Here is a 51,586-nt window from a genome sequence, read left to right on the forward strand (position 1 = left end):
GGATACTGGCCATTCGCCGCAAATGCGTGACCGACCACCACATATCGGGACCGCCGGTCAGGAAGCCTCCCACTGCGTTGCACTCGAAGCAGGGCCGACGACCTGGAACCGAAGATTGTGACGGCCGAGTTGTCTGATCCGGGTGACCCCCACGAGCTTCATGTCGCGCTCGATCTCCTTGCGGAGCAACTCAAGCGCCCGGTCCACGCCTGGCTGTCCGGCCACAGCCAGGGCGTAGAGATAGTGTCGAGCGACCCCGACGGCCTTGGCGCCAAGAGACAACGCTTTCAGAACATGGGTGCCGCGCTGGATGCCGCTTTCCATCATCACGTCGAGCCGATCCCCGACGGCGTCGACAATTTCGGCCAACTGGTCGAAAGGGACGCAGGAGTCGTAAAGCAGCCGGCCACCGTGGTTAGACAGGAAAATGCCGGTACAACCGATCTCGGCCGTGCGACGGGCATCCTCGACGGTCATGATGCCCTTGAGACAGAACTGCCCGTCCCTGTCGCGCACCATTTCCGCCACGTCGTCCCAGTTCATGGACGGGTCGAGCATCTCGGCAAAATAGCCGCCGATGGAATTTGCGCCTTTGCCCAAGTCCAGATGTTCGTCGAGATGAGGCAGGCGGAAGGGTTCGTGGGTGACGTAGTTGATCCCCCACATCGGCGTAGCGGTAAACTGGATCATGCCGCCCAGGGTCAACTGGAAGGGAATTGCGCAGCCGGTGCGCAGGTCGCGCTCGCGGTGGCTCGGCACATCCACGTCGCGCGGCGCGCTGGAGCAGGCGAATGGATGGATGGTCATCCTTGAGGAGATCTCGTCCCTCAACGCCATTCATCAAGGCAACCTCCTTCGGTTTGCCGATGAAGCACTTGTCCAACACATCCGCAAGTTGTCACCTCGACAGGTCAAGTCTCGCATTGTGTGCACGAGCTCCGTGGATCTCCGGGCGGCCGCCGAAAACAATCCACAACCTGCCTCGCCGAAAACCGAATCCGAAACATCTCGGCCCTTGTCTGAACGCGACTGGATCGCGGACGCTCTTGTCCGCAATGGGTTCCAGAAGGCAAAAGCGGCCAAGGAACTCGGCATGAGCACGCGAACTCTGTACAGCAAGATCAAGAAGTATCACCTCCAACAGTGACGCTTCTTCGATCTTCGCAATGCAGGGTCTGGAAGCGTCGCGCGGCAGTGAAACGGCACCATGGGCAAGTGGCCGACGTCAGGATACTGCCGGGTGTTGGCGTCGTCGCGGTCCGGAACGCATCGCTTCAACCCGTTTTCTGTGGATCTCGGCGGCAAAACCCGGACCAAAGCGACGCCAGACGGCATCCGGCGTTCAGTTGGTTAACGACGAGACCGGATAATCCTCCGCTCTCCGACCCCACGACGTCGCGCAAGACGGTGCCCGATGCTCCGCTCGGCTGCGTCGTGGCGAAGATGTCCGCCAGCGTCACCGCCACATCGGTCGTCGCAACCCTGTCGGCGACTTGCCTTGGTTCGATCCCCGGACCGGCAAAGATGATTGGCACATGGGTGTCGTAGCGCCAGGGCGAGCTGTGCATCACGGCGATTGCGCCCGGATCAAGGAGAAATGAGTAGGGCGATTGCACCACGTAGATGTCACCGGAGCGGGCCGGATGGAAATTCCGGCGGATCGGCCCCTCCAGGAAATCGCCGCGCTGTTCCGGGAACGGTTCCCTTGGCATGGCCATTGCGATGCCCGGGCGGGCGCCGAGTTCGTCCACGATCAGCCGTTCGATGGCGCGCGTATCGGCGCCCGCCTCCGCGATCACCTCGTGGTCGAGATAGATGTAGGGCCGGAAGAACGCCTTGATCGCAGGTTCAACGCCAAAAGCATCCGCGATCTCGAAGTTCAACTCTTCGGCCAGCGCCTTATGCCCGTTTCTTTCGGCCCCATGCCCATGCGCGGCCATGAATTCGGGCATCTCTGGCATTCCGTGATCGGCGGAAAGAACGTAGAGTACCCGGTCCGCGCCAACCTGTGCATCGAGAAACGCGAACAGGTCTGCAAGCGTGCGGTCGAGGGATCGCACCATTTCCTCGTTCTCAAGGCTCGATGGGCCGAAGAAATGATTGGTCGCATCCACGCCCGAAAAACTCAGGCTGAGGTCGTCGACGGCGTCATCCCGGCCAAGCCCCTCGCCGAGGACCGCCGCCTTGCCAAAGGACGCGGTCAGTTGATCGCCGAGCGGGCTCAAGAGCACCTGCGTGTAATTAAGGCCGTCTTTCGGGGCGCCGTAGGGATGTGGGAAGGAGCGACCGAAGCCCTTGAGATCGGTTTCATAAAACCGGTCGTCATTCGCGGCCAGAAGGTAGCTGTCGATGGGGTCGCTCAACGTCCAGTCAGTCCCGACCGCAGCATCGGCCGGACGGTCCGCATTCCACGCGATCACCCAGTCCGGATAGGCGTCATAATAGTAACTGCTGGTCTGGTAGGCGCCGGTATCGGTTGCCATCCAGAAGGCCTTGCCGACATGGCCGGCCATGGCGACAGCCGAACGGTCCTTGCCCGAAATCCCGATGATCCTTGACTGGCCGTTGTTCGATTTGAAGGCTCGTCCCCGAAGGTCGAAGCAAGGATGTTTGCCGGGGACCGTCCCGTTGTGGCCGCCGCGGCCTGTGTTGGGTCGATCTGGTCGCCTTCGCCGGAGAACCCGGGAACTGGCAGGGCTTCATACGCGGGGTCTTCGATATTATAGCCCAGCCGTCCATCCGCCCGATTGTACCAGGAATTGCCGATCATGCCGTGCTCGGCAGGATGAGCGCCGGTGGCAAGGGTGGCATGGCCGACGATCGTCTCGGTATTCGCGTGCAGGTGATGGGCATCGGTGTACCAGACGCCCCCCTCGGTCAGGCGACGGAAGCCATCGGGGACGAAACTCGCCCCGTAGCGGCTCAGAAGATCCCCCCGCAACCCATCGACCGCGATCTGGACGATCAGTCTGATATCGTTCGCCTTGGCCGGCGAGACGGTGAGACGGTGAGTGCAGCCGCAGTGACCGATGCTGCGAAGAAAGCTTTGATCATGTACAGGACGTCCTTTGGCAAATGAGGCGCGGCCGAAAGATCGGCCGCGCCACGTGTCATCAGTGTAGCAACAGTCGTCGCTGTCTACTGCCAGGAAGAGAAAACCTCTCGCGCCAGTTCACTTTCCGGGCGCAGGTTCTCGATGCCCTCATACGGCACGCCCTTGCCCAGCGGCAGATGCGGGTATTTCGCGATCATCTTTTGATGCCGTTTGACCATGTCCTGGAAGGAGGCCCCGGACCAAAGCGCATTGCCGATCTGTGAGTGTTCCTCGCGCGGATCGCGCAGGATGTTGTAGACAGGGGCGGCTGCACCCGGAACACCGGGCGCCGGCAAGTGCATCTTGAACTCCTGTTTCACGACCGAGCGCAGGACGGTGCCTTCGTAGACATACACATAGTCGCGCCGCGAGTTGCCCTCCCCCTCAAGAAGAAGCGGTGTCTGGTCCAGCCCGTCGATGACCCGGTCCTTGGGGATGAAATCCATCGCATTGCCGATACGCGCAAAGGTTGTGAACAGATCCGAGACATGCACGATGTCGCCAACGGCGCTGTCCGGCTCGATCACGCCCGGCCAGCGGATGAAGGCATCCGTCCGCACGCCGCCTTCGAGGTGCTGCGTCTTTCCGCCCCGGTAGATCAGCTGGTTCAGCCCCGAAGTGCCCTCGTAGTGATACATCAACCCGTTGTCGGCCATCAGCATGACGATGGCGTTGTCCGCCTCTCCTGTTTCCTCGAGCCTGGCCAGGAGATCACCGATCCATTCGTCCAGAAGCTGTAGCTTGTCGGCGTGAAAGCCACCATTTCGCGAAATCGCCTGATCGGGATATGCGAAGTTCAGCGGGTAAAGCGGCCAGTATTGCAGGAAGAACGGTTCTTCCTCACCAGCCAGTCGGTCGAGCTGTTCGAGGATCTGGCGCTGGTACCGCTCGTTCATTTCCTCGTACTTGGCTTGCGTCCATTCCTCGCCCGGCTCCATGTCGACCTCGCGGACCATGCCGCCGGCTTCGCCTTCCACGCCGGTGACAAGCCCGTAGGGCCGGAACCGCTGGTCCAGCCCGAACTGGTTCGACTGACCGGACAGATGGTAGCCCAACATGTTGTTGGCGTCCTTGGCTTCCCGCGTCATCAGGCTGAGCTGCACCTGCTGATGCAGCGGGAAGGCGGCCCAATCGAACCCCTGATTGTTCGGGTAGGCCTCCTCGATATCGCCCTGATGCCACTTGCCGACATGGGCAGTGTTGTAGCCGGCCTGTTTCAACACTTCCGGCAGGGTCACCTCTTCGGCAGACAAACCCTCGCCGACCAGCGCAACCTTGACCTCTTCGACACCGGCCCGGATCGGGTGACGACCCGTCAGGAACGCCGTGCGCGTCGGCGTGCAGGAGGGTTCGGTATACATGCGCATCAACGACAGGCCGTCTTGCGCGAATTGGTTGATATTCGGCGTGTCGATCCCCGTGACGTAGTTGGGCCTCCGGCTGCCCATCTGGCCGAAGCTGACATCGTCGATCAGGATATAGAGGATGTTTGGCGGGGTGCCCACATTGGCGTCCCAGATCTCGTTCAGGCGACCGTCGATCCGCGTGTCCTGTTCAGCCCATTCATCGCCGAACTGGGCTTCGAGATATCGGTACTCCCCATCACGGATGATCTCGCCATCCTGTGCAGTCCCTGAAGTGGCGGACAGCGCGCAGACCGCCGCCAATCATAGAAATCGTTTCATGACGTTTCCTTGTATTCTTTCAATACCGGAACCAATCACGCGGTCCGCCCGCGATCTACTCGTGGCACGCGCTCGACATCGAGTGTTGCCGTGCATCGGCACAGGCGTCGAGCAGCTTGTTTGACCGTGGTCGGAAAGGTGACCATCCGTTCCGGCCCAACAGCGTCCTCTGGCGGCGGGGACCTTCCTGCGGTCCGACGCCTTCCCCTCAGTGTTCCCCCCACTTCATGGCTATTCTCTACGGACATTAGCCCGGACGCGGAAATGGACCACATCAGAAAAAATGCCAGCCGATCGCGGACCTGCCGCGACCGGAATGGTTGAAATGTACCTCGCCGATCGAAACCTGATCGATCATGTGTCGGCGTTGAGCCGGATTTCCGGAGACTGAAACGGGGTCCATCAAGCTGGCATGGCCCCGCTATGCCGGGCAGAGACCGCGCCACGCGGCGAGAGCGGAAGACGACCGTGAAGCATCACCGCAAGACAGATGAACTCCTCGCTCGTCTTGGAGTATTTGAACGGGTCGCGTGTCCTCATCCGAGACAGCCAGTCAGGCCCCTGCCCAGCTGCAGGCCAGGTTGCCCTGACATGACCCGTCTGTTGCCTAGTCGAGAAAGAACGTCCCGTCCGGGTGGCTGAAACGCAGGCCCTCATGATCGTGATGGGTGGCCTATTCGGTCACGATGGCGCCCTTTGGCCCTGCCCGCATCCAGTGCTGTTCTGCCGGTGCGGAGAGCCGGGCGATCTCGCCGACGCCGACCAAACAGGTGAAAATGTCGCCTTGGCGCACATGCCAGGCTTCGAACTTCGGGCCGGTCACATCGGTGCCGACATGCCAATGCTCCGGAATCGCCTGGTTGGGCAGCAGGAACATCTCGTGGCCGGAGAGGTTGTAGTCGGGATCGCTGAACCAGAAGATCCCGGCCAGGCCGGAAAAGGCGAAATCGCCGGTATTGAGGTCCTTGACCCAGAAATCCTCCGTCTGGAAGCGATCCGGGATGGCGTAGTCATGGTAGCGCATCAGGTCGAAATACGCCTCTCGCGCCAGCTCCATTTTGAAGGTTCCGTCTTCGGTATAGTAGTGCGCGTTGGGGTAAACCTTGAGCTCTCGGGTCAACTGTCTCTCCTTCGAAGTCGGGGGCCGGTGCGAGTTTCGGCGCGCCGAACCGGACCTTTTCGTTGAGGATCATCGCGGCGATCAGCGTGCCGATGATCGTGCCGCGCCCGCCGGAGAGCGGCGTGGCTGTGTGAAGCGTGGACTTCGTTGACGACAAGCTCAGCAATAGACGCAGCGACAAGATGCTGACCGTGTTGGACGAATACACCCGCCGGTCACTGGCAGTAGAAGTCCGCACCCGCTTGGGTTCTGAGGATGGGCTGGAAGTCCTCTACGGGTTCTTCCTGCGCCATGGAAAACCTGAACTCGTTCGGAGCGACAATGGTCCAGACTTCGCATCGAAGGCCACATAGGGTTGGCTCGAAAAGGTCGGCGTGAAGCTCCTCCGGATCTATCCGGGATCACCTTGGGAGAACGGCTGCAACGAACGGTTCAATTGCACATTGCGCAGGGAAGTTCTTAACGCCGAATGGTTCACAACAACCAACCAGGCCCAAGTCGTTATCAATTGGTGGCTCAGAGTGTACAATCACACAAGACCGCAACAGGCGCTCGGAATGCGTCCTCCAGTGCCGGAATCTCTATCAAGAAGTGGCCCATGGAAATGGGACTGGACACTGGCACCCGGTCTGCGACTGCACAAAAATGCCGGCGCCTGTCAGGCCGTTGCAGCCAAGGTCATCGGCGCGGCACGCGGCATCATATCGCGATTCCCGCTCTATGTTGTCATCGTGGGCTATCTTCTGTTCTGGCTCGGAATTTCCGGCCTGGCGATCTGCGGGACTTTCGTGACACTGGCGGCGCTTGCAAGCTGACCTCGCCGACCCTTGCGGGGACGGAGCCCGCGAGATCGAAATAGCAGCTCCGAAAGAGCCGCCCCGACAACCTTCACGAGGCCGTTGAGCGAATGCCGCAAGCCATTCGGCCCGAGGACGCTGGTCGTTCAGGGCCGTTCCGCTCAACCCTGGCGGTGCGGCCCCTAGTTGAACGAATAGCACACACCTATCGGGATATTGCTTCTGAGGGTGGCTTCAGATGCAGGCCTTCAACCAGGGCCGCAAGGTGCGGCGGACCCGGCGTCTGATAAGTGCATCCGGATCTCCGAAATCGTCACCGGCTTCGAGGGCTTCCTTGATGAAATCGCCCCCGAGATATTGGCTGAGAAGCCCGATTTGGGGGAGGGTCGCCCGGTAGCGGTCGTGAAACGAATCCAGCGCGGCCACCGCCTCCGGTTTAAGCCAGTAGTAGCGAATTCGATCGGCCAGACCATAATGGCGCTGGCTTTTCTGCGAGGCGGCGTCGCCGTGGATATGGCTGTCCCACACACTCGGGTCGGCCAGCATCAGCGCTTCCATCGTATCGCGCAGCGCGCGTGGCCCGCCATCGACTTCTGCCGCGGCCATTTCCATCCCGTAGAGCGCTTCGCGGACCGCATAGCTCAGGCAGGGGCCAACTTTCAGGATAGAAAAACCGTCATCGACGAGCGCCTTCAACGAAGCCGCGGTCTGGTAATCGGTCGAATGCCCCTCGTAGACCAGACCGCAAAGGTCGGAGCGCGCCGCCACGAGGTCCTGTGCACGTTCGGGGTCGTAGAGCACGACACTCATCTGCGCGCTCTCCACCCGGGGCTGCACAACAATCGCGATAACCCGTTTGAAAGCGTCCGACAGCCCCGCTGCCTCGAACACCCGTTTATGCACGTCATAGGTCCGGCGCACCGCCTCGGGTTTGGTGGGCTCAAGATCCGCGAGTTCCTCATGGGCTCCGCCCGGCGCCGGGATCTCGGTGCCGATGATGTAGATGAAATCCTCGCCGACCTCCTCGGCCACGGCGCAAAGATCGGCGGCGCGCGCGGCGGTCGTTTCGTCATCAAGCGCCACCGGCTCGCCTTTGCACCCCATTGAGCAATCCAGATGCAGTTTGCGGATGCCCGCCTCGGCATAGGACCGCATCATCAGCTTCGCCTCTGCCATCGCCTCATCGGCGGCAAGGTGTTTCCACGGGTTCGGCCCCAGATGGTCGCCACCGAACAGAAGCTTGCCCTCAGGGAACCCCACCGAACTGGCGATTTCCTTCACCCTGGCGACAAAATCGACCGGTGTCATTCCGGTGTAGCCGCCGCGGTGGTTGACCTGATTGCAGGTGCATTCGATCAGTGCGAACTGATCCTGAGCCATTGCTTCCTGAAGCGACGCGGAGATGACCAGCGGGTGGGCGGAACAGACGGAAACGATACCACGAGGGTCCTGGCCCAGGTTTCGAAGCGGATCGTCAGACATGCTTTGCTCCTTGTACGCGACGGGTATGCTTGTCAGCGAACGCGCGCACCGTTTCGGCGTTCTCGGCCCCGGACATCGGACCGCGTTTCATCACCGCAAGCGCGCCCGCGGCGGCGGCAAGCCGCAAGCATTCGGCCGCACTTTCACCCGACGTCCAAAGCGCGGTGAATGCGCCGCCGAAGCAGTCTCCAGCCCCGGTCGGGTCGACCTCCTGCGCTGGGAAAGGTGGCTGGTTCAGCACCAGCGTCCCGTCATAGTAGGTCGCGCCTTCGGCACCGCGCTTGTGCACCACAGCCTTCATCCCGGAGGCGAGGTGCTGGGCGATTGCCTCATTCACGTCGGTCGTCTCGACCCCGAGGAACAGTTCGTCCCCGGACGGTAGAAACAGGTCGGTGAAGGAAAGCACCTTCTCGATCGCCTCGCGGAGACCGGGTTGCGCCAGCATCTCCTTGCGCAGATTGGGGTCGAACGAGACCGTTCCCCCTCGCGCCTTGATCTGAGCCGCCGCCTGTGCGGTCATCTCGCGGATCTCGTCGGTGAACATCGAATTTCCGACGACGTGCAGATGGGTCGATGCGGCAATGACATTCGCGGCCTCAGGCGTCATCTTCGTCTGGCCGCTGGCGGAGTAGGTGATGTTGTAACAGAAGTCGCGATTGCCATCGGGCCGGTAACGGACGAAGGCGTGCCCCGTCGGGAGGATCGGGTCGATGGCGATTGCAGATATATCGACACCGTCGCTTCGCAGCCGGTCCAGGTTGACCTTGCCGAAATCGTCATCGCCTACCGTCGAGATATATGCCGTCGCGGCGCCCATCCGTGCCGCCTGACTGATATAGATCGGCGGCGCCCCCGAGGGGAATGGTCCGGTGAAGCTCATCGGCTCCAGAAAGCCACATCCTGACGAGTCGGCCATGACCTCGACGAGAGTTTCACCAATCGAGACAATCTTTCCCATGTCAGCAGACCTTTATTTCAAGCCATGCCTGCCCGGGCAGTGTCGCCGGGCAATGCTACGTCGGCGACTCTGTTGTGGCGCGACGTTGTGAAAACTCAGTACTACGATGATTGCAGGGGTCTCAAGGGAGGTGTCCGACGAATTCGAGCCAGTCTTCGGAGAGTTGGTCGCGGGATTTCAGACCAGTCGCCAAGATGGATCGCCTGACGAGAGACACGATCCAAAATGACCAAGGGATAGAACCTTTCGCCCGAGCTAAAGGCCAAGGTTGCGATTGAGGCGATCCGCGAAGAGATGACGTTGGCGGAACCGTCGAAAAGTATGGCGTGCATGCAACCCAGATCCAGTTCACAAGCGCGATCCGGATAGAAGTCCTCAGCGAGGCATCGACGAAGATCAGCAGGGTCGGCAAGGGCCGCTGGATCGACGACCGCATGATCGAGCGCCTGTGGCGATCTGCTTGGGTCTGGCAGTTGTGGGCTTCTTGGGACACCGAGGCCCATGCGGTGTGTCTTGTCGACATGGCACTCCATTTCCCCCCAACCGCAACGGCGCAGAAATGTTCAGATGCCAGGCGGCGTGCTGCTGGGTTTCTGTTCAGCGACCTTCTTCGCGGCTGCGATCTCGGCGAGGCGCTTGTCGACGATGTCCTAAACCTCGCCCGGGCGCATTGCGGAGGTAGCGGTGGCCTTGCGGTTGGCTTTCGCCGCGACCACGTTGAGGCCGGCGAAGGGTCCGGTGGCCAGATCGGGGTCGATGCTCTCGATCCAGGTGACGAAGGTCTCGCCCCCCCTTGCGGCGGGCGGCCTCCGGTTTCTGCTCGCGCCAGGCTGTGACCGCACCCCTGAAACTGTCGCTCGGTCGATGCTGCGCGTTGCGGCACGTCGCAACGCCCCTCTGCCAATGACGTCGTGGATTGCTCCGTCAGTAGTAGAGTTGGGAAACATGTTCGGCTTCGGCGAAGAGAAGCCAACGTTCCACCACCACGCCAAGGGTGGCCGTCAGGATGGCGAGCGAAAACGCGGCTATAAACCATCCTGAGAGAGCGCCAATCAAGACCGATGCCAACGGCACGGCGAAGAGGCTCATCAGGACGACCCGCCGTAGCTTTTCGACATGCTTGCGCGCGACCGTGTATCCCATCTCGCGCATTACGAAGTTGGGGCGGTCGTGGGGCGGGTCGAGGGTTCGGACGGACGCGAGTCCGGGCACGCCGAGAGCATCTTCGACAGAGTAGCGCGCCGTATCGGCGTCGATGGCGGACCAGTAGCGCAGCTTGACAGCGGCGCCCACGCTCAGGCTCACGAACATAACGAGGGACGCCTGAAGCCCGGCGCCTGCAAAGGCTGCGAACACGGCGAAGAGCAGCCCGCCGGTCGCCGCAGCCAGGGCGAGAAAGATCCACGGCACATCCGGGCGGTTCCATTGGCGGATTGTGCGCAGCGAGGCGTAGATCATTCCGGTGCAGAACACGGTCGCAATTGCACCTGCCGCGGAGAGCCCGGCGAGCACTGGCACCATCCCCTCGGGCAATCCAGCAATCCATATGATCCCCAGCAGGCTGGCCGGGAGATATGTCGCCACCGCTGCCACGGCCTCGCGCGAAAGCCAGGACGAGCGCCATTGCGACAGCGCGCCGAGCGCCCGTTCAGGATGCCCGAGATGGTAGGTGGATGCGAGCAGGCCGGCTGAGATCAGCATCAAGGCCAGCACAAGGGCCGCGAGGGCCGGCCAGCGGTCAAGCAGGCCAGGCACCAGGATTTCGGCGAGCGAGAGCCAGAACAGCAAGCCGTAGCCTGCGCCGGAGGATGTTGTGAAGAATATCACGGAATAGGCCGGGTGCATGTGTCACCTCCGCGAGGACAGGGTCCGGTCGACCCAGGCAAAGAGGGTTTCGAGGGCGGAACCGTCAGCGACGGTAACGGGCTCGGCCGGTTCGGGCGGCGGCGCGGGCCGTTGTCGTGGCGGCAGATAGCGGTTGACCGGCTTCATTCCGAACTCTTCCAGCAGGCTGAAACCGTTGCGTTCTTCCACCGAGCGCGAAACATCGCTTTCAGGGTCCCCAAGGTCACCGAAGGCGCGTGCGCCGGTTGGGCAGGCGCGCACACAGGCCGGAACGCGGTCCTCCTCCTCCAGTGTCTCGTTATAGATCCGGTCGACGCAGAGGGTGCATTTCTTCATCACTCCGTGATCATGGTCATATTCGCGTGCGCCGTAAGGACAGGCCCAGGAACAGAGTTTGCACCCGATGCAGGTATCGGGGTTCACAAGAACAATCCCGTCTTCCGCGCGTTTGTAGGACGCGCCCGTCGGGCAGACGGTGACACAGTCAGGTTCCTCGCAATGCAGGCAAGAGCGTGGAAAATGAAGTGTTCCAGCCGCGCCATCGCGTTCGTACTCGTAGGAATGCACCCGGTTGAGCCAGACGCCGGACGGGTCCGCGCCATACGGGTCGTGATCGGAGAGCGGGGCGGAATAGCCGCCGGTGTTCCACTCCTTGCAGGAGGTTGCGCAGGCCTGACAGCCCACACAGATGTCGAGATCGATGACAAGTCCAAGCTTCTTGCCGGTGCTCTGTGGCAGGCAGGTCATCGGCCATCCTTCCTGAATTCCGCGCCATAGGCGAGTTTGCTCGGCGAAGGCGGCTGTCCACTGGCTCCCAGAGGTTCGAAGAAGGGCTCCGTGGTGCCTGCCCCGTCCGCTTTCTCGATCGCAACGCGCAGGTCGAACCACGCAGCCTGTCCGGTGATCGGATCAGAATTGGAATAGCTGTACCCGCCCTCCCTGGCCGGAAGCAGTTCGGAAATCAGGTGGTTCAGCAGAAACCCCTGATTGCTCTCGGGCGCGTCTGCCGACAGCCCCCAGGCGCCTCGACGCTTGCCAATGGCGTTCCAGGTCCAGACCGTGTCGGGATTGACCCCGTCCATCAGCCGAACCTGGCATTTGACGCGTCCGAGATGCGAGCGCAGCCAGACCCAATCATCATCTTCCGCCCCAATCCGATCCCCGACAGACCGGTGAATATACAGCCGGTTGGCGGCCGTGATCTGGCGCAGCCAGGCGTTCTGGCTTCCCCAGGAGTGATACATATGCATGGGCCGCTGGGTGATCGCGTGCAGCGGAAACGCGCCGCTGGCCACCTGTGTCCCCTCGAATGGCGGATACCAGAACGGCAGCGGATCAAAATAGCGCTCCAACCGCTCGCGGGCTCGGTCCGGTGGCTGCCGCTCACCATGACCCCGCCCGGCCAGGCGGAACTTCTGCAGAGGCTCGGAGTAGAGTTGGAAGATTGTCGGCTCCGGAGAAAGCCGGATGCCCTTTTCGATGCCCCAGTCCAGATAACCGCGATTGGCATGCTTGAAATAGGCATGGCTCGGGTCCAGCCGATGTTCGAAAAAGGCGCCGTTGTCGATATAGCGCTGCAGTTGATCCGGGTTCGGCGCGCCCTTGCCGAACTCGGTGCCATCACCACGGAACCCTGAAAGCGGGCCAATCCCCGGTTTGCGTTCGTGGTTGACGATATAGTCGGCATATCCGCCCGGATAGCGCGGGCTGCCATCCTCCATGGTGAAGGCCGGCAGGCCAAGGCGAGCCCCGAGATCGATCAGCACTTCCTGAAAGCCCCGCACGTCGCGATCCGGTTTCACCACCGGATGCCGGATGGAATCCGCGAGGTAATCCGGCTCCGATATCGGCCGGTCGAGCAGCGAGATGCAATCATACCGCTCAAGGTAGGTCGTGTCCGGCAGGATCAGGTCCGCAAACGGCACGGTCTCGGAGTAATAGGCGTCCGAGTAGATGATTTTCGGGATGACGTAGTCGCCATTCTCGTCTGTTGCGGTCAAGGCGTCGAGCGTGCCGGGAACGTTCATCGAGGAGTTCCACGCCATGTTGGCCATGTAGAGGAACAGCACGTCGATCGCGTACGGGTCCTTCCTGGCGGCATTGTTGATGACCATATGCATCAACCCGTGCGATGACATCGGCGCATCCCAGGAGAACGCCTTGTCGATACGGTTCGGCCCGCCCTCATCGTCCAGCAGCAGGTGTTCGGGCCCGTGCGGGAACCCAAGATGCGGACCACCAAGCGGCATTTCCGGCTTGATATCTCCCGAGGCCCCATGCGGCAGCAGGTTCGGCGGGGTCTGTTTGGGATAGGGCGGCTTGTAGCGGAAACCGCCAGGGCAATCGATGGTGCCCAGCAGGATCTGGAGGATGTGGATCATGCGGCATGTCTGGAAGCCATTGGAATGGGCGGAGATCCCGCGCATGGCATGCATGGAAACGGGACGCCCTATCATCTTGTCATGCTTTCGCCCGGCCCAGTCCGTCCAGGGTCGATCCAGTACGATTTCCTCCTCGAACGCAACGCGGGCCAGTTCGGCGGCGATGCGGCGGGTCTGTTCCGCCGATACGCCGGTTTCGGCGGCGACGGCCTCGGGGGCGTAGTCTGGCGAGAGAAACCGTTCGGCCAGCAGCTCGAAAACAGGGCGGGCCTGACGCCCGTCGGGCAAGGCGCGCGCGCCGGTCATCGCCGCCCGCGCATCAGGGTTCATCGCGTTGCTCAGCTGCTGCGTTTCGGTGTCGAACACGAGGGCCGCGCCGTCCTCATCGCGCGCAAAAAGCCCGTCATCGGCGGCACCGGCATCCTGGATCACCAGCCAGCCCGAATTGGTGTACCGGCCAAGATAGTCCAGATCGATGGTCCGGTTGCGGAACATCTCATGGATCAGCGCGCCGACAAACAACCCGTCCGTGCCCGGCTTGATGCCCACCCATTCATCGGAGACCGCGGCGTATCCAGTCCGTACCGGGTTCACCGAAACGACCTTGCCGCCGCGCCCCTTGAGCTTGCCAATCCCGGCCTTGATCGGGTTGGAGGCGTGATCTTCCGCCACGCCAAAGAGCAGGAAATACTTCGTGTGTTCCCAGTCCGGATCGCCAAATTCCCAGAAGGCCCCGCCAAAAGTATAGAGCCCGCCAGCGGCCATGTTCACCGAACAGAAGCCGCCATGCGCGGCGAAATTGGGTGTGCCATATTGCATTGCCCAGAGGCCGGTCAGCGACTGGCTCTGGTCTCGCCCGGTGAAAAAAGCGAGCTGCTTCGGGTCGCGTCTGCGTACATCGCCGAGCCAGCTGGTGGCGATCTCCAGCGCTTCGTCCCAGGTGATTTCCTCGAACTGCCCCGAGCCGCGCGGCCCGACGCGTTTCATCGGCGCTTGCAGTCGGGCGGGCGAGTAATGTTGCATGATGCCGGCCGAGCCCTTGCCACACAGGACGCCCTTGTTGACCGGGTGGTCACGGTTGCCCTCGATGTAGCGAACCTTGTCGCCCCTCAGGTGCACGTCGATGCCGCACCGACAGGCACACATGTAACAGGTGGTTTTCTCCACGCGGTCGCCTACCGGCTGGTTCAGGTCGATCGGAGGCGATGAACTCATGCTTTGGGTATCCTCGTCAGAGTGTTCTCATGGCGCCGATATGCGACCATCGGGAAACCATGCGACATAGTTTGCCGCCCGGGCAATCCGGCAAACACTCTGCGCTGCAGCAATGCAGTCGCAAAACTGGTTGCGTTTCATCGCTTGGAAACGGTTATGGCGATGGCCGCACCGACCGGTTTTCCCAGGATGGCCACCGAGCCGCGAAACAGATTTCTGTGGTCCACACGGCATCCGACACAATGGGCTCATCGCCGGCATTTGCCGCGCGCGGGTCCACGGTCCGCAATGGGCCGTTCACGTTCCTTGGCATCAAGAGGGCGCGTTTCCGCATTGTCCGCAACCCGGTCAGCCCCCCCCGCCAAGATCAAGGCCCGCTCGCTCCAATCCGTTGATCCGAGACAATAACTGCTAAGGGCTGAAAGCCGACTTCAGAGCGTTTTTCTCTCCATGCCCATGGAATCCGCAACGGTCCATAGCTGCGGTTTACGGCAAGGTTTGCCCTTGGTTGAAGTTGCCGCTGCGGTGCTGGCAGACGAACTCGAACCAGCCACCGAAGGACCGGCATGGCTGACTCTTATTTCGACGCCCCGGATTGATACGATTGAAGACAGCGGCGTGGACGGCGGTGAATATCTGATAACCCTGCATCCGCCGAAAGAGTTGCATCGCCCGGCGTCGTCGTCGCAACGGCAAGTGCGAATTCTCGACCCAGTCGCTGAGAAATTGGCCTTCGACTTGTATTTGTTCGGCACCCATCGCCTGCAAGGCAGCGCCGTACGATCGCAGCAAATCGGTGGCGATGGTCTCCGGCCGACCGAAACGTCACGTTGATTTCTTCAGGACTTTCAAGGCCGTCTTCTTGTCCCGCCTCTTGGGCACGAACCTCTCCAGCCCCTGCCCCGTCGCAATCACGTTGCTCCGACAAAACCCAGGCCAGCGAAACCATCCACGCGCGCATTTCCCGGCCGGCACAAACGCCCCGCCTCGGTGCACGGCGCTTCAGCAGATCCGGGGCAAGGGGTCGTCCTCCAGTTCTTCCAGCATCCTGCGCCCCCCGACTTCTGTCGTCAGCGTCACTGGCGCGCCGGCGTTGTCCGCACGAAGTTCCCCGATGAGCGCCGCGTCACGGCCGTCGGGCAGGTCTTGCCAGGCCGCGAGCGCTGCCTCCGCAGCGTCAGGTGCCACCACGGCAACAACCCGTCCCTCGCAGGCGAGGTAGTAAGGATCATAGCCCAGCATGTCGCAAACGGTGTGAACGGCCGGCCGGACCGGGATCGCGGGCGCATTCAGCGTAAGCGCGAGACCTGTCGCGCGGGTGATCTCGTGCGCCACCGAGACGAGCCCGCCCCGTGTGGGGTCACGCATGAAGCGGGTGCCCGCGATCCCGCGAAGGGCCTGCGTCAGGGGCAGGACACTCGTCGCGTCGGAAAGGATATCGCCACGTAACCCGAACTGCTCGCGGGCCAGCATGACGGAGATGCCGTGATCGCCGATCGTCCCGCTCACCAGCATCATGTCCCCCTCACGGATCTCTCCCATCGCCAGCTTGCCGGGATGACGGTAGACACCGATGCCGGTGGTTGCGAGGTAGACCCCCCCGCCATGGCCGCGCGGCAGGACCTTGGTGTCGCCAGCCACGACCGAGACGCCGATCTCGGCAGCCGCGCGCCCGAGGTCGGCCACGATGCGCTCGAGTTGAGCAACGTCGAACCCTTCCTCGATGAAGGCATTCAGGCTCAGGTAGAGGGGATCGGCGCCGGAGACCGCGAGGTCGTTGGTCGTGCCATGCACAGCCAGCGAGCCAATAGATCCGCCGGGAAACTCCAGCGGTTGGACAGTGAAGCCGTCGGTCGTGAACATGATCTGTTCGCCGGGAAGCGAAAGCGCGACGGAATCCGCCGAGGTGTCCAGCGTGCCGTTCGACAGATGTCGTGCAAAGACTTCGTCGATCAGCTCGCGCATATAGCGTCCGCCATTGCCGTGGGCGAGCGAGATATGGCTATCCTGAAGGGTCATTCGGTGTTTCCTCCTGCCTGCGCGGCATATTCCACCACCTGCCCGAAGGCGATGGCGGCGTCGTTGCATGGGACGCGCCGATGCAGTTTCAGCGGTGTCTCCAGATTGCGGGTCCTGCCCTGAATTTCACCTACGAGGCGGGCATTCTGGAAAACGCCGCCGGTCAGACCGACCTGCGAACAGGGATAGTCCTTGACCAGGTGTCCGATCAGGTCGGGGACGAGTTGGGCCATGCTGGCGTGAAAATCGGCCGCACGGCTTTCCGGGCTACGGGTCTGGTCTGTCAGCGGCGCAATGAGAGGAGCCCAGTCGACCTCCCAAAGACCATCCTGCCGCGCCACCGGCAGCGGGATCGACCTGCCCGCGATGTCGCCGGCAAGAGTTTCCAGAAGCATCGGCCCCTGCGCCTCGAAGCTGCCATGGGTCACGCCTGTCACAAGGCAGGCCGCAGCGTCGAAGATCCGGCCGGCGGCGGTGGTTTCAAACGTGTTGATACCCTTTTCCCACGCCGTTCGGGCAATCTCTGCCCCGTCCAGCACGCATGGAAGATCGCGATTTTCTGCCCAGCAGAGCGCCGCGGCGCTGCGCCAGGGTTCGCGCCCGGCGCGGTCGCCACCGGTGAGGCGGAAAGGGCGGAACCGGGCGACGCGGCGCCAGCGCCCCGGCTGGCCCCAGAGGACGTCTCCGCCCCAGAGCGTGCCGTCCTCGCCCATCCCCACTCCGTCCCAGGTGAAGGTCAGCCAATCTCCCGTCGCTTCCGGATATTCGGCCGCGAGCGCGGAGGCATGGGCGTGATGGTGCAGGATCGGGGCCACCGGCATCCCCTGCGCGCGCGCCCAGCGGTGGGTCGTATAGCCCGGATGGGCATCGCAGAGCAGCACGCTGGCCGTTTCGCCATAAAGCGCCTGCAGGCTGCGCGAGACCTCCTGCAAGACCTGCAGGCTACGTGGGGCCTCCATCTCGCCGATATGGGGCGAGATGACCGCGCGGTCGCCAAAGGCCAGCGCAACGGTCGCCTTCATCTGCGAGCCGAGGGCCAGAGCGGGCTTCGGCACGGGGGCGCGAAGCGCCAATTCGACCGGGGCATTGCCGCGGCCAAGGCGCAACGGGGTGATGATCCCGCCGATCTCGCGCAATACCGGGTCGTCGGCGGGGCGAGAGATCGGACGGTTATGGTGCAGCACGGCGTCGGCGACGCCGGAGAGGCGTTCATCAATCTCCTCCGGCGCAATCAGGACCGGCTCGCCGCTGAGATTGGCCGAGGTCGCCACGAGAGGCGCGTCGAGCGCGTCCAGCATCAGCACATGCAGCGGACTGTAAGGCAGGAAGAGACCCAGCTCTGCGCAACCCGGAGCAACGCTGGGAGCCAGCCTGACCTCCGTCCGTCGCGGCAGGAGCATGATCGGACGGTGCGGCGTGACAAGGGCCTCTGCCGCGGGCTTGGTGAGGGTCACCAGCGCACGCACCTCGTCCAGACCATCCGCGCCGCTCTCGGGCACCATCGCCGCAAAGGGCTTGTCAGGGCGCCGCTTGCGGTCCCTGAGCCGCAGGACGCTGGCCTCGTTGCGCGCATCACACATCAGGTGGTAACCGCCGATGCCCCGCACGGCGAGAATGTCGCCAGCCTTCAGCGCCGCAATCGCCGCCACCAGCGCGGCTTCGGTGTCGGCAATGTCGGGCTCCCCCTGCCGCGCAAAACGCAGGGATGGGCCGCATTCCGGGCAAGCAACGGGCTCGGCATGGAAACGGCGGTTCGTGGGATCTTCATATTCCCGCCGGCAGGCGTCACAGAGCGGGAAACCGGCCATGGTGGTGTTGGGCCGGTCATAGGGCATGGCCTCGATCAGCGTATAACGCGGCCCGCATTGGGTACAGTTGATGAAGGGATAGCGGTGGCGGCGATCCGTAGGGTCGCGCATCTCCCGAAGGCAGTCCGGGCAGACCGACGTGTCTGCCGGCACGAAGATCGAGGCGTCGGAGCCCGCATCGCTGTCGAGGATCTCGAAGTCCCCGGCCTGCTCCGGGCCTGTCTCGACACATTCATCAAGGGTTGGCTTCGACAGTGGAGGGGCCTGCTCCAGAACATCGCGCAGGAAGGTCAGGACACCGCCTTCCGGCCCCTCGACATGGGCATGGACCTCTCCCATCCGGTTCTGGACCCAGCCAGCCAAACCGAGCCCCACCGCGACGCGGTAGACATGCGGGCGAAAGCCGACGCCCTGCACATGGCCCCGCAGCACGATCCGCCGCGCCACGGCAGGCGGGGCGGGTTGGGTTGGCACGTCCGGGTCTCGCGTCATTCGGTGGCCTGCTCCACGCGGGTTCGCCGTCCGCTGGACCACCAGATCCGGCAGGCGCCCTCGTCGGACACCATGCAGGGACCAACCGGATTGCGCGGCGTGCAGGGTGCGCCGAAGATGCGGCACTGGTCGGGGTAGATCCGGCCGAGGACCACGCGCGCGCAATCGCAGCCAGCGGGCATCTCGCCAACCCGGCGGCGGGCTTCGTCGGCATAGTCTGGCAAGACCTTCTGTGCGTCATGCGCTGCGTAGTCCTGCCTCAGCGTGAAACCGGAACCGGGGATCGTTCCGATCCCGCGCCACGTCGCATCCGTGACCTCCATCACATCGTCGAGGAACTTGCGCGCCATCGGGTTGCCGCCGGGCTGAACCACGCTGGGATAGCAATTGTCGAGGAAGGGCTTGCCGTCCTGCAATTGCCGCAGCACCGAGTACATGGAGGCCAGCAGGCTCTCGCTGTCGAACCCGGCCATGGCGGCGGGCACGCCATGCTCCGAGACGACAAACTCCCATTCTTCCGGCCCCATGACGGTGCCGACATGGCCGGGGGCGATCAGCGCATCGAAGCCGATCTCGCCCGAATTCAGCAGCATGGAGACCGCCGGCCAGGTGAGCCGGCCGGAGAGCAGCAGGAACAGGTTGTCGGGCACGCCCTGCGCCATCATCGCGGCGACCGGAGCGGTCGTGGTCTCGAAGCCGGCGGCGAAGAACACCACGCGGCGGTCCGGGTTGGCGCGGGCAAGCGCCACCACTTCCTGCGGGCTGGCGACGGGGACCACATCGGCGCCGGCGGCCTTTGCCTGCTCCAGCGACCGGATCTCGTTCTTGCGCACATTCACGGGCACACGGAGCATGTCGCCGAAGGTTGCCAGCGTCAGGTCCTCCCGCATGGCCAACTGGATCGCCTGGTAGACATCCTCCTCCGGACAGACACAGACCGGGCAGCCGGGGCCCGGGATCAACTCGATATTCGCGGGCAACGCGTCGCGAAGCCCGGCCTGGGTGATGGACCGCTCGTGCCCACCGCAGACATTCATGATCCGGACCTTTTCAGGCAGATCCAGGGTCCGGATGCGCTCCAGCCAGTCGGCAGCAGAAAGGGCCATTCTCAAGCTCCCGCGGCGGTCGGAACGGCAAGGTTTTCCCGCAGGTCTGCCACGCCGCGCTTCAGCCAACTCGCCCATCCCTCGAGGCCCTCGCCCGACTTGGCAGACAGCTCCAGGATCGGCGCGGCATTGCCCAACTGGCGCACGTAGTTCACGGCCTTTGCTGCATCGAACTCCGGCATGTACGGGGCAAGGTCGCGCTTGGTGAGAAGGACGAGATCCGCCGAGCGGAACATCACCGGATATTTCGCCGGCTTGTCGTCGCCCTCCGGGGTCGACAGCAAGGCGACGTTCCGGTGCTGGCCAAGATCGAAACTGGCAGGGCAGACGAGATTGCCGACATTTTCCACGAACAGCACATCGAGCCGGTTCAGATCGATCTGGTGCAGGGCGTCATGCACCATGTGGGCGTCCAGGTGGCAGGCCGTTCCGGTGCATATCTGGACAACGGGCACACCGCAGGCGCGAATGCGATCCGCGTCATTCTCGGTCTCCAGATCGCCCTCGATCACTCCAATACGAAGGTCGTTGCCAAGCAGCTCGGCGGTGGCTTCAAGAAGCGCGGTCTTGCCTGCGCCGGGGGACGACATCAGGTTCACCGACAATACGCCATGCCCATTGAAATGGACCCGGTTGTGCGAGGCCTGGTCGTCATTGACCTTCAGCAAGTTGCCGAGGACCTGCGTCGCCTGCTTGCCCTCGGCAAGCTCCCTGTTGCCGGGGGTAACATTGCATCCACAAGTATCACACATGTTGTTTCTCCTCGGGTTGACCCGCGTGCGGCGTGGATGTTGCATCCTCCAGCACCACGGACCTTAACAGCAGTTCATCTCCGGAGCGCAGCTCCGTTTTCCAGTCTCCGCACAGGGCGCAAACAAGCCGGTTAATCTTCGCGTCGCTCTCGGACTGGCAACTCTTGCACCAGACGCGGACCGGCGCGGGCTCAATCGTGAGCTCTGCCCCGTCGGCCACGGAGCCAGCCGCAGCGATCGGGAAGGCGTTCGACAGCAGATCCGGAACAACCCCGGACAGCGGTCCAACCTCCAGGGTGAGCCCACTCACCCGGGTCGCGTTGTTGCTCTCGGCGACACTCGTCACCTGGTCGATCAGGGCCTGGCAGATTGCGAGTTCATGCATCGGACTGAAGGATCTCGTCGAAGGCCTCCCAGCTCAACCGGGCGTCTTCTTCGGACACCTTTTTTATCGCGTATCCAACATGGATCAACACGTGATCGCCAACGGACAAGTCCTCGCCCTGCATCATGAACAGGTTCACGTCACGCTCGATCCCGCAGGCCTCGCAGGTGGCAATAAAACCGTCGATTTCACTGATACGCATTGGTACGGCAAGACACATGGGTCGCGTCCTTTTTTCTTGTTGTTCTTATATTCGAGATTTGTAATACGTTTTAACAACAGATGCATGCTGACCATTTGTCTCGCTTTCGCAGGTCGAACAGGTCCATCATCCGGAACAACCAAGGTCGGAGGCAGCGAGTGGCACGGATACTCATTCTGGGAATCGGAAACTCCATCATGTCGGACGAGGCAGCGGGGATACGCGCGCTCGAGATGTTCGAAGAATTGCATGGTCAGCGGGACGATGTCACCTGCATCGACGGTGGCACGCTCAGCTTCACCCTCGCCGAACCGATTGGCGCGGCCGACCAGTTGGTCGTTTTCGACGCGGCGCAGTTCCATTCCGGCGCGGGCACCGTCCGGCACCTCGAAGGCGAAGAGATGGATGCCTTCGTCCGCTCCGGCAAGCTGAGTGTCCACGAAGTCGGCCTGGCGGACCTGTTCGACATGTCACGGCTGAGCGAGGACCTGCCGACACACCGTGTCCTGGTGGGAATCGAGCCGGAGACCCTTGGCTGGGGTACGGATCTGAGCCCGAAGGTTGCCGAGGCGATCCCGGAAGCCGTGCGTTTGGCGAAGGCGACGCTGGACGCCTGGGCGGCGCAAGCCTGACTCCCGGAAGGAGCTTGGAAGATCGGCCCGCATAGCGGGCCGATCTGTTGGCCGCAGCCGATCATCGGTCAGCTATGCGGCGTGACTTCGATCGTGCCATCCTTCTTGTACTTCACAACGGCGTCGAGGAACGCGACATCCAGGCCCGGATTGAGCAGCTTGGAAAGGTCGTAGGCCTCGCCGCTGCGACCACCGGAGGTGCAGATGAAGATGATCTTCTTGTCGTCGGGAAGGTCGAACACCTTGTCTTCCAACTCGCCGACTGGAACGTTCATCGTGTCCTGAAGTGCGCCGGCGGCGAATTCTTCGACATCCCGCACATCGACGATCAGCACATTGTCCGGACGCTCGGCGAGGATCTTGTTGAACTCCTCGACCCCCATGGCACCTTCACCCGGGGCGGGCATATCGGGCGCTGTCATCGCGGCCGTGGCGTTGGTGTCGGGCGACACGAGCATGGCGACCACGCCGACCAGCTTCTTCCACTCCGGGTAACCGGCGGGATAGGTGAAGACCTTGGTATAGCCCATCTCCATCGCGGCTTGTGCCGAATTGTCCGACAACTTGCAGATGAAGCCGCCGCAATAGAACACCAGCGCGGTGTCCTTGGCTGTGGGAAGGAGACCGGACATGGTGTCAAACTTGGTGTCAGGCAGGCTGATCGCGCCGGGGATATAGCCCTTGTCGTACTTGCTGCCCTTTGGCCGCGAGTCGACGACCAACACCGGCTCTTCACCGGCCATCAGTTGCTGAAGGTAAGCGGTGTTGATCGAGACCGAACCGCCCTTCTCTTTCCAATCCGGGAAACCGGCAGCGTAGACCTTCACGTTGGTGTAGCCCATTTCCTCGGCCTTGAAGGCGGACTTGTGGCTGAGTTTGCAGGCATAGCCGCCGCAATAGAAGATCAGCATCTGGTCCTTGGCTTCCGGAAGCATGTCGGTCATTTCCGCGAACTTGCTGTCCGGGATCAGCACCGATGTCGGGATGTGGCCCGGGCCGAACATGCGATCGGGACGGGAGTCGACGATCAACACGTCGTCGCGCTGCGGCAGCACCGCAAAGGGCGCGATGAAGTCATAGTCGACCACATGCTCCTCGTGGAACCAGCCCGCCTTGTCTTCTGCTGTCGGCGCGGCCTGCTCGGCCCATGCAATCGAGACCGGTGCGAAAGCCACCGCAACGGCCATGGCAAGTCCTGTCAACTTGGTCCTGGCGCTCATTTTCTCCTCCTGTTTGCTGTATTGAAGAACGTATGGCCCCCCGAAACCGTTCCGGGGGGCGCATTTCTCAGATGACGGTGAATTTCTCGGTGGTCTCGTTGTAGCGAACGAGGCACCACCAGATGGCGAGGATGGCGATCATCGCAACATAGGTCGGACCCCATCCACCCAGCATGTCGGGCAGGAAGGCCTGGTAGCCGAGCTTGGAGAACTCGACCATGCCGTCCATGAAGTCGAGGTCGATCTCGCCCGTTGTGATCCCCCAACCGCCGAACAGCGCGCTGGCGATGGATCCAACCCAGGCAAAGAAGATCAGCACCACGACGAGCTTGAGATGCCCCTCGCCGATCCGCCAGAGCGTGCCCGAAGCGCAACCGCCCGCAAGCACCATTCCGATGCCGAAGATCAGCCCGCCGATAAGCGAGCCCATCCAGAAGCGTGTAGAGAGCGCGACATAGGGATCGATATTGCCCTTCTGGATCAGCACCGATCCGAACAGACAGCCAACGAAGATCGCGAGGATCATCGCCTTGGTCATCATCCCCTCGGCGGTCATGAACGGCTCGCGAATGGCCCGTGCGAAACAGAGCCGCGAGCGGTGCATCACGAAGCCGATGCCGAAACCGGCGAGCATCATCAGCGCGAGGATCGAAGTGTAGTTGTCTTCGCTGCGCAGCCAGCTGACACCCCACCAGGTCACGCCGAGCGCGACCACCAGCCCGATATAGGGGAAGTAGGGCTTCAGTGCCGGTGTCTTGTTCTTTGGTGCGGTGGTGCCCCAGGTGATGTTCTCCATGCCCCAGAGCAGAAGCTTGAGCCCGATGAAGGCGCCGGCCAGCAGCCCGACCCACATGGCCCAACCCGCAGGCGCGCTGAAGGTGAGCGGAATGAAAAAGCCGCCCGTGGTGCAGCCTCCGGCGATCGTTGCGCCGATGCCCATCAACGAGCCCCCAACGGCGCCGTAGGCGTATTCGCTCAGCGGCGCCTTGCGGATGGCGAACTGCATCGACATGAGCGCGGCGGTGAAGGCGCCGAGCAGCAGCGCGATGTTCATCACCGACATCTGGTGTTGCAGCGGGCTTTTCAGGTTTTCACTGATGCCAAGCACTGCGCCAAGGCCGATGGCGTTGTTCAGGTGGTCTCCCCAGAGCTTCAACCCGCCGAAGACGCCCCAGAAGACTCCGCTTGCCATGAGCATCATGGCGAGGCTGACGAGCAGCATGAAGCCCAGATAGGGCGACCATTCATCGATGAAGATCTTCTTGTAATCTTCGGCGAACCCTTCGGCCCATTCGGGCAACCGGGATTTCTTTTCCGGTGGGGCGCCGGCAACCGTTTCGTTCGTAGCCATTTCGTGTCCCTATCCCCCGGGATCCCTGCGCTTGCAGGGGCCCGGGAAAGTATCAGTTGCAGGTGGCCGGTGTGGCGGAATCCGCGGCGCCATAGACCACGAAGGCGCGGATATCGGCCCAGAGATCCTCGTTGGCGATGGGGCCGAACTTCTCGGCGACCTTGTTGTCCGGCGCGATCTTGGCGCGGTAGTCCTGGCTCACATATTCCGCGAGATGCTCGGCGCCCTCGGGCGTTTCGATCCATTCTTCCCATTCCGCGATCTTCCTGGAGGCGGGAGAGATGGACTCACCGATCTCTGCCGTGTGGCAGGAGGTGCAGGCGGCCCGGTAGTAGATCCGGCCGCGTTTCCAGTTGCCGTCGCCTTCGGCGAAGCTTTCGGCAGCTGGCAGGATCAGCATCGCCGAGGCGGCGACGAGACAGGTCAGGGTGGCTTTCATGATTGACCTCCGTGGGTTTGCAATCACGTGTTCGACAGGCATTTCTCGCTACCGCAAATGTGGAGCCCTGCCGTGTCGCTCCACTCACCGCCAGATCGAAGCCGGGTCTTGCCACGCTTCGACAGGATGTGTCCCTTGCGGCCTGTATTCAGACAGGGCCGGCATTGCGCGGCCCCTTGGGTCTGTTCGGCCCCTCAAGTGAGAGAGGGTCCGGCCCCGGAGAATTCCTGCCGGGGCCGATGTACCGAACCGTCTCGCTCAGACACAGCCCGTCGGCTTGGGCAGGCCGGCAATCTTGCAGCCCTGCTTGGCGGCTCCATCGGGGAACATCGCTTCAAGCGTCTTGCTGTTGCCAATCTCCTTGCCCAGTTTCTTCTTGGCGTTCTTGACCAGAACGCGCACGGCCGGTGCCAACTGGAACTCGTCGTAATAGTTGCGCAGGAACTCGATCACCTGCCAGTGGTCGTCCGAAAGGGCCAGCCCCTCCGCCTTGGCGATTTCCTCTGCAACATCCTTCGACCACTCATCCAGATTGACGATGTAGCCTTCTTCGTCGTGCTCGATGGCAGATCCGTTCACCTGATAGGCCATGGTTTATTCCTCTTCTTCTTTCAGATAGTTGCCCCTGCCACGGCAGGGGCCATTTCAAAGCCAGGATTGCGTGCAGTCGAACTCGGCAACGAGATCGACGAAACCGTCGTAGCCAACCGCTTTCACGTCCCCGAGAAGCTTGTCAGCGGGCAAACCGCGGGCCTTCGAGTCTCCATCGAGGCGGTAGAAGGCCACGTCGGCGGACCTGGCAGTTACGTCAGCGGCAATCGTCGAGCCGGACAACGCGCCATAGACGCCGTCCTCGATCAGCAGCACCCCGTCGCCGGGTTTGCAGTGCTCGAGGCAGCTCTTGAGGGCGCCATCGCCGAAAGGGGATTTGTTGACTGTGTGAAGTGTGGACATTTCTTTCCCCTCAGAAACTCAGGACCACGTCCTGATCGGACATGATGTCGGCCATTTCGGACCGGGAGACGATGCGGATGGAAGGCTTTTCCTCCCAATCATCATCCTCGTCTTCCCACATGATTTCCTGCAGGTCGGAGGGCTCCAGCCCACGCTCGTCGAGCGACTCCTTCTCGACGTAGAGCTTGGTGACCTCGTAGTCGCCGAGCGCGCGGAAGGTGGGCGAGAAATTCTTCACGCCGATGCCGTCGGTGTCCTGGCCCTTCGTCAGCTGGAAGACGCCGTCATCGAGAAAGGCGAGGCTCACATCCTGGTCGAAGGCAGCCGCGATAAGCACGACCTCGAGGCTTTCGAGCGCATAGATCGTCCCGTAGGGCGCCTTGCGGTTCACATAGAGAAACTTCTTGGTGTCAGACATTGCGGCCTCCCTCAATCGCCGAACATGACCATGCGGTCATATTCGATGCCCATCTCGATGAGCTGGCCGAGACCCGAGATGCGGAACCCCTCTGCGAGGTTGGCGGCATCCTTGCCCTGACGCTTGGCTTCGTTTTCGTCGAGGATGCCGCGGCGTTGTGCGGCGGCGATGCAGACGACCAGGTCGATGTCATTGTCCTGCGCAAGCGCGGTCCAGTTCTTCTGGATGTGGCGCTCGTCCTGCGGTGGCACGCTGAGGTTCGTCGAGACGTTCACCCCGTCGTGATAGAAGAAGACGCGAGGCACCGTGTGCCCCTTGTCCAGCGCCGCCTTCGCGAAGTGATAGGCGGTGTCAGCGGCCTGATGGGTATACGGGCCTTCGCTGACGACAATTCCGAATTTCACGGACTTTCCTTTCCTTGATGGAAGGGATCGGGCGCGTTGTGGTCGTGGCGGTCCTTGCCGTTGGGCGTTCTATCGTCCGGCCTCTTGCAAGGGCCGGGCCAGTCCCGTTTTCTTGGCGGGGCTGACCAGACGTGAACGGTCGCGATCCACGTGAGCGTCAGGCTTTCTTGATCTCGTAAGTGTAGACGTCGCCCTCATTGGTCGAACTCAGCAACTCGTTGCCGGTCTGGTTGCAGAAAGCGGCCATGTCGGCGACGGAGCCGGGATCGGTCGCGGTTATTGCGAGCACCTGGCCCGCGCTCATGCCCTTCAGCGTCTTTTTGGCGCGAAGGATCGGCAGCGGGCAGTTCAGACCTTCGGCGTTGAGGGTTTGGTCAGCCACTATACTTCTCCTTGGTGGTGTTGGTGTTCAGATGAACAGGTTGATGTCGGATTTGAGGGCGTTTTCCATGTAGGTGGCGGCCCCGCCCAGCTCGATCCCCTCGATCATGTCGTCCTGAGAGTATTCGAACAGGTCGAGCGTCATCTGGCAGGCGATCAAGCGGATCTCGAGATCCACCGCCGCCTCGCGCAGATCCTCGATGGAGGCCACGCCCTTCTTGGCCATGAGGTTCTTCATCATTGTGCCTGCGAGCGACCCTGCACCGGGCAGCATGGAAACCATGTTGGGCATCTTCATGTGACCGCCCATCATCGGCATCTCCATCGCGGCATTGCCGAGCGTCGAGAACCCGAGGTTCAGGTCTTTCTTCAACAGGACCAGGCCGTAGAAGGTGAAGAACATGGTCACCTCGACGTCCATTGCCGCCGCAGTCGTGCCCAGGATGAAGGGCGGATAGGCCCAGTCCAGAGTGCCCTTGGTGACGATGATCGACATGCTCTTGGCGTTTTCCATTTGGCTTTCGTCAAGCATCTGGTGTGTCCTTTCCCGTTCGCGACTTGGTTTGCCGCCCCGACTGGCGGGACGGCGAAGGGTCTCAGCGGACCTTGATTTTCAGTTTCTCGTCGCCGTCCTCGCCGACCATGTGCACGGCACAGGCGATGCAGGGGTCGAAGCTGTGGATCGTGCGCAGGATCTCCAGCGGCTGGTCCGGGTTGGCGAGCGTGTGTCCTTTCAACGCCGCCTCATACGGCCCGGAGACGCCTTCGGAATCCCGCGGACCGGCATTCCAGGTCGTCGGAACGATGGCCTGGTAGTTGTCGATCTTGCGGTTCTTGATGACGATCCAGTGACCGAGTGCGCCGCGCGGCGCCTCCATGTACCCTGCGCCCTGCGCCTTGGTGGGCCAGGTCGACGGATCCCAGAACTCTTCATTGTGGGTCTTCAGATCGCCTGCGGCGATGTTGGCGACCAACTCGTTGTACCAGCCGCGCATCATGTCGAGATAGATCTTGGTCTCCAGCGTCCGCGCCGCGGTCCGGCCGAGCGTCGAGAACAGCGCGTCCACCGGCACGTCCAGCGTGCTGAGCGTGCTGTCTACAAGCTCCTTCGCCTGATCGTGCCCCTTGGCATAGAGCATCAGCATCCGGCTGAGCGGGCCGACCTCCATGGGCTTGCCCTTCCAGCGCGGCGACTTCAGCCAGGAATACTCGTCTTCGACATTGAGCTGCGTATAGGGCGGTTTCGGCCCGGTGTAGTTCAGCTCCGTCTCGCCGTCATAGGGATGCAGCCCCGTGCCCTTGCCACCCTGGTACTTGTACCATGCGTGATCGACATATTCCTCGATCTGCCCTTCTTCGTGCAGATCCACGTCGTGGATGGTGGAGAGATCACGGTCGAGGATCACACCACGCGGCACAAGGAAGCTCGACGGATCATTGTACTCGCCGGTCGGGAAATCGCCATAGCACAGGAAGTTGCCGACGCCTTCGCCGATGGAGCCCCAGTCCTTGTAGAACGAAGCGATGGCCAGCGTGTCCGGGAGGTAGGCCTGGTTCACGAAGTCTTCCATCTGGGTGATGAGAGACGACACCTGGCTGAGAGCCGACATGTTGATCGCGGTTTCGGAATTGGGATCGATCGGGCACGGCACGCCGCCACAGACGAAGTTCGGATGCGGGTTCTTGCCGCCGAAGATCGTGTGCAGCTTGGAGACTTCCCGTTGCCATGCCAGCGCGTCGAGGTAGTGCGACACGGCCATGAGGTTTGCCTCGGGTGGCAGCTTGTAGCCGGGATGCCCCCAATAGCCGCCGGAGAAGATCCCGAGTTGCCCGGATTCAACAAATCCCTTCAGCTTCTTCTTCACGTCGGAGAAATGCCCCGGAGAGGAGCGCGGATAGCTACTGAGGGATTGCGCGAGTTCCGAGGTCGCCTTTGGATCAGCTTCCAGTGCGGAGACCACGTCCACCCAGTCCAGCGCATGCAGGTGGTAGAAGTGCATCACGTGGTCATGCACATATTGCGACGCGATCATCAGGTTTCGGATGAGTTGCGCGTTCTTCGGGATCTTCCAGTTCAGTGCATCTTCCACCGCCCGAACCGAGGCCAGACCGTGCACCAGCGTACAGACCCCGCAGATCCGCTGGGCAAAGGCCCAGGCGTCGCGCGGGTCCCGGTCGCGCAGGATGATCTCCAACCCGCGCACCATGGTGCCGGAGGAATAGGCCTCGGCGATGGTGTTGCCATCCATCTGCGCCTCGACGCGCAGATGCCCCTCGATCCGTGTGATGGGGTCTACGACCAGTCTTTCTGCCATCTCGTATCTCCCCTCAATCTTCGTCTTCGAGGTATTCGGCCATCATCTCGGTCAGGCCGGCCACCTCGATATCCATGTCGTTGTCTTCCAGTGCGTTCTCCAGCGTGTGGTGGCAGAAGGCGCACATGGTCACGATTTTGTCCGGCGCGACCTTCTCGAACTGCCGCTTCTTGAGCTGGAAGGCGGCGTTTTTCAGGTCTTCCGCACGCTCGTTGGCGCCGACGCCACCACCGGCGGAGCAGCACCAGTTCATCGTTCCCGCATCGTCGGTCTCGACGAAATTCTCTGCGACCATGTTCAGCAGCCGGCGCGGCTCCTTGTTGATGCCGCCGCGGCGGTTGATCTGGCAGGGATCGTGGAAGGTGATCTTGTCCTCGTCCTTGCCGGAGGTCTTGAGCTTGCCCTCGGCGCGCAACTGGTCGAGCAGCTCGATAATGTGAACCACCTCGAACTCGTATTCCCGCCCGATCAGGTTCGGCCCTTCCCAACGCAGCGCCTGATAGGCGTGGCCGCATTCGGGGCTGATGACCTTCGTGACCTTCAGCTTTTCGGCTGCCTCGACCACGCGGGTGACGAGGTATTTCGCCACATCGCGATTGCCGATCTGCACGCCGACATTCGTGGCCTCGAAGGCCTCCCTGGAGATTGTCCAGGTGACACCGGCCTTCTCGAAGATCCGCGCCATGGCGCCGATCACTTCCGGATACTCGGCAATCTCCTGCGCGGAGAGGATCACGAGATAGTCCACGCCTGGCTTGTCGAACTCGATCTCGATCCCGGTGTCGGCGATCGCGTGCTTGACCTGGGCCTCGATGGCCTTGCTCAGGTCGCCCATCGGGCTGTTGCCCGACGTGTGGCGCTTGGCGGCGCCGATCAGCTCGACCGGCGCATGGCCGGCCGCCGACATCCCTTCCCGCATCTTGCGGATCATCATGGTGATGTCGTTGCCAACCGGGCAGACCATCGTGCAGCGTCCGCACATGGTGCAGCTGTCATAGACAAGCTTTTCCGCCTCGGTGAAGTCTTCCTCGGTAACCTCGTTTCCGAAGCCGACCATCGACTTTACCCGGCCGAAGAGCGTGTACTCGTTTTCCCAGACCCGCCGCAGCAGTTCGACCTTGCGGATGGGCGTGTATTGCGGGTCCTGAGTTTCCTGGAAGAAGATGCAGGCGTCCGCGCAGAGACCGCAGCTCACACAGCTTGAGAAGAAACTCGCGACGGGGGCGTCGATCTGTTCGCGCAAGGCGTTGACGCCGCGTTCGGCAGTCGCACTCATGATTCAGCTCCTTTGCGGCCCTGGATCGATCCGTTGTAGTAACGCGCCATCGCAAAGGTGAAGGCGTGCATCAGCTTGGTGAAAGGGAAGACGATCATCAGAACGTCGACCGACAGGATGTGCAGCGCCATCATGAAGGTCGGATCGCCGAACAGCTTGTTGACAGCCACATAGCCGGTGATGAGCGGCAGAAGGCTGAGGATCAGCACCAGGTAGTCAACCCAGGTGGTCAGCTTCCGACGCACCGGGTCGCGCCAGCGAGTGTAGATCAGAGCGAGGCCCGCGATGACTGCAAGCACAGTCGCGCTCTCGATGATTACCCGGCCCACGCCCGGCCAGCTCAAGCCGGTCAGCTCTTCGATCAGCGCGATATGCGGCACGAAGAGCAGGAAGGCGATGAAGAACCCGATATGGAAGACGTAGCCGCCCACGATGGTGATCGGGTTGGCCTTGATCGCTCCGGGGCGCGGAAGGGTCCGTGTGAAGATCGTCTTGATCCCCTGCTGGACCGGATTGCCCTTGGCCTTGGAGAAATCCTTTTTCCGGCCGAGGACGAGGATCTCCACGATCCGGATCAGGACGCCGGCGACGAAGACGAGCAGGGCTATGTCGAACAGCGGCCCGCGTGCGAACATCAAAAGATCGAAGTTCGGGTTGTTCATGACTCCTTCTCCTCCTTCTCAAGGGTGAAGGCATCCACAGTTTCGTGGTTGGCAAGCGCCTCCGCCTTGTTCTTCCTGGCGAGGTAGGCGCCCCCTGCCCCGGCTGCGACTCCGGCCACGATCGCGGCCTGTCCGACCCGGCGATAGTCGCCCGCCGGGGCCGAGAGCGGTTTGTAGAAGCCGCCATTGTCCCAGAAATCCGGTTCGGTGCAGCCAAGGCAGCCATGCCCGGCCTCGATCGGGAACGATGTCCCGTCGTTCCACTTGACCGTCGCACAGACGCTCTTGGTGGTCGGGCCCTTGCAGCCAAGCTTGTAGAGGCACCAGCCGGCGCGGGCGCCTTCGTCGTCGAAGCTCTCGGCAAAGAGGCCCTTGTCATAGAACGGGCGACGGTAGCAGCGGTCGTGAATCGACTCGGCGAAGAACGCTTTCGGCCGGCCCAGTTCGTCGAGGTCGGGAATACCGAAGGTCAGGTAATGCGCCAGCACGGCCGTCATGACCATCGGGATCGGCGGACAACCGGGCACGTTGATGATCGGCTTGTCCGTGATGATGTCGGACACCGCCACGGCGCCTGTCGGGTTCGGGTTGGCCTGCGGAAGCCCACCATAGGCCGCACAGGTCCCCACGCTGACAATCGCGGCTGCCCCTTCGGCGGTTTCCTTCAGCATGTCGAGGTTGGAGATACCGGCGATGGCCGAGAAGCCCGGCTCATCCATCGGGATCGAGCCATCGACGATCACCAGGTACTTGCCGTGATGTTCCTTCATCGCCGCTTCGCGGGCGTGTTCTGCCGCGTCGCCGGAGGCAGCCTGCAGGGTGTGGTGGTAGTCGAGAGAGATCGAGTCGAAGATCAGTTCCTCGAGCGACGGCGCGCTGGACCGGGTGATCGCCTCGGTGCAGCCTGTGCATTCCTGGAAGGAGAGCCAGATCACCGACGGGCGAGGCGCGGTCTCGAGCGCGTGGGCGACCCTTGGGACCATTGCAGGCGGCAATGCCATCAGCGATGTGAGCGACGCGCAGTATTTCAGGAAACTCCTGCGACTGACCCCGTGCGCCTTCATCATCTTTGGTAACAACGGACTACTCGACATCGACACAACCTCCCTATTTGATGGCGCTCAGCCTTTCACTCAGGCGTTCGGCCAGCATTTCTTGCCCGCGCTGGGCATCCTCCGACTGCGTCTTCAGGATGTCGGGGACAAACGTGATTTCGATGAAACGGGACTGGATCTCCCCCTTCGGGTCACAGTGATCGACACGCCACACGCCCGGGATTCCGGTTTCCTGAACGTGGCTCTCCCCCATCGCGTCCAGAACGGCATTCACTTCGCCGTTCCCAAGGATCTCCTGAAGAACTTTCTCGTCCCCTCCGGTAAAGGGAATGGCACCGAGATCGATTACCGTGGGCTCTGCGCGGTCGATCAGGCGACCCAACGCATCGAGAATCTCGGACAGGATCGGCGGCGCATTTCCCGTGGGGAGGTTCGCCACCGCCTCCTTGAGCTGGACGAGGTCCGCTCCCGAATTCGACGAATTTTGCACTATTGCGATCCTGGTATTTCTTTCTGGCTCTTCGGGCCAGTTCGTGGATTTTTTTACAAATCCGAACAGCCTCGTCCTTGATCTGTGTCATGCAATAATTCGAATTCGTGCACAATGCGGTATTACGCAACTGAGATGCAGGTTATCGCTATCGGATTTTCTCCATGCTTTCTGTATGTTGCTGTAAACCATCGAAATTATTCAACTTTCGCGTTGGCTTCTGCGACATAATTGACGCGATGGATCGCCGTTACAGCTACAAATTCGGCCGCAAAACGTGCCTCAAAACATATGTGAATTTGTCGGGAAAGTCGGAAACGCCGGACACCAGATGAATATATATCCAATATTCATTATACGCTTTAATTACAAATTCCGCAGTTCACTGGGCGCCGCGAACGTCGTTTTTGTTCACTCCACCCTTCCATCAAAGGTCATGCTCAAGCAGGAAACCGTTGCTGTCGGCGCAGCCCAGAATCCCGACATTTCTCAATGTATACACTAAATCTGTTTGCCGCTTGCACGCATGCTCTGTCCGCGTCGAACACGAGGCAGCAGCGCCAGCCCGCAATCGAGGCTTCAAAAGCGAAGAATGCCTGGGAAGTATTCTCGTGGCAAAATGAGCAGATTTATGCTATACTGAAAATATACTTATTCAAGTTTGGAACGTGCCTCGGGAGGCATCAACCATGAAACACGGTATCCTGTCAGACCTGTCGACCCCCGGAACAGAGATCGAAGTCCGGGTTACACCGAACGCCCCACAAGTCGACCTTCTTGTTGAGTGCATGGGGCTCAGGGTTTTCGTCACGGATGACATCGACAGCGAGAGGGCAAATGATTCGGCCTTGAAGGTCCTAGCTGACGCACTCGGCATACCGGCTGCGCATATGCACCAGATCAGTGGGAAGACCTCGCGCGACAAGGCGTTTGTCGTCGACGCCTAGGCAAATCTTCGGCTGCGCCGAAACGATGCTTGACGGTGACACGGGCGTGCAGCGGCCTGACGCATCTCATTGGCTTGCATATGAACATCAGGCCTGCCTTCCTACTGTGCGCCTTCGTAACGAAGCTCTGCAGGATCTCTCCCTCGTTGCCGACTGCCCGCCACTGGTAGTGGCGTTCGACGTTGGTCTTTACGAACACCTCATTCAGGGGCCACCGTCATTGCGGTAGAGATCGCAGACGGTCAGCGCGCTTTTCGCGTCTCTCGGAGGCGAATTTCGAGCCGAACCTGTTCCACCAAAAACGAATGTAGAGCATCACGGCCAAGTGGATGATCTCCTTGCTCGCCGTGAAATATCTGAACGGGTCAGGTTTCGTCTTGACGTGAAGCCAGTCGGTGCCCTGCCCTGTTGCAAGCCAGGTTCGCCTGACATCACTGCCGGGAGAGCTGTTCAGAGCTGTTTGCGCACACCACCCGTGTCCCGCATGCCGACGCGGCCTGGAGGAAGCTTTCTGGCGGCTGGCCATCTGTCACCACAACGTCCAGCTCTTCGAGGCTGCAGATCCTGACCGACGCATCGACATCGAATTTCGAGCGATCCGCCACGAGGATCCGCTTGCGGGCATTGCGCAGGATTGCCCGGGCGACGGACACCTCGCGTTCGTCGAAATCCAGGATGGCGCCATCGGCATCCAGCGAGGAACAGCCGATTACCGCGAAATCTGCCTTGTGCTTGTCCATAAAAGCAACGGCATCGCCGCCGATGATCGCGCCATCCGAAGGGCGCACCGAGCCGCCCGCGATCTTGAGGGACGCGATCCTGGACATGCGCAGAATGTGGACGACGTTGATGTTGTTGGTCATGACCACGAGGTCTTCGTGATCCCGCAGGGCCTGCGCGACCTGTTCGGTTGTCGAGCCGATATTGAGCATGATCGAACGGCCGTTGGGGATCATGTCGGCAACGACACGGCCGATCACTTCCTTCTCGCGCGCGTGCTTCAGCCGGCGATCCTCGTAGGCGATCGTCGAGGTGGAGGCCTTGCGCCGGGCGCCGCCATGCGTCCTCTGGGCCAGGCCACGCTCGACCAGGACAGCCATGTCCCGCCGGATCGTTTGCGGGGTCACCTCGAAGCGCCGGGCGAGATCTTCCGTCTCGACACTGTCCTCCTCCCGGAGAAGGTCGAGAATCGCTTGTAGCCTGTCGTTGCCGGACATTGGCCCTCACACCGCTTTGGGGCGCGTTTCCATCGTTTCCGCCACCGTTCACGTTTTCGCTTTAAGTTCGACTGACGTCAATCGAACAATTGAATTTCGACAAAAATATACTGAATTCCAATGCTTTAAAAGAACGCAGACCAATTACTAAGAATATAGTTTGACAGATCACATATTCGTATGAGCATGATTTACGCACCGGCAACGACCGGAAAAGCGTTCATCAGGGAGGAGACCAGGATGCGCAAATATCTGTTGGGAGCGGTAGCGCTCCCGGCCATTATGGCCGTGCAATCGGCCTATGCCGACGAGGCCGCGGCCCAGAAATGGATCGACGAAGAGTTCCAGCCGTCTGTGCTCAACAAGGAAGAGCAGCTCGAGGAGATGAAGTGGTTCATCGCCGCCGCGCAGCCCTTCAGCGGAATGGAAATCAACGTGTTGTCGGAAGGCATTCCGACCCATTCGTATGAATCCGAAGTGCTGACCAAGGCCTTCGAGGAAATCACCGGCATCAAGGTGAACCACCAGATCCTGGGCGAGGGAGAGGTTGTCCAGGCGGTTCAGACCCAGATGCAGACCAAGCGGAATCTCTATGACGCCTATGTCAACGATTCCGACCTGATCGGCACCCATTCGCGGCTTCAGCTCGCCTATAACCTGACCGACTTCATGGCAGGTGCCGGCGCGGATGTGACCAATCCCGGCCTCGATCTCGATGACTTCATGGGCATCCAGTTCACCACCGGCCCGGATGGCGATCTCTACCAGATGCCGGACCAGCAATTCGCCAACCTCTACTGGTTCCGCAAGGACTGGTTTGATCGCGAAGACCTGCAAGCCGCCTTCAAGGAGAAGTATGGCTACGATCTCGGCGTTCCGGTCAACTGGTCGGCCTACGAGGACATCGCCCAGTTCTTCTCGGAGGATGTGAAGAACATCGATGGTGTCGATATCTACGGCCACATGGATTACGGCAAGCGTGCGCCGGACCTCGGCTGGCGGATGACCGATGCCTGGCTGTCGATGGCCGGTGCCGGTTCCAAGGGTGAGCCGAATGGCGTGCCGATCGACGAGTGGGGCATCCGAATGGAAGCTGGCTCGTGCAACCCCGCAGGCGCCTCCGTGTCTCGCGGTGGCGGCACCAACGGTCCGGCCGCGGTCTATGCGATCCGCAAATGGGACGAGTGGCTGCGCGCCTACGCCCCGCCGGGTGCGGCCTCCTACGACTTCTACCAGTCGCTGCCCGCACTCAGCCAGGGCAACGTTGCCCAGCAGATCTTCTGGTACACGGCCTTCACCGCCGACATGGTGGCCCCGAAATCCGCGGGCAACAACACCGTGGATGACGAGGGCACGCCGCTCTGGCGGATGGCCCCCAGCCCGCACGGCCCCTATTGGGAAGAAGGCCAGAAGGTCGGCTACCAGGACGTGGGGTCCTGGACCATCCTGAACTCCACCCCCGAAGACCGCGCCAAGGCGGCCTGGCTCTATGCCCAGTTCGTCGTCTCCAAGACCGTCGACACCAAGAAGTCGCATGTAGGTCTGACCTTCATCCGCGACAGCACGGTGCGCCACGAGTCCTTTACCGAGCGTGCCCCGAAGCTGGGTGGCCTGGTCGAGTTCTACCGCTCGCCGGACCGCGTGGCATGGTCGCCGACCGGCATCAACGTGCCTGACTATCCCAAGCTGGCGCAGCTCTGGTGGCAGCAGATCGGTGACGTGAACTCGGGCGCCTTCACCCCGCAGGAAGCCATGGATCGTCTCGCTGGCGAGATGGACCAGGTGATGGCCCGGATGCAGGCCGCCGATGAGCAGGCCAATGTCTATGGCGGCTGTGGCCCGCGCCTCAACGAGGAGATGGACCCCTCCGAGTGGCTCGGCAAGCCCGACGGCCCGAAAGCCAAGCTCGACAACGAGAAGCCGCAAGGCGAGACCGTGAACTACGATGAGCTGGTTGCCCGCTGGGCCGCCCAGTGACCTGACCCCCTCTCGGGCCGCCGCATGGACCGGCCCGGGTCTCCCCAGACCGCCCGCTCATCTGGCGGGCGGTCGCCCCCTCCCCTCAACATCCTGCGCCGTGCGGGCTCAGCCCCGACGCAGGACGGGCACGGAAAAAATGACACTAGACCTCAGAAACGTGACCAAGCGCGTCGGTGCCAATCTCCACATCAAGGAGACGAGCCTGACGCTGGAAACAGGGCATTTCAACGTGCTGCTCGGTGAGACCGGCTCGGGAAAGACCTCCCTGATCAAGCTGATGGCCGGGCTGGACCCGCTCGCCTCCGGCCAGATCCTGATGGATGGCGAGGATGTCTCGAAGCTGAATACGCAAAAGCGCAATATCAGCCTCGTGCACCAGTTCTTCATCAACTACCCGCACATGACGGTTTTCGACAACATTGCCTCGCCGCTCAAGGTGGCCGGCATGGCGAAATCCGAGATCCAGGGCCGTGTCGAAGAAGCCGCCGACATTCTCCAGCTGCGCCCGATGCTGCACCGCCGGCCGCATGAGCTGTCCGGCGGCCAGCAGCAGCGCACCGCGCTGGCCCGCGCCATCGCCAAGGAGAGCCGCGCGGTGTTCCTCGACGAACCGCTGGCCAACCTGGACTACAAGCTGCGCGAGGAGCTTCGCGACCAGTTGCCCGAGCTCTTCGCCGGGCGCGGTGCGGTTGTGGTCTACGCAACGTCTGAGCCGGAGGAAGCTCTGCTGCTGGGCGGGATGACCGCGCTTATGCATGATGGTCACGTCACGCAGTTCGGCCCGACGGCCGAAATCTATCGCAAGCCCGCAAACGTCATTTCGGCCGACGTGTTTTCCGATCCGCCGATCAATATCGGTGAGATCACCAAACAGGGCAACGAGGCCGTCCTGAACGGCCACGCACGCTGGCCGCTGGAAGGGGAGGCCGCCGCACTGCCGGACGGCCCCTATACCGTGGCGATCCGCCCGAACCGCGTCCTGCCGCGCCGCACATCGACCGCCAATGTCCGGCTGACCGGCACCGTTCTGGTCACGGAGCTCAGCGGCTCCGAAAGCAGCGCCCATTTCCACTTTGGCGACCGGAACTGGGTTTCGCTCTCGGCCGGGGTCTTCCCCTTCGAGGTTGGCCAGGAGCAGGAATTTTTCATGGAACCAGCGCATTGCCACTATTTCGGCGCTGACGGCAACCGGGTGGCATGAGGACGACATGGCAAAGATAACACTCTCCAACCTCCGCCACAGCTATTACCCGGACCCGAAAGGGCCGGATGATTACGCGCTCAAGATGATCGATCTCGACTGGAACGATGGCGGTGCCTATGCGCTTCTCGGCCCGTCGGGCTGCGGGAAATCCACCCTTCTCAACATCATTTCGGGGCTTCTCGTGCCTTCTGAGGGTCGCATCCTTTTCGACGACAAGGACGTGACCGAACTGGCCCCCACCGAGCGCAACATCGCCCAGGTGTTCCAGTTCCCCGTGATCTACGACACGATGAGCGTGCGCGACAACCTCGCCTTCCCCCTGCGCAATCGCGGCGTGGACGAAACGATGGTGGCGCGCCGGGTGGCCGAGATCGCCGAGATGCTCGAGGTGACGGATATTCTCGACCGCAAGGCCGCCGCGCTCTCGCCTGACAACAAGCAGAAGGTCTCGATGGGCCGCGGACTGGTGCGCGAGAACGTCAACGTGGTGATGTTCGACGAGCCGCTGACGGTGATCGACCCGCATCTGAAATGGAAACTGCGCTCCAAACTCAAGGAACTGCATCAGCGGGTGCGCGCGACGATGATCTACGTTACCCATGACCAGACCGAGGCGCTGACCTTTGCCGACCAGGTCGTGGTGATGCAGGACGGCGAAATCGTCCAGATCGGCACGCCTGTCGAGCTGTTCGAGCGCCCGGCCCACACCTTTGTCGGCCATTTCATCGGCTCACCAGGGATGAATATCCTGCCCTGCGAGACGCAAGGCGGGGCTGCGATGTTCCGTGGCAAACAGGTGGCGCTCGAGGGCGAGATCGTGCCCGGCGACGGCACGCGCACCGAGATCGGCGTCCGTCCCGAATTCGTCACGCTCGCCGAGAGCGGCATCGAAGCCGTCGTGCGGAAGATCTCCGATGTCGGCCGGCATATCGTTGTCGAGACCCTGATCGGCGAGGACCGCGTTGCGGCGATCGTCAAGGAGAATGCCCCCGAGAAGGGCGAAACCGTGCATCTGAATTTCCGGCCCGACCGCACGCGGCTCTATCGCGACGGCTGGCTGGCGACGACCGCAGGGGAGGCGGCGCAATGAAAACCGTAAACCAACGCGCGTGGTTCCTCGTGCTGCCGGTGTTGTTCCTGGTGGCGTTCAACGCGCTGATCCCGATGATGACGGTGGTCAACTACTCGGTGCAGGAAACCTTTGGCGACAACCTGTTCTTCTGGGAAGGGCTGGGCTGGTACGAGCAGATCCTGACATCCGACCGCTTCCACGCCGCCCTCGGCCGGCAGTTCCTGTTCACCGGCCTGATCCTGGTGATCGAAGTTCCGCTCGGCATCATCATCGCGCTCTCGATGCCGCGACAGGGCTTCTGGGTGCCGGTCTGCCTCGTGCTCATGGCGCTGCCGATGCTGATCCCTTGGAACGTGGTCGGCGCGATGTGGAACATCTTCACCCTGCCCGATATCGGCCTGCTGGGATATTTCCTGAACCACACGCTCGGCATCAACTACGACATGACGCAGGACCCGCTCGCGGCCTGGATCACCATCATCACGATGGATGTCTGGCACTGGACCTCGCTGGTCGTGCTGCTGGCTTATGCCGGGCTCGTCTCGATCCCCGACGCCTATTACCAGGCGGCCAAGATCGACGGCGCTTCCAACTGGGCTGTGTTCCGCTTCATCCAGCTGCCGAAGATGAAGAACGTCCTGACCATCGCGATCCTGTTGCGCTTCATGGACAGCTTCAACATCTACACCGAGCCCTTCGTGCTCACCGGCGGTGGCCCCGGCAACTCCACCACGCTCCTGTCCATCGACCTCGTGAAGATGGCGCTCGGGCAGTTCGACCTGGGCCCGGCAGCCGCCATGTCCCTGATCTATTTCGCAATCACTCTTGGTGTCAGCTGGCTCTTCTACACGCTGATGACCAAGGACGACCTGAACTGAGGGAGGGCAAGATGCAGAAACGATCCATCATACCCATCGTCTACATCCTGTTCCTGATGCTGCCGATCTACTGGCTGGTGGCGATGAGCTTCAAGACAACGAACGAGATCCTTTCCGGCTTCTCGCTCTTCCCCCAGACATTCACCTGGGAGAACTACGTCACCATCTTCACCGATCCGACGTGGTACTGGGGCTACATCAACTCGATCCTCTATGTCTCGATCAACACGGTGATCTCGGTGATAGTCGCGCTTCCGGCGGCCTATGCCTTCTCGCGCTACCGCTTCCTGGGCGACAAGCACCTGTTCTTCTGGCTGCTGACCAACCGCATGGCGCCGGCGGCGGTCTTCGCGCTGCCCTTCTTCCAGCTCTACTCCGCGGTCGGTCTGTTTGACACGCATCTTGCCGTTGCGCTGGCGCATTGCCTGTTCAACATCCCGCTGGCGGTGTGGATCCTCGAAGGCTTCATGTCCGGCGTGCCGAAGGAACTCGACGAGACGGCCTTTGTCGACGGCTACTCCTTCCCGCGCTTCTTCACCACGATCTTCATCCCGTCGATCAAGGCCGGCGTGGGCGTGGCGGCGTTCTTCTGCTTCATGTTCTCCTGGGTGGAACTGCTGCTCGCCAAGACGCTGACCGCTGTGGCCGCCAAGCCGATCGCGGCGACAATGACCAAGACGGCCTCGTCGGCCGGGTATGAGCTTGGGCTTCTGGCAGCCGCCGGAACGCTGACCATCATCCCCGGCGCCATCGTCATCTATTTCGTCCGCAATTACATCGCGAAGGGCTTCGCGATGGGGAGAGTGTAATCATGAGCTGGATGGCATGGACCTGGCCAACTGCCCTGTTCTTCATCGCGATCTTCTCGGCCATGGGTGTTCTGACCCTGCTCGAGCTCCGCTACCCAGGCGGACAGGAGCGAAAGGGCGTTTTCGGGCTGGTCACAACCCGCGGGGATCGGCTCTTCATGACGATCCTCGGCTCGATCTACATTCTTCTGGCCGGCCTGGGACTGTTCGGAATGCCACTCTGGTGGCCCCTCGCCGTCGCATTTGCCTGGGCCGTCTTCTGTTTCTGGAAGGTTTAGGCATATATCGGAAATAGGATAGAGGCGGCCCATCCTCCCCGGGCCGCCAGCACTTGGAGCCGACATGCGAAAACGTCAAGCCAGCGATACGCTGACAGAGGTCGAACTGGAATTCATGAACGTCGTCTGGGATATCGGCGGCGGCACGGTTCGCGACATTCACGCGGCGCTCAACCGCGAGACCGAGCGGGCCTATACCTCTGTCGCCACGATCCTGAAGATTCTTGACCAGAAGGGGTTCCTGACCTCCACGAAAGTGGACCGCTCGCTCGTCTACCGCCCGGCGGTTCCCAAGGTCGCCTACCAGAAACAGACCCTCAAGCACCTGTCCAACAAGCTTTTCGACGACACCCCTTCCGCGCTTGTTGCCAGGTTGGTGGATGATGATACGCTGTCGGATGAAGCCCTGGAGGAAATCCGGAACCTGGTGAACAAGAGGTTAGAGGATGGTGGCTGAAGGCATTCTGAACGCGTGGGTGGACGCGAACATTCTGCTCCTCGTCCTGGTCGCGGCCTGGATTCCGATGCGCCGTGCGCTCGGGCGCGGTCGACTGGGCCAGGCCATGATGGGACAGGCCCGCGCGATGGAATGGATCTTCATTGCGGTCATCGTCGCGCCCTTCCTGGCGCGACTGGTCTTTCCCCCTGTCGGCCCACAGCTCAACCTGTCGGACCTGCTCGTCGCGCAATACCTGAACGGCAATCTCGAAATGAGCGCGACACGGTTCGAGACGCTTCTCGGCCTGCGCGCGGACCTGACCGATGCCTTCCTGCTGCAACGGGACGGCTGGACGAACGCCGTGCTGGCCTTGCTTCTGCTGGGCTTCACACTCTCGGCGGCCCGCCTGTGTTTCGCGGCCCTGCACCTGCGCCGCGTGTTGCGCCATGCGCATCCCTGGCGGCGTTTCGGCCGGCTGGAGCTGCTGATCTCGGACGAGGTCGCGGTGCCGTTCTCGACATGCGGGCTGCGCCGCCGCTACGTGGTCCTGCCGGTCAGCGCGCTTGGACATGGGCGCGATCTGCATTTCACCCTGGCGCATGAGTTCCAGCATCTCCGGCAATATGACCTGCTGCACGAGTTCGCCGTCGAGGCGTTGCGGCCCTTGTTCTTCTGGAACCCGGCCTTTCACCTTTGCAGCCGGCAATTGCGCGAGCTGCGCGAAATGGCCTGCGATCAGGCTGTCGCCCTGCGTCGCCCGATCGAACTTGGCGGCTATTGCCGCAGCCTGATCCGCGCGTGCGGCCGCGCGCGCCCCGAGGGAAGCGTCTTCGTGCCCGTCGGACCGGCGGTGGGCTTTGTCGACTCCACGCATGGCACGGCGATGAACAGCCAGCTGGGGCGCAGGATCGTTGCCCTGACCGGATGTACGCCGAGCCTGGAAAGCCAGCAGGCGTGGAAGGCGATAGGGCTGCTCTTCTGCGTCCTGCTCGCCCTCGGCGCCGTGGTTATGCAGAGCCCGACCGGCTGGAGCCATGACCGCATCATGCTCAGCACGATCGTAAATCTCGAGCGGCTGGACGAGCGGAACGCGTCCCAGCCAAACATCTCGGGCATGTTCGCGACGATCGACCCGATCCCCCCGACGCAATAGGCGTTATCCCTGTCAGCCGAGCGCGGCTGCGGCGGACTCGGTTGCGGCATGGGCGGTGGCGATGGCCAGCCCTGCGCCACAGCGTTGGCGCACCCAGTCCTGATGCGCGAGAATGGCACCGGCGGCGAAGAGCCGTTCGTGGATTGGTGCTCCGTCCGCGGCGACGGGTTGGAAACGCCCATCCACCTCGACCCCGAGCCGGTTGATCGGATGGCCGCGCGGGTCGAGATATTCCTGCCGGAACCACGCGTCCCGGTCCTGCGGTTGGCTTATCGGAAGGTCGAGCAGGGTCTCGGAGAGACTGTCCTGGTCGGATTTGAGCCCGCCGGAAAGGAACCGGCCGGTGGCGAGCAGGACAGCGGAGGCTTCCACCTCCAGATCTTCCATCGGCCCGTGCAGATGCAGAGTGGCCCCGGACGGCCGGAAATCGACCTCCGCGACCTTGAGCTGCGGCTCGAGCTGCACGCCCATTTCCGGGAAGGACCGCTCGAAAGTCTCGCGGAGGCGGATGCCCGGAACGGCCGGCGGGATGGTCGGAATCTCGAACAGCCGCGCGCCGATAGCCTCCTCCATCCGCGCCCGGATCTCGTCGGGCATGTGCATGCCGAGGATGGCGGGCAGGCCGACATATTCGACACCTTTCAGCAGCGGCCGGATCAGTTCGGCCAACGCTTCCTGTGTTGCCCGTGTCTCCAGTGAGCGTGCAAGCACCTCCGGGAAGACCTGGCGGTTCTCCATGCCGGGAAAGGTCAACCGAGCGGAGCTCAACTCCGGCCAGCGGTCGCGGAAATTAACCTCGAAGGCCTTGGCGCTGAAGCCCTGCAACCCTTCGAAATCCACCACGAGCGTCTTGGCGCCTCTCTCCAGCGCGGTGATGCCCGGAAGCATCGTATCGGGAACAGAGAATGTCGGCTTGGCGAGACCGTTGGGCAGCAACCCGGACAGGTTGCGATCGCCTGCCTTCGTGTAGCCGATACCCATATCGCCGAGCGCATCGGTGAAGCCATCGAACGCCGCGCGGATCGAAGCATTGGACAGGCCGCTCATCGGATGCTGCGGCTCGTCCTGCCGTAGCTCGTCCAGCGCCGCCCAGGGATCCTGCCGGACGCGCCGGTCATGCACGCCCAGAAGGTCCAGATACCCGGTCGTATAGGCCATCGCGCCGCTATGGCCGAACTGGGCCACGTCGAGACCGCGTTGGCGGGCAAAGATGCTCGCCGCGAACCCGGCGATCCCGGTTCCGATGACGGCGAGTTGAGTTTCGATCTTTCGGGTTCCGCGTTTCATTTGCTGTCGGCCCCCTCTTCGGCGGCGGCGAGATCCATCCCGGCCAGCCCGCAATGCAGGATCTCGGCAAGTTCCGTCTGGGGCATCTGTGCCCCCCACAGCACCGGCCGGATCCCCTTGTACCTCTCATTGACGAAATCGCGCATCTGGCGGAGCCCGTCCGGGCTGTCATAGACGCCGCGATCATAGAGATGCGAGGTGACCCGCATCGAGCAGAAAGCACCCTGGCAGGCGCCCTTGCCGATCCGGCTGCGCAAGGCAATTGCCTTCAGGCTCATATGATCCTCCGCACCGGGCGCATCCGCGAGGATCGTGTCGACCGCCGAGCGCGCGACCATCTCACATTCGCACAGAACCATGTCGGTGGGATCGGCGCGCTTGTACCAGTCGCGCGCCGCCGCGCCCGGTTCGGTCCAGCGCAACGCATCGCCCGAGGGGAGCGGCTCCAGGTTGGTCTTGCAAGGCTCGGCATTGCCCAGCCGCGCGGCCACGAGGTCGCCCGCCTTCTCGGCCATCAGGCGAAAGGTCGTGAACTTGCCCCCGGCGACGGTGGCGAAATTGGAAAGCCCCTGATCCTCGTGATCGAAGAGGGCAAAGCCGCGATTGGCCTTGCGCCCATCCGCCTCGCTCCCGGCCGATTTCAGCAGCGGACGCACGCCGGAAAAGGCGCGCACGAAGCGGGTCTCGTTCAACACCGGCAGCATCGCCGCGCCCTCGGCAAGGATGCGGTCCACCTCCGGCACCGTGGGCGCGATGCCATCGGGATCATCGACTGTGACCGAGGAGGTGCCGAGCAGCGAGACCGTGCCCCCGGGCACCAGGATATCGCCGTCATCGGGCAGGCGCAGGCGGTTGACGACCCCGTTGGTCACCCGGGTGTTGCTGATCAACAACGTGCCCTTGGAATAGAGCAGGCTCACATCCGAGCAGCCGGCGAGGCGGGCAACCTTCTCGGCCCAGGCGCCGCTGGCATTGATAAATTGCAGGGCACGGATCTCGACCGCCTCGCCGCTGCGCCGGTCCCGGCACAAGGCCTTCGCTACTGTGCCATCAATGATCTCGAACCCTTCGATCTCCATATGTGGCAGATAGCTGCTGTCATTCAGGCGCTCGGCATGACCGACATTCTCCAGCACGATCCGGAACGGGTCGATCGTGGCATCCGGCACGGCATAGGCGGCGAGGATCGCCTCGGGGAGCGCCGGCTCGCGTTCGCGCGCCTCGGCAGCCGAAAGCGCCTCGCAGGGGATCCCTGCGACCCGGCAATGCTCCGGGAACTTCGCCGCGAACGCTTCGTCATCGCCGTCCACGGCGACGAACAACCCGCCGCAATCGTCGATGCATTCCGGCGCCAGCCGCTTGAGGATGTCGCCCTCGTGCCGGCATTCCGCCGCTGTCTCCGCATCCGCCGTGGCATAGCGTCCGCCGCTATGGAGCAACCCGTGATTGCCGCCCGACGCGCCCGCGTTCAGATCCTTGCGGTCGATCAGGATGCAATTGATCCCGCGCAGGGCGAGGTCGCGCATGACGCCCGATCCCGTCGCTCCCCCACCGATGACAAGAACGTCGGCCTCGTATATCCGCACAGACATGACGCTCACTCCTCTTCCGGCAGGTTGATATCGGCCAGGTCCGGACCAAGATACTTGCGCTCATCCGGACCAAGGATGCCAAGCGACAGGCAGATCAGCGTCCACAGATGGGTGACCGTGTAGGCCCCGCCAAAATGATCGCCCACATCCTCGATCTGGGAATGGCAGTTGTGGCACGGGGTCAGCACGTAATCGGCCTCGGTCGCGATGACCTGGTCGAACTTGCGCTTGCCATAGGCGCGGCGTTCACTGGCCATGCCCGCTTGCAGGAAGCCCCCGCCGCCGCCACAGCAGTAATTGGCGCTCCGGCAGGGCTGCATATCGACGAAATTCTCCTCGCCGACCAGTGTCTTGACCACGAAGCGCAGGTCTTCGGCCGCCTGGTCGCCAATGGACTTCCGGACAAGCTGACAGGGGTCCTGGACGGTGAACTTGACGTTGTTCTTGTTCCAGTCAGAGTTGACCGGCAGCTTCCCCTCCCGGATCCACTGGGCGTAATAGGTCACGAGGCTCTCGGCCTCGAAATTGGCCGTGAGCCCGAATTTCTCGATCCCCTGCCAGATGGTGAAGAAGGAATGCCCGCATTCGGTGTTGATCCAGATCTCGCTTTCCAGCGCGTTCATGGCATCGACGCGGGTCTCGACCATGTCCTTCCAGGCCTCCGTGTCACCGGTGAACATGCAGAAATTCTCTGCCGCCCAGCCCTTCGAGGAATAGGTCCAGTCCGCGCCCACATAGTCGAGGATCTTCCAGAGCGGCGCCATTTCCTCCGGTTCGACCGCCGGTTCGCGCGAGTTCTGGTTGATGACGAATTTCGCGCCCTTCTTGTCGATCGGCACCTTCAGATCGGCAAAGCGTGGCTGGTTCTCGTGCAACTCCTCCAGCGTTTCCTCGACGATCTCGACGAAATCCTCCGACATCAGCCCCATCGCGCTCGTGCTCTCATCGAGCTTCTGCGCCGCACAGGATCGCACGATCCCCTTCGGCTTGTCTTCGGTCGCCCAGGCCCCGCGCGCGGCGCCGACAAGCTGCGAGACATCGATCCCCATCGGGCAGAGATAGGCGCAGCGCTTGCATTGCGTGCAGGCCCAGACCCAGGGCGTCGTGGACAGCTCCTCGTTCATGCCGAGCATGGCCATGTTGATGAAGCGGCGCGGATCCATTCCGAAGAGCCCCGACGCGGGACATCCCGAGGCACAGATCCCGCAGCCCACGCAGGCGTCATAGCTGGCGCCGTCGGGCAACAGGTCGTTGGCAACTTTCAGGAAGTCGAGTGTATTTCCACGAGAATGTGCGCCCATGTCTGTCTCCCCACAGCTGTCGCGGTCCGCGGCCAACACTACGTCAAGCATTCAGTTTAAAGAATGCGGCCAAGTGATCTTGGCGGTGGGTGAACTGGCAAAACCCCTGCGACTCTTTCAACATGAACAGCTCCAACCAGCCAGTGGGGGCCTTCGGGAACCGCCGAACGGATGCGCGCCGTGAGGTCGCCGAAGGTCATTCAATCGGTCATCGCCCTCGCCGCCACGGCCATCTTCTGTCCATGAGTCCTGACCCGAGTGCCGATGCCACGGGATCTGTTCGCGGCTCGACTGGAGGAGCGCGACGCGCACAGCCAGACGTGGCGCGCTCACCGGGCGCGCGCCACTCCAAGATGTCATCAGGGAAAGCGGGCCTCCTCAAGTCAGGTTTCGAGGCTTTCTTGACCATGGGGCACGACGCAAACCCGGATGATCTTTCCGTGCGTTTTCAAGCTGTATTGACAGCGCTGGGACAAAGACTGCCTAATTCGCCTTTGCTCCCACGCAAATCTTTTACCCGTTCGGATGTGTTTCCAGTTCAGACCAGGATCGGAGGCCGAATGGCACAGTCGACGGAGAATGCGCAAAACGTTTCCGGCTCTCTCGGAGCCATCCTGAGCGGAACCCTTGTCGGGTTCACATCGGTCGTGTTTGCAATCTCCTTCGCGGCAATCGTCTATAACGACGCGCTTGCGGTGTATCTCGAGCGTGGGATTGCGCACACCCTTCTGGGTGCATCCATCATGGCGGCGCTTGGCGCTTTCCTGTTCTCCTATCGCGGAACCATCGCGCAACCTCAGGACATCACCGCCATTCTTCTGGCAGGCGCGGCGAGCACGATCGCCACGGGTGCAATTTCGGCGGATCCGGAGGTCGTTTACTCCACCGTCTTTGTCCTCGTGGCGCTGGCAGCGATCCTGGCGGGCCTGACCTGCACGTTTCTCGGGGCCATCCGTGTCAGTTTTCTTGCGCGTTTCACGCCCTACCCTGTGCTCGGCGCGTTTCTTGCTTCCACCGGCTATTTCCTCACCCTGGGCGCGATCGGAATCGCGCTCGGACGCAACCTGACCATCTGGGATATAGGAACCATTCTCGCCCCCGAGAGCCTTGCAATCTGGGCGCCCTGGATCGTTCTCGGCACATTGATGGATCTGGCCACGCGGAAAATCGACAGCACGCACATCTTGTCTGTGTGCTTCATCGCTTCCGCAGCGATCTTCTATCTCTACCTTCACCTCTCTGGCATCGGCCTCGAAGGTGCCGCTACGCGGGGCTGGCTGCTGGGCCCCTTTCCCGAGACCGGCTTTGTTGGCGAAATCGGCAGGGTCGATCCGTCTTTGGTGGACTGGCAGGCCATCCTGGCCCAGGCGCCCGTTCTGCTGGCCGTCGTGGGCATGACCGTGCTTGGCGGAATGCTCAATCTGAGCGGCCTCGAACTCACGCTCAACGAGAAGATCGAGATGGACCAGGACCTGCGGGCCATCGGACTGACGAATATCGCCTCCGGTGGCTTCGGCGGTCTGGTCGGATACCCGCTTCTGGGGGAAAGCATCCTCGCCTCGCGGATGGGCCTGAAGGGACTTGCCGCCGGGTTGAGCGCGGCGCTGGTCTGCCTGCTCACCTTCCTGCTGGGAGCCGACATCCTCGCCATGATTCCGAAAGGGCTCCTTGCCGCGGTTGTCGCCTTCCTCGGCATAGACCTGATGCGGACCTGGCTTTGGCACGAGCGCAAGAAATTGCCCTGGCAGGATTCCCTGCTGATCGTCCTGACTCTGGCGGTCGCGGCAACCATCGGGTTCCTCGAAGCGCTGGCATTTGGCCTCTGCGCCTCGGTCTTCCTCTTCATCATCTCTTATGCCCGCCTGAACACCGTGCGCTCTGTCTCCGATCTGAGCGAACGCCGTTCGCCGGTCGAACGCGCCGCGCCGCAGGCGGTCTGTTTGACACGGAAGGGCCACCGTGTGCTCGTGGTCGAGTTGGAAGGGCATCTCTTCTTCGGATCGGGTGCCGGGCTGCGCCGCGCGATCTGGCATCGCATCAATGGATCCACGTCGCTGGACATGCTCATGCTGGATTTCGGAAACGTCTCGGGGATCGACTCCTCGACGATCCTCAACCTCAACCGGATGCGCGCAGATTGCACCGCGCGTGGCATCGAACTCGTGCTCTCAGGCTGCTCCGAAGTCGTCGAAGACAGGATTGCGCGTTTCAACATCCATCATCGGAAACGCCAGTTGCAGCTCTATCCCACGCTGAACGAGGCGCTGGAGGCGGCCGAGGAACGGCTCCTTTCCGAAGCGACGCATGCTGAGGAAATAGAGGGGCTTTCCTTTCTTGAGGAACTGGAACGACTCCACCCCGCGCTTGATCTGGAAACCACGCTGGAAACGAGGAGCTATTCCGACAGGGAGGTTATGATCCGACGCGGCGACGCTGCTGACGGCATTTTCGTGCTTCTTGAGGGCCAGGCACGCGCAACGATCCGAACGAGAGGTTCTGACGATTTCGAGGTTGCAAAGTTCCTGCCCGGCTCGCTGATCGGCGAGATTGCAGCCTATGGCGAGGTCGAACGAACCGCCACTGTTACAGCCGTGGGCAACACCCGCCTGAAGCATATCGAAACGGCTCATATCTCGGCGGCGGACGCGATGAGCCCTGGATTCGCCGCCGATTTTCACAGGCTGGTGGCGCGCCGCCTCGCGCGGCGTCTGAGCCGCACGACGCTGCGGATCAAGCAGAGCCTGGATCGAATTGACTAGCGAGTGCTGTCAGACGGGTTTGAACTCAACTCTACAAGGGCAGAATAGCTGTCCCTTATGCCGTGCAGAGACCGCGCCACGCGTCGAGCGCAGCGGAGCGGTTCAGCTTGAAATCTTGTCGTGATTGAAAGTGGCGTTCCTGATTGAAGTGGTTGTGTACCGAGGCGTGGATGGAGACGAATGTCTGCAGACTTCGCATTCGCCGGAAGCGTTGCATCGCCCGCTCTCGTCGTCGGAATGGCAGATGCGAATTCTCCGCCCGATTGTTCAGCCAAAGGCCCGTTTCCTGTAGGCCCGTTGCGCCGATTTCTTTCAGAGCGGCGCCATAGGACCGAAGCAAGTCAGTCACGATGGACTCGCTCCGGCCGTACCGCCGCATCGTTTCTTTCAATAATTTCAATGCAGTTTTCTTGTCCCGCGTCTTTGTTACGAAGCTTTCCAAGACCTCGCCCTCATGATCGACGGCCCGTCAAAGGTAGTGTCGGTCGCCGTTGATCTTCACGAACACCTCATCCAAATGCCACCGCTTTTGCGGCCCCGATCGGAGGCGTTCTGCGCGTTTCTCACGGATTTTGGAGGAGAACATCAGACCAAACCGGCTCCACCAGAACCGGACGGATTCGTGACTGACATCGATGCCGCGCTCATGAAACAGGTCCTCGACGTTGCGGAGTGAGAGCGGGAAACGAACATAGAGCATCACAGCCAGGCGGATTATCTCCCGGCTGGTTCGAAATTATCCGAAGGGGTCGGGTTTAAGCATCGTCAAACGCTACGAGACCACCCTGCCCCGCTCAACCGGATTCCCTCTGACACCGCCCAACCAGCTGTATCAGGCGTTGCTTGCAGTCAAGCTACCGGGATTGTGATTGAGGAGCCTCATCGTCAAAACCATCGTCCTGCTGGAAGTTGCTGATGACCCACCGGAGGCGAAACTCCCATTCAATCTGACCTGACGGAAGCCGGGACGCTATCGACGACTGTTCACAATGCAGACCGCCCAATTGCCCAACCTCCCTCGACGCTCCGGTTGAAAACGTCTGGTCTTCCTCCGCGCTGAATGAAGGCGATAGGCCATGACGTGCTACAGTGCACTCGCAGCGAAGCGCTGCACGGTCGGTAAAGCTTTCAAAAACAGGCTCCCCGTGTTTCTATCGCCGCAGTTGACTATCCATTCGCGTCGAAGGGCACATACGCGCCGGCGTACCCTACCGCGCCCATGATAGCCGCCATCTGCGCCTGAACTCCCGGGAAATCGCGGAATGTGACTCCGGTTGAAGGCACGCCAACGGTTTGGGTTGCCTCGACGCCGATTGCATATATGGATTTTACCTTTGGGCTGCTCATCTCGGACTGAAGCTGTGCGTTGTCGAAGGTTGTTCCGTCTTCTCCAAGCCAACACAACATGTCGGGCATCTGGATCACTGGCGCGGACTGATTGCTGGAATAGGCAAGGATGTTTTCGTTCAGGCTCAGAACGGTAACGGAACCCTTACCGTCCGCGCGCTCAAGAACGAGCGTCCCGATATCATGTGCATCCTGAGTGTGCTGCACGAATTTCACGGGCTTGAGAAGCGAACCTTCGAAGAGAACCCGGCCAGGCATTCCGAAAGAAGAGAGTTGGCTCAACACAACTGAAGTGTAGTCCCCCGAAGCAGCGCGCAATGCGCCGCCGATGCGTCGCGCGCGTTCGAGGCCCGACGGAACGGCGAACTCCTTCAACTGGGATCCT

Annotated in this window: 52 protein-coding genes and 1 pseudogene; 15 read left to right on the forward strand and 38 right to left on the reverse strand. The window is 61.9% G+C overall.

From position 1 onward, the window contains the following. Positions 1-57: 57 nt before the first annotated feature. Positions 58-807, reverse strand: coding sequence for an alpha-hydroxy acid oxidase (locus R3X27_RS22135; RefSeq protein ID WP_317711082.1), 750 nt, complete (start codon positions 805-807; stop codon positions 58-60). Here R3X27_RS22135 and R3X27_RS22140 point away from each other — a divergent pair. Next, positions 800-1,147 (forward strand): helix-turn-helix domain-containing protein, encoded by a 348-nt coding sequence (locus tag R3X27_RS22140; RefSeq protein ID WP_317711083.1) that lies wholly within the window; start codon positions 800-802, stop codon positions 1,145-1,147. The two genes, R3X27_RS22135 and R3X27_RS22140, sit on opposite strands and share 8 nt — an antisense overlap. Positions 1,148-1,274: 127 nt before the next feature. On the opposite strand, the gene R3X27_RS22145 is transcribed toward R3X27_RS22140, so the two are convergent. Continuing rightward, positions 1,275-2,513, reverse strand: coding sequence for an alkaline phosphatase family protein (locus tag R3X27_RS22145; protein WP_411572528.1), 1,239 nt, complete (start codon positions 2,511-2,513; stop codon positions 1,275-1,277). Next, a complete protein-coding gene (locus R3X27_RS25705) occupies positions 2,417-2,926 on the reverse strand; it encodes an alkaline phosphatase family protein (protein ID WP_411572529.1) in 510 nt (169 codons plus the stop codon). Before R3X27_RS25705 ends, R3X27_RS22145 begins: the two co-directional genes overlap by 97 nt. On the opposite strand from R3X27_RS25705, the gene R3X27_RS22150 reads away from it, so the two are divergent. Further along, entirely contained in the window at positions 2,810-3,079 is a 270-nt protein-coding gene (locus R3X27_RS22150) for a hypothetical protein (protein WP_317711084.1), read from the forward strand. The two genes, R3X27_RS25705 and R3X27_RS22150, sit on opposite strands and share 117 nt — an antisense overlap. 59 nt (positions 3,080-3,138) lie before the next feature. On the opposite strand, the gene R3X27_RS22155 is transcribed toward R3X27_RS22150, so the two are convergent. Further along, positions 3,139-4,761: a sulfatase-like hydrolase/transferase gene (locus R3X27_RS22155; RefSeq protein ID WP_317711085.1), complete on the reverse strand. Its 1,623-nt coding sequence runs from the start codon at positions 4,759-4,761 to the stop codon at positions 3,139-3,141. 691 nt (positions 4,762-5,452) lie between these two features. Further along, positions 5,453-5,899 (reverse strand): hypothetical protein, encoded by a 447-nt coding sequence (locus tag R3X27_RS22160; protein WP_317711086.1) that lies wholly within the window; start codon positions 5,897-5,899, stop codon positions 5,453-5,455. A gap of 374 nt (positions 5,900-6,273) precedes the next feature. On the opposite strand from R3X27_RS22160, the gene R3X27_RS22165 reads away from it, so the two are divergent. Then, on the forward strand, positions 6,274-6,714 hold the full coding sequence (locus R3X27_RS22165; protein ID WP_317711087.1) for a transposase: 441 nt from the start codon (positions 6,274-6,276) through the stop codon (positions 6,712-6,714). 216 nt (positions 6,715-6,930) lie between these two features. On the opposite strand, the gene R3X27_RS22170 is transcribed toward R3X27_RS22165, so the two are convergent. Then, positions 6,931-8,178, reverse strand: coding sequence for a class II D-tagatose-bisphosphate aldolase non-catalytic subunit (locus tag R3X27_RS22170; protein ID WP_317711088.1), 1,248 nt, complete (start codon positions 8,176-8,178; stop codon positions 6,931-6,933). Then, entirely contained in the window at positions 8,171-9,136 is a 966-nt protein-coding gene (locus R3X27_RS22175; protein WP_317711089.1) for a sugar kinase, read from the reverse strand. Before R3X27_RS22175 ends, R3X27_RS22170 begins: the two co-directional genes overlap by 8 nt. A gap of 326 nt (positions 9,137-9,462) precedes the next feature. Here R3X27_RS22175 and R3X27_RS22180 point away from each other — a divergent pair, with 326 nt between their 5' ends. Then, a complete protein-coding gene (locus R3X27_RS22180; protein WP_317711090.1) occupies positions 9,463-9,972 on the forward strand; it encodes a hypothetical protein in 510 nt (169 codons plus the stop codon). A gap of 88 nt (positions 9,973-10,060) precedes the next feature. On the opposite strand, the gene R3X27_RS22185 is transcribed toward R3X27_RS22180, so the two are convergent. The 10 genes from R3X27_RS22185 to R3X27_RS22230 all read right to left on the reverse strand — a co-directional run bounded on the left by R3X27_RS22185 (position 10,061) and on the right by R3X27_RS22230 (position 21,359). Next, positions 10,061-10,981 carry a dimethyl sulfoxide reductase anchor subunit family protein gene (locus R3X27_RS22185; protein WP_317711091.1) on the reverse strand — a complete coding sequence of 307 codons (921 nt, stop codon included), beginning with the start codon at positions 10,979-10,981 and terminating at the stop codon, positions 10,061-10,063. 3 nt (positions 10,982-10,984) lie between these two features. Continuing rightward, complete coding sequence (locus R3X27_RS22190; protein WP_317711092.1) at positions 10,985-11,728, reverse strand: 4Fe-4S dicluster domain-containing protein; 744 nt, start codon at positions 11,726-11,728, stop codon at positions 10,985-10,987. After that, positions 11,725-14,577 (reverse strand): molybdopterin oxidoreductase family protein, encoded by a 2,853-nt coding sequence (locus R3X27_RS22195; protein ID WP_317711093.1) that lies wholly within the window; start codon positions 14,575-14,577, stop codon positions 11,725-11,727. Before R3X27_RS22195 ends, R3X27_RS22190 begins: the two co-directional genes overlap by 4 nt. A 486-nt stretch (positions 14,578-15,063) precedes the next feature. Further along, entirely contained in the window at positions 15,064-15,336 is a 273-nt protein-coding gene (locus R3X27_RS25710) for a hypothetical protein (RefSeq protein ID WP_411572530.1), read from the reverse strand. A 243-nt stretch (positions 15,337-15,579) separates the two neighbouring features. Further along, positions 15,580-16,596: a hydrogenase expression/formation protein HypE gene (gene hypE / locus R3X27_RS22205; protein ID WP_317711095.1), complete on the reverse strand. Its 1,017-nt coding sequence runs from the start codon at positions 16,594-16,596 to the stop codon at positions 15,580-15,582. Then, a complete protein-coding gene (hypF, locus tag R3X27_RS22210) occupies positions 16,593-18,896 on the reverse strand; it encodes a carbamoyltransferase HypF (protein WP_317711096.1) in 2,304 nt (767 codons plus the stop codon). Before hypF ends, hypE begins: the two co-directional genes overlap by 4 nt. Beyond that, a complete protein-coding gene (gene hypD, locus R3X27_RS22215; protein ID WP_317711097.1) occupies positions 18,893-20,002 on the reverse strand; it encodes a hydrogenase formation protein HypD in 1,110 nt (369 codons plus the stop codon). The genes hypF and hypD overlap by 4 nt, the downstream gene beginning before the upstream one ends. 2 nt (positions 20,003-20,004) lie before the next feature. Continuing rightward, positions 20,005-20,754 carry a hydrogenase nickel incorporation protein HypB gene (gene hypB, locus R3X27_RS22220; protein WP_317711098.1) on the reverse strand — a complete coding sequence of 250 codons (750 nt, stop codon included), beginning with the start codon at positions 20,752-20,754 and terminating at the stop codon, positions 20,005-20,007. After that, positions 20,747-21,139 (reverse strand): hydrogenase maturation nickel metallochaperone HypA, encoded by a 393-nt coding sequence (hypA, locus tag R3X27_RS22225; RefSeq protein WP_317711099.1) that lies wholly within the window; start codon positions 21,137-21,139, stop codon positions 20,747-20,749. The genes hypB and hypA overlap by 8 nt, the downstream gene beginning before the upstream one ends. After that, positions 21,132-21,359 carry a HypC/HybG/HupF family hydrogenase formation chaperone gene (locus tag R3X27_RS22230; protein WP_317711100.1) on the reverse strand — a complete coding sequence of 76 codons (228 nt, stop codon included), beginning with the start codon at positions 21,357-21,359 and terminating at the stop codon, positions 21,132-21,134. The genes hypA and R3X27_RS22230 overlap by 8 nt, the downstream gene beginning before the upstream one ends. 140 nt (positions 21,360-21,499) lie before the next feature. Between R3X27_RS22230 and R3X27_RS22235 the strand changes: the two genes are divergently transcribed. Then, a complete protein-coding gene (locus R3X27_RS22235) occupies positions 21,500-21,973 on the forward strand; it encodes a HyaD/HybD family hydrogenase maturation endopeptidase (protein WP_317711101.1) in 474 nt (157 codons plus the stop codon). A 68-nt stretch (positions 21,974-22,041) separates the two neighbouring features. On the opposite strand, the gene R3X27_RS22240 is transcribed toward R3X27_RS22235, so the two are convergent. The 14 genes from R3X27_RS22240 to R3X27_RS22305 form a co-directional block, all read right to left on the reverse strand. Beyond that, entirely contained in the window at positions 22,042-23,193 is a 1,152-nt protein-coding gene (locus R3X27_RS22240) for a rhodanese-like domain-containing protein (protein ID WP_317711102.1), read from the reverse strand. 67 nt (positions 23,194-23,260) lie between these two features. Beyond that, positions 23,261-24,544: a YeeE/YedE thiosulfate transporter family protein gene (locus tag R3X27_RS22245; protein ID WP_317711103.1), complete on the reverse strand. Its 1,284-nt coding sequence runs from the start codon at positions 24,542-24,544 to the stop codon at positions 23,261-23,263. A 52-nt stretch (positions 24,545-24,596) separates the two neighbouring features. Then, positions 24,597-24,983 carry a hypothetical protein gene (locus R3X27_RS22250; protein WP_317711104.1) on the reverse strand — a complete coding sequence of 129 codons (387 nt, stop codon included), beginning with the start codon at positions 24,981-24,983 and terminating at the stop codon, positions 24,597-24,599. Between the two features lie 258 nt (positions 24,984-25,241). Further along, the gene (locus R3X27_RS22255) at positions 25,242-25,574 is read right to left on the reverse strand and encodes a TusE/DsrC/DsvC family sulfur relay protein (RefSeq protein ID WP_317711105.1); all 333 of its coding nucleotides are present in this window, start codon (positions 25,572-25,574) and stop codon (positions 25,242-25,244) included. A 54-nt stretch (positions 25,575-25,628) separates the two neighbouring features. Next, positions 25,629-25,937 carry a sulfurtransferase complex subunit TusB gene (tusB, locus tag R3X27_RS22260; RefSeq protein ID WP_317711106.1) on the reverse strand — a complete coding sequence of 103 codons (309 nt, stop codon included), beginning with the start codon at positions 25,935-25,937 and terminating at the stop codon, positions 25,629-25,631. 10 nt (positions 25,938-25,947) lie between these two features. Then, a complete protein-coding gene (gene tusC / locus R3X27_RS22265) occupies positions 25,948-26,355 on the reverse strand; it encodes a sulfurtransferase complex subunit TusC (RefSeq protein ID WP_317711107.1) in 408 nt (135 codons plus the stop codon). A gap of 11 nt (positions 26,356-26,366) precedes the next feature. Continuing rightward, positions 26,367-26,759, reverse strand: a complete 393-nt coding sequence (tusD, locus tag R3X27_RS22270) for a sulfurtransferase complex subunit TusD (protein WP_317711108.1) — start codon at positions 26,757-26,759, stop codon at positions 26,367-26,369. A 157-nt stretch (positions 26,760-26,916) separates the two neighbouring features. Beyond that, positions 26,917-27,141, reverse strand: coding sequence for a sulfurtransferase TusA family protein (locus R3X27_RS22275; protein ID WP_317711109.1), 225 nt, complete (start codon positions 27,139-27,141; stop codon positions 26,917-26,919). A 27-nt stretch (positions 27,142-27,168) separates the two neighbouring features. Continuing rightward, complete coding sequence (locus R3X27_RS22280; protein ID WP_317711110.1) at positions 27,169-27,672, reverse strand: DsrE/DsrF/DrsH-like family protein; 504 nt, start codon at positions 27,670-27,672, stop codon at positions 27,169-27,171. A 64-nt stretch (positions 27,673-27,736) separates the two neighbouring features. Further along, positions 27,737-29,455 (reverse strand): nickel-dependent hydrogenase large subunit, encoded by a 1,719-nt coding sequence (locus tag R3X27_RS22285; protein WP_317711111.1) that lies wholly within the window; start codon positions 29,453-29,455, stop codon positions 27,737-27,739. 13 nt (positions 29,456-29,468) lie between these two features. Continuing rightward, positions 29,469-30,731 (reverse strand): (Fe-S)-binding protein, encoded by a 1,263-nt coding sequence (locus tag R3X27_RS22290; RefSeq protein WP_317711112.1) that lies wholly within the window; start codon positions 30,729-30,731, stop codon positions 29,469-29,471. Beyond that, entirely contained in the window at positions 30,728-31,393 is a 666-nt protein-coding gene (locus R3X27_RS22295) for a hypothetical protein (protein WP_317711113.1), read from the reverse strand. The genes R3X27_RS22290 and R3X27_RS22295 overlap by 4 nt, the downstream gene beginning before the upstream one ends. Beyond that, positions 31,390-32,487, reverse strand: a complete 1,098-nt coding sequence (locus tag R3X27_RS22300; protein WP_317711114.1) for a hydrogenase small subunit — start codon at positions 32,485-32,487, stop codon at positions 31,390-31,392. The genes R3X27_RS22295 and R3X27_RS22300 overlap by 4 nt, the downstream gene beginning before the upstream one ends. Positions 32,488-32,500: 13 nt before the next feature. Beyond that, positions 32,501-32,938, reverse strand: a complete 438-nt coding sequence (locus R3X27_RS22305; protein ID WP_317711115.1) for a hydrogenase expression/formation C-terminal domain-containing protein — start codon at positions 32,936-32,938, stop codon at positions 32,501-32,503. Between the two features lie 689 nt (positions 32,939-33,627). On the opposite strand from R3X27_RS22305, the gene R3X27_RS22310 reads away from it, so the two are divergent. Next, the gene (locus R3X27_RS22310; protein ID WP_317711116.1) at positions 33,628-33,885 is read left to right on the forward strand and encodes a DUF167 domain-containing protein; all 258 of its coding nucleotides are present in this window, start codon (positions 33,628-33,630) and stop codon (positions 33,883-33,885) included. On the opposite strand, the gene R3X27_RS25715 is transcribed toward R3X27_RS22310, so the two are convergent. Then, entirely contained in the window at positions 33,839-34,093 is a 255-nt protein-coding gene (locus R3X27_RS25715; RefSeq protein ID WP_411572531.1) for a DDE-type integrase/transposase/recombinase, read from the reverse strand. The two genes, R3X27_RS22310 and R3X27_RS25715, sit on opposite strands and share 47 nt — an antisense overlap. 223 nt (positions 34,094-34,316) lie before the next feature. Continuing rightward, a complete protein-coding gene (locus R3X27_RS22315) occupies positions 34,317-35,102 on the reverse strand; it encodes a DeoR/GlpR family DNA-binding transcription regulator (protein WP_317711117.1) in 786 nt (261 codons plus the stop codon). 240 nt (positions 35,103-35,342) lie between these two features. On the opposite strand from R3X27_RS22315, the gene R3X27_RS22320 reads away from it, so the two are divergent. The 8 genes from R3X27_RS22320 to R3X27_RS22355 all read left to right on the forward strand — a co-directional run bounded on the left by R3X27_RS22320 (position 35,343) and on the right by R3X27_RS22355 (position 42,915). After that, positions 35,343-37,079 (forward strand): ABC transporter substrate-binding protein, encoded by a 1,737-nt coding sequence (locus R3X27_RS22320; RefSeq protein ID WP_317711118.1) that lies wholly within the window; start codon positions 35,343-35,345, stop codon positions 37,077-37,079. A gap of 139 nt (positions 37,080-37,218) precedes the next feature. Continuing rightward, positions 37,219-38,283 (forward strand): ABC transporter ATP-binding protein, encoded by a 1,065-nt coding sequence (locus tag R3X27_RS22325; protein WP_317711119.1) that lies wholly within the window; start codon positions 37,219-37,221, stop codon positions 38,281-38,283. A gap of 7 nt (positions 38,284-38,290) precedes the next feature. After that, complete coding sequence (locus tag R3X27_RS22330) at positions 38,291-39,376, forward strand: ABC transporter ATP-binding protein (RefSeq protein WP_317711120.1); 1,086 nt, start codon at positions 38,291-38,293, stop codon at positions 39,374-39,376. Continuing rightward, on the forward strand, positions 39,373-40,236 hold the full coding sequence (locus tag R3X27_RS22335) for a sugar ABC transporter permease (protein WP_317711121.1): 864 nt from the start codon (positions 39,373-39,375) through the stop codon (positions 40,234-40,236). Before R3X27_RS22330 ends, R3X27_RS22335 begins: the two co-directional genes overlap by 4 nt. Before the next feature lie 11 nt (positions 40,237-40,247). Continuing rightward, positions 40,248-41,045 carry a carbohydrate ABC transporter permease gene (locus tag R3X27_RS22340; RefSeq protein WP_317711122.1) on the forward strand — a complete coding sequence of 266 codons (798 nt, stop codon included), beginning with the start codon at positions 40,248-40,250 and terminating at the stop codon, positions 41,043-41,045. Next, positions 41,045-41,323 carry a DUF2160 domain-containing protein gene (locus R3X27_RS22345; protein WP_317711131.1) on the forward strand — a complete coding sequence of 93 codons (279 nt, stop codon included), beginning with the start codon at positions 41,045-41,047 and terminating at the stop codon, positions 41,321-41,323. The genes R3X27_RS22340 and R3X27_RS22345 overlap by 1 nt, the downstream gene beginning before the upstream one ends. Before the next feature lie 64 nt (positions 41,324-41,387). Further along, complete coding sequence (locus R3X27_RS22350; RefSeq protein ID WP_317711123.1) at positions 41,388-41,780, forward strand: BlaI/MecI/CopY family transcriptional regulator; 393 nt, start codon at positions 41,388-41,390, stop codon at positions 41,778-41,780. Further along, complete coding sequence (locus R3X27_RS22355; protein WP_317711124.1) at positions 41,770-42,915, forward strand: M56 family metallopeptidase; 1,146 nt, start codon at positions 41,770-41,772, stop codon at positions 42,913-42,915. The genes R3X27_RS22350 and R3X27_RS22355 overlap by 11 nt, the downstream gene beginning before the upstream one ends. A gap of 12 nt (positions 42,916-42,927) precedes the next feature. On the opposite strand, the gene glpB is transcribed toward R3X27_RS22355, so the two are convergent. From glpB to R3X27_RS22370, 3 genes are read right to left on the reverse strand one after another with little or no spacing between them, the layout of a single operon-like run. Continuing rightward, complete coding sequence (gene glpB / locus R3X27_RS22360) at positions 42,928-44,202, reverse strand: glycerol-3-phosphate dehydrogenase subunit GlpB (RefSeq protein WP_317711125.1); 1,275 nt, start codon at positions 44,200-44,202, stop codon at positions 42,928-42,930. Further along, positions 44,199-45,794 (reverse strand): anaerobic glycerol-3-phosphate dehydrogenase subunit A, encoded by a 1,596-nt coding sequence (gene glpA, locus R3X27_RS22365; protein WP_317711126.1) that lies wholly within the window; start codon positions 45,792-45,794, stop codon positions 44,199-44,201. Before glpA ends, glpB begins: the two co-directional genes overlap by 4 nt. 5 nt (positions 45,795-45,799) lie before the next feature. Then, positions 45,800-47,095: a (Fe-S)-binding protein gene (locus R3X27_RS22370; protein WP_317711127.1), complete on the reverse strand. Its 1,296-nt coding sequence runs from the start codon at positions 47,093-47,095 to the stop codon at positions 45,800-45,802. A gap of 560 nt (positions 47,096-47,655) precedes the next feature. On the opposite strand from R3X27_RS22370, the gene R3X27_RS22375 reads away from it, so the two are divergent. Further along, positions 47,656-49,854: an SLC26A/SulP transporter family protein gene (locus R3X27_RS22375; RefSeq protein ID WP_317711128.1), complete on the forward strand. Its 2,199-nt coding sequence runs from the start codon at positions 47,656-47,658 to the stop codon at positions 49,852-49,854. Positions 49,855-49,909: 55 nt separating this feature from the next. On the opposite strand, the pseudogene R3X27_RS22380 reads toward R3X27_RS22375, so the two are convergent. Together R3X27_RS22380 and R3X27_RS22385 are read right to left on the reverse strand one after the other, a co-directional pair. Beyond that, positions 49,910-50,554: pseudogene (locus R3X27_RS22380) on the reverse strand (IS6 family transposase). Positions 50,555-51,021: 467 nt separating this feature from the next. Continuing rightward, positions 51,022-51,586: DUF917 family protein (locus R3X27_RS22385; RefSeq protein ID WP_317711129.1), on the reverse strand; the 565-nt coding region annotated here is incomplete at its 5' end.

It is taken from the genome of Tropicimonas sp. TH_r6 (assembly GCF_033101155.1).
Classification (GTDB): domain Bacteria; phylum Pseudomonadota; class Alphaproteobacteria; order Rhodobacterales; family Rhodobacteraceae; genus Tropicimonas.

Coding starts and splice junctions, on each gene's coding strand:
- R3X27_RS22190 (WP_317711092.1), bottom strand. CDS start 11,728: ATGACCTGCCTGCCACAGAGCACCGGCAAGAAGCTTGGACTTGTCATC.
- R3X27_RS22185 (WP_317711091.1), bottom strand. CDS start 10,981: ATGCACCCGGCCTATTCCGTGATATTCTTCACAACATCCTCCGGCGCA.
- R3X27_RS22240 (WP_317711102.1), bottom strand. CDS start 23,193: ATGAGCGCCAGGACCAAGTTGACAGGACTTGCCATGGCCGTTGCGGTG.
- R3X27_RS22375 (WP_317711128.1), top strand. CDS start 47,656: ATGGCACAGTCGACGGAGAATGCGCAAAACGTTTCCGGCTCTCTCGGA.
- R3X27_RS22150 (WP_317711084.1), top strand. CDS start 2,810: ATGGCCGACGATCGTCTCGGTATTCGCGTGCAGGTGATGGGCATCGGT.
- R3X27_RS22145 (WP_411572528.1), bottom strand. CDS start 2,513: ATGGCCGGCCATGTCGGCAAGGCCTTCTGGATGGCAACCGATACCGGC.
- R3X27_RS22245 (WP_317711103.1), bottom strand. CDS start 24,544: ATGGCTACGAACGAAACGGTTGCCGGCGCCCCACCGGAAAAGAAATCC.
- R3X27_RS22315 (WP_317711117.1), bottom strand. CDS start 35,102: ATGTCCGGCAACGACAGGCTACAAGCGATTCTCGACCTTCTCCGGGAG.
- R3X27_RS22320 (WP_317711118.1), top strand. CDS start 35,343: ATGCGCAAATATCTGTTGGGAGCGGTAGCGCTCCCGGCCATTATGGCC.
- R3X27_RS22135 (WP_317711082.1), bottom strand. CDS start 807: ATGACCATCCATCCATTCGCCTGCTCCAGCGCGCCGCGCGACGTGGAT.
- R3X27_RS22175 (WP_317711089.1), bottom strand. CDS start 9,136: ATGGGAAAGATTGTCTCGATTGGTGAAACTCTCGTCGAGGTCATGGCC.
- hypD (WP_317711097.1), bottom strand. CDS start 20,002: ATGGCCCTTTCTGCTGCCGACTGGCTGGAGCGCATCCGGACCCTGGAT.
- R3X27_RS22310 (WP_317711116.1), top strand. CDS start 33,628: ATGAAACACGGTATCCTGTCAGACCTGTCGACCCCCGGAACAGAGATC.
- hypA (WP_317711099.1), bottom strand. CDS start 21,139: ATGCATGAACTCGCAATCTGCCAGGCCCTGATCGACCAGGTGACGAGT.
- R3X27_RS22250 (WP_317711104.1), bottom strand. CDS start 24,983: ATGAAAGCCACCCTGACCTGTCTCGTCGCCGCCTCGGCGATGCTGATC.
- hypB (WP_317711098.1), bottom strand. CDS start 20,754: ATGTGTGATACTTGTGGATGCAATGTTACCCCCGGCAACAGGGAGCTT.
- R3X27_RS22140 (WP_317711083.1), top strand. CDS start 800: ATGGTCATCCTTGAGGAGATCTCGTCCCTCAACGCCATTCATCAAGGC.
- R3X27_RS22340 (WP_317711122.1), top strand. CDS start 40,248: ATGCAGAAACGATCCATCATACCCATCGTCTACATCCTGTTCCTGATG.
- glpA (WP_317711126.1), bottom strand. CDS start 45,794: ATGTCTGTGCGGATATACGAGGCCGACGTTCTTGTCATCGGTGGGGGA.
- glpB (WP_317711125.1), bottom strand. CDS start 44,202: ATGAAACGCGGAACCCGAAAGATCGAAACTCAACTCGCCGTCATCGGA.
- R3X27_RS22330 (WP_317711120.1), top strand. CDS start 38,291: ATGGCAAAGATAACACTCTCCAACCTCCGCCACAGCTATTACCCGGAC.
- R3X27_RS22285 (WP_317711111.1), bottom strand. CDS start 29,455: ATGGCAGAAAGACTGGTCGTAGACCCCATCACACGGATCGAGGGGCAT.
- R3X27_RS22355 (WP_317711124.1), top strand. CDS start 41,770: ATGGTGGCTGAAGGCATTCTGAACGCGTGGGTGGACGCGAACATTCTG.
- R3X27_RS22350 (WP_317711123.1), top strand. CDS start 41,388: ATGCGAAAACGTCAAGCCAGCGATACGCTGACAGAGGTCGAACTGGAA.
- R3X27_RS22280 (WP_317711110.1), bottom strand. CDS start 27,672: ATGCTTGACGAAAGCCAAATGGAAAACGCCAAGAGCATGTCGATCATC.
- R3X27_RS22255 (WP_317711105.1), bottom strand. CDS start 25,574: ATGGCCTATCAGGTGAACGGATCTGCCATCGAGCACGACGAAGAAGGC.
- R3X27_RS22290 (WP_317711112.1), bottom strand. CDS start 30,731: ATGAGTGCGACTGCCGAACGCGGCGTCAACGCCTTGCGCGAACAGATC.
- hypF (WP_317711096.1), bottom strand. CDS start 18,896: ATGACGCGAGACCCGGACGTGCCAACCCAACCCGCCCCGCCTGCCGTG.
- R3X27_RS22370 (WP_317711127.1), bottom strand. CDS start 47,095: ATGGGCGCACATTCTCGTGGAAATACACTCGACTTCCTGAAAGTTGCC.
- hypE (WP_317711095.1), bottom strand. CDS start 16,596: ATGACCCTTCAGGATAGCCATATCTCGCTCGCCCACGGCAATGGCGGA.
- R3X27_RS22230 (WP_317711100.1), bottom strand. CDS start 21,359: ATGTGTCTTGCCGTACCAATGCGTATCAGTGAAATCGACGGTTTTATT.
- R3X27_RS22170 (WP_317711088.1), bottom strand. CDS start 8,178: ATGTCTGACGATCCGCTTCGAAACCTGGGCCAGGACCCTCGTGGTATC.
- R3X27_RS22300 (WP_317711114.1), bottom strand. CDS start 32,487: ATGTCGAGTAGTCCGTTGTTACCAAAGATGATGAAGGCGCACGGGGTC.
- R3X27_RS22325 (WP_317711119.1), top strand. CDS start 37,219: ATGACACTAGACCTCAGAAACGTGACCAAGCGCGTCGGTGCCAATCTC.
- tusB (WP_317711106.1), bottom strand. CDS start 25,937: ATGTCCACACTTCACACAGTCAACAAATCCCCTTTCGGCGATGGCGCC.
- R3X27_RS25710 (WP_411572530.1), bottom strand. CDS start 15,336: ATGGGTGCCGAACAAATACAAGTCGAAGGCCAATTTCTCAGCGACTGG.
- tusC (WP_317711107.1), bottom strand. CDS start 26,355: ATGTCTGACACCAAGAAGTTTCTCTATGTGAACCGCAAGGCGCCCTAC.
- R3X27_RS22195 (WP_317711093.1), bottom strand. CDS start 14,577: ATGAGTTCATCGCCTCCGATCGACCTGAACCAGCCGGTAGGCGACCGC.
- R3X27_RS22335 (WP_317711121.1), top strand. CDS start 39,373: ATGAAAACCGTAAACCAACGCGCGTGGTTCCTCGTGCTGCCGGTGTTG.
- R3X27_RS22295 (WP_317711113.1), bottom strand. CDS start 31,393: ATGAACAACCCGAACTTCGATCTTTTGATGTTCGCACGCGGGCCGCTG.